The following is a 56,985-nucleotide window of genomic DNA, read 5'->3' as shown; positions in this document are numbered from 1 at the left end:
ATTGACATCCTGCTCCGCAAAATGCCTCTCCACCGAATGCAGCATGATCCAAGTAAATGCTACAAATGCGATGGTCGTCGAAAGACTGATAAAAAAGGTGAGACGGGTAGCAAGAGAAAAAGGACGGTGATGGCAATTAATCCTCATCGGGCACCTCAAGTACATAGCCTACTCCGCGTACCGTCTGAATCAATTTGGGTTCGAAATCGTTATCAATTTTTGCCCGTAACCGCTTAACAGCAACATCTATGGCATTCGTATCACTGTCAAAGTTCATATCCCAAACTTGTGAAGCTATCAGTGAACGCGGGAGTACCTCGCCCTGGTGACGGATGAAGAACTCGAGGAGAGTGAATTCCTTACTGGTCAGCGTGATCCGGGTTCCCTTGCGGTTTACTTTTCTCGACACCAGATCAAGGGTTAAATCTGCCACCTGGAACTGGCTTTCCACTATGACAGCAGCGCCCCGGCGTAACAGCGTTCGGACACGGGCCAAAAGTTCAGCGAAGGCAAAGGGTTTGACCAGGTAATCATCAGCGCCGAGCTCGAGGCCTTTGACACGATGCTCTATTGTACCGAGTGCAGTCAGGAGCAAAATAGGCATTCCTTTATTTGCAGCCCGCAACATTTTCACGATATCCCAGCCATTCACATCAGGTAGCATGATATCAAGAACAATCAGGTCGTAATCGGCTGTCATGGCCAGGTGATACCCGGTCATGCCATTATTTGCCAGGTCAACAACAAAGCCAGCCTCAGTCAGCCCCTTGCTAAGATATTCACCTGTTTTAACCTCATCTTCGACGATCAATATTTTCACGCGCCCTCCGGAACATCGATATGGAGTTGTCATTCTAGTGGGCAAAAGGGCGATATCAACGAATTAAAACGAAAATGACAGCTTTGTCATTATTCTGTCACTCACCAAACAGAGTCACTCCGGTAAGGTATCCACAATAATCATCAGGAAATCATTTGAACCATTTAACCAGGTATGCCTGGACGAGAAGCGATATGTTCAAATTAAAACTACTAACTCTCAGTACATTGTTCATTTTGGCAGGGTGCACCTCACTGGCTCCGGATTACCAGCGCCCTGAACTCCCAGTGCCACAACAGTTTTCGCTCTCCCGGAACGCACTGGTTCCGGCAGCGGCAGGCTACCAGGATGTCGGTTGGCGACTGTTTTTTGCCGACCCTCAGGCACAGACCCTGATTGACGAAGCTTTGCGTAACAACCGTGATCTAAAAATGGCGGCACTCAAAGTCCAGGAAGCAAGAGCCCAGTACAATGTGACAGACTCGGGCAGATATCCGCAACTGAACGCCTCCTCAGGTATTACTTACAGTAGGGGGCTTAAAAACGAAAGTTCCACTACCCGAGAGTATGCGGCGGGTCTTGATCTCAGCTTTGAGTTGGATTTCTTTGGCAAACTGAAGAACATGAGTGAGGCTGACCGCCAGAATTTTTTTGCCAGTCAGGAAGCTCAGCGTGCTGTGCATATTCTTCTTGTGTCTAACGTATCGCAGAGCTATTTCAACCAGCGGCTGGCTTATGAGCAATTGCAGATTGCCAGAGAAACGCTGAAGAACTACGAACAATCCTATGCTTTCGTGGAGCAACAGCTTATCACCGGCAGTACAAACGTCCTGGCACTTGAACAGGCCAAGGGGGTCATCGAAAGTACGCGTGCTGAAATTGCAAAAAGAGAAGGTGAACTCGCCCAGGCGAACAATGCGCTCCAACTGGTGGTCGGAAAATACTCTGTACTGCCCGATGGTAAACTTAACGCGGAAACAGATATTAATCCGGTAAAACTGCCTTTGAACCTGTCATCCGACATCTTGTTACAAAGACCGGATATTATGGAAGCTGAACATGCGCTGAAAGCGGCAGATGCCAATATTGGGGCAGCCAGAGCCGCATTCTTCCCATCAATTTCGTTGACTGGCGGCCTTTCAGGAAGCAGCACTGATCTTTCAAGCCTGTTTAACAGCGCGAGTGGAATGTGGAGTTTCATCCCTAAAATTGAAATTCCCATCTTCAATGCAGGACGTAACAAAGCCAACCTGACACTCGCGGAAGTGCGCCAGCAACAGTCAATTGTCAGTTACGAGCAAAAAATTCAGACTGCGTTTAAGGAAGTTGCTGATGCACTATCACTTCGTGAAAGTATAAGCGGACAATTAACAGCACAACAACGTTTTCTGGAGTCCCTTCAGATAACGCTGCTACGGGCGCGTGGATTATATTCCAGCGGAGCCGTAAGTTATATCGAAGTCCTTGATGCAGAGAGAACACTGTTTTCAACACAGCAGGCCATTCTGGATCTGAGATATGCCCAACACGTTAATGAAATAAATCTTTTCACTGCCTTGGGTGGTGGTTGGACAGAATGAATTTATTTTTGAAAAAATATGGAGTTATAAATATGCGTCAGTCAATAAAAGTGGCTTTATTTGGGATGTTCTCTGTTGTCATGGTCGCGGGAGCTCAGGCAAACGAGCAACATCACAGCACGGCAGGCAACACGACGGCAGAAGCCGCTTCGCAGCAGGTCATCAGCACTGCAGGGGTGGTGAAGGATATTGATATGAAAGAGATGAAAATCACCATTGCGCACGAGGCAATACCTACTGTTGGTTGGCCTGCAATGACCATGCGATTTACATTTACAGCGGTGGATGACAACATCCGCGCGCTAAAAGTAGGTAACCATGTGAATTTCACTTTTGTGCAGCAGCATAATATCTCATTGCTTCAGGAAATTAAAAATAGTCAGTCTTAATTAATTTCCTCATTAAAATTTATTTGCCTGCCCCCTGTTATGGCAGGCTTGATTATCTACCCCTACGGTTCTCCCCCGAGTTAACAGGCTTGGCTTCTATCAATGTTCAGTGGAATTAAATATGGCTTCTATAAAACTTAAATATACTGCAGTTATTATCAGCAGTCTTGTGATGGGAGGGCTTATATCCGTTGGGGCTTACCATTATCTTTTTTCCGCAGACAAGGCTGAAATACAATCATCAGAGCGTAAGGTCCTGTTCTGGTTTGACCCAATGAAACCCGATACCAAGTTCGATAAACCCGGAAAGTCCCCGTTTATGGACATGGACCTGGTACCAAAATATGCGGATGAAGGTGGATCCGGAAACAGTAACGGCATCCGTATCGATCCTACTCAAGTACAAAACCTAGGTCTTAAAACAGAAAAAGTCCGCACAGGGCGCCTGACTTACTCTCAGACGATCCCTGCCACTGTCAGTTTCAACGAATATCAGTTTGTTATTGTCCAGGCCAGATCGGAAGGTTTCATTGAAAAAGTGTATCCGCTCACTATCGGGGATAAAGTCAAAAAAGGCACGCCCCTGATTGACATCACGATCCCTGAGTGGGTCGAGGCTCAGAGCGAGTACCTTTTGCTGTCAGGTACTGGCGGTTCAGCAACGCAACTTAAAGGGGTGCTGGAACGCCTTCGCCTTGCCGGGATGCCAGAAGACGACATCCAGCGCTTACGCAATACGCGGAACATTCAGACGCGCTTCACGATTAAAGCACCTATTGATGGTGTGATCACCGCGTTTGATTTGAGAACGGGGATGAACATTTCAAAAGATAAGGTTGTTGCCCAGATACAGGGGATGGATCCGGTCTGGATTAGCGCCTCGCTACCGGAGTCTATCGCATATTTGCTGAAAGAGACCTCTCAGTTTGAAATTTCTGTCCCGGCTTATCCTGATAGAACGTTCAACATCGAGAAATGGAATATTCTTCCCAGCGTTGACCAAGCCACCCGAACTCTTCAGCTTCGCCTGCAGGTAGACAATAAAGATGAGTTACTGAAACCAGGAATGAATGCCTACTTGAAACTCAACACACAGAGCCAGGATATGTTGCTTATTCCTTCTCAGGCGGTCATCGATACCGGCAAAGAACAACGTGTGATAACTGTAGACAACGAGGGCCGGTTCGTTCCTAAAGTCATCAAGGTTCTGCATGAATCCCAGCGCCAGGCCGGGATTGGTTCTGGCTTGACCGAGGGTGAATCGATTGTCGTCAGCGGCCTCTTCCTCATTGACTCTGAAGCGAACATTTCCGGTGCGCTGGAGCGTATGCGTCATCCAGAGGATCACGCGACTACAGCACCCGAAATAACGGCCCCTTCAGCCAACGCACATTCAGGTCACTGAGGAGACGAAGATGATTGAATGGATTATCAGGCGTTCGGTCGCCAACCGCTTTCTGGTCATGATGGGAGCCCTGTTTCTGAGCATCTGGGGAACCTGGACTATCATCAATACACCAGTAGATGCCCTGCCTGATCTCTCTGATGTTCAGGTTATTATTAAAACCAGTTACCCGGGACAAGCCCCACAGATTGTAGAAAACCAGGTTACCTATCCCCTAACGACCACCATGCTTTCTGTACCCGGAGCAAAGACCGTCCGAGGGTTTTCACAATTCGGTGACTCATACGTTTATGTGATTTTCGAAGACGGCACTGACCTGTACTGGGCAAGATCCCGCGTATTGGAATACCTTAATCAGGTTCAGGGTAAGTTACCTTCAGGGGTCAGTTCCGCGATAGGGCCGGATGCCACTGGAGTGGGCTGGATTTTCGAATATGCTTTGGTGGATCACAGCGGTAAGCATGACCTCTCGGAATTACGTTCTCTGCAGGATTGGTTCCTGAAATATGAGCTGAAAAATATTCCGAATGTGGCAGAAGTTGCCTCTGTGGGCGGCGTTGTCAAACAATACCAGATCCTCGTTGATCCGATGAAACTGGCCCAGTTTGGTGTAAGCCTGCCAGAAGTTAAACAGGCCCTGGACTCCTCTAACCAGGAAGCAGGCGGTGCTTCCGTTGAGATCGCCGAAGCCGAGTACATGGTACGAGCCAGCGGTTATCTGGAAAGCATTGATGACTTTAACAATATTGTCCTCAAGACGGGTGAGAACAGTGTCCCTGTTTACTTAAGGGATGTTGCGCGTGTTCAGATTGGACCAGAAATGCGTCGCGGGATCGCGGAGCTGAATGGTGAGGGTGAGGTTGCGGGCGGCGTGGTCATTCTGCGTTCAGGCAAGAATGCGCGTGAAGTCATTTCTGCAGTAAAGGATAAACTGGAAACACTGAAAAGCAGCCTGCCAGAAGGTGTGGAAGTGGTGACCACTTACGATCGTAGTCAACTGATTGACCGTGCGATTGATAACCTGAGCTATAAACTTCTGGAAGAATTTATTGTGGTTGCCATCGTGTGTGGCCTGTTCCTTTGGCACGTTCGTTCTGCACTGGTTGCCATTATTTCGCTTCCTCTGGGGCTGTGTATTGCCTTTATCATCATGCGTTTCCAGGGGCTAAATGCCAATATCATGTCTCTGGGGGGAATTGCGATTGCTGTTGGGGCCATGGTGGATGCCGCCATCGTCATGATTGAAAATGCGCACAAACGGCTTGAAGAATGGGACCATAGTCACCCTGATCAACAAATTGACAATGAAACTCGCTGGAAAGTGATCACCAATGCTTCTGTTGAAGTTGGACCGGCCCTGTTTATCAGCCTGTTGATCATCACCCTTTCATTCATTCCTATTTTTACCCTTGAAGGACAAGAAGGGCGTTTGTTTGGGCCTCTGGCCTTCACAAAAACCTATGCCATGGCGGGGTCTGCATTACTGGCGATTGTGGTCATTCCTATCCTGATGGGGTATTGGATCAGAGGGAAAATACCGGCAGAAACCAGTAACCCACTGAACCGTTTTCTGATAAAAATTTATCATCCGTTGTTGCTCAAGGTTCTTCACTGGCCAAAAATGACGCTTCTGGTGGCTGCCCTGTCAATTTTTACCGTGATATGGCCACTCAGTAAAATGGGGGGAGAATTTCTGCCTAAAATCAACGAAGGCGATTTGCTGTACATGCCTTCAACGCTACCCGGTGTATCGCCTGGTCAGGCTGCAGCCCTGTTGCAGACGACGGATAAACTGATCAAAACAGTGCCTGAAGTGGCTTCTGTTTTTGGTAAAACGGGTAAAGCAGAAACGGCAACAGACTCTGCACCACTTGAAATGGTGGAAACCACGATCCAACTGAAACCTCAGGACCAGTGGCGACCGGGGATGACGCTTGACAAGATTATTGAAGAGCTCGATGCAACGGTTCGACTACCGGGTCTGGCCAACCTCTGGGTTCCACCTATCCGTAACCGCATTGATATGTTGTCCACCGGTATCAAGAGCCCGATAGGTATTAAAGTATCAGGCACGGTGCTCTCCGATATTGATGTCACGGCTCAGAGTATAGAAGAAGCGGCGAAGACCGTTCCTGGCGTAGTGTCCGCCCTGGCAGAACGCCTGGAAGGTGGACGCTATCTCGATATCGATATTAACCGGGAAAAAGCGGCCAGATATGGCATGACGGTCGGAGACGTGCAGTTGTTTGTCTCGTCTGCCATCGGGGGTGCCATGGTCGGCGAAACAGTGGAAGGAGTGGCTCGTTATCCGATCAACATTCGCTACCCTCAGGGGTTCCGTGATGGGCCTGGCGCATTGAAACAATTACCGATATTGACGCCGACGAAGCAGCAAATCACCTTGGGTGACGTGGCTGATGTGAAGATCATTTCAGGTCCGACCATGCTGAAAACAGAAAATGCCCGTCCTTCAAGCTGGATTTATATCGATGCCCGTGGCCGTGACATGGTATCCGTTGTTAACGACCTTAAAACGGTTATCAGCGAAAAGGTCAAACTTAAACCGGGTACCAGCGTCTCGTTCTCGGGACAGTTCGAATTACTGGAGCATGCCAACAAGAAATTGAAGTTAATGGTGCCCATGACCGTAATGATTATCTTCATTCTGCTTTACTTGGCATTCCGTCGCGTTGATGAAGCGTTGTTGATCCTAATGAGCCTGCCGTTTGCGCTGATTGGCGGTATCTGGTTCCTGTACTGGCAGGGATTCCATATGTCCGTTGCAACGGGTACGGGGTTTATCGCACTGACTGGGGTAGCTGCAGAGTTTGGCGTAGTGATGCTGATGTATTTACGTCAGGCTATTGAAGCAGACCCTAAATTGTCCAAGCCAGAAACATTCACGCGTGAAGGTCTTGATAACGCGCTTTATCACGGTGCTGTACTGCGTGTTCGTCCGAAAGCCATGACGGTCGCGGTCATCATTGCTGGACTGTTACCGATCCTGTGGGGGACTGGGGCAGGTTCAGAAGTCATGAGTCGAATTGCTGCCCCGATGATTGGAGGGATGATCACGGCCCCTTTGCTGTCCATGTTTATCATTCCGGCAGCCTATAAATTAATCTGGCTGCGTCGGCATAAAAATTAATCATGTAAATCAGCGGGAATATCGGCTTCAGAGCCGAGCTCCCGCCATCACCCTTCTCTGTCCGGATAATAAAATCCGTGCGGATAACATACAGAGGATAGTATGAAAAAAGTGTTATTAATGGCCATCATGTTCGCGTCCTCCCTGCCAGTATTCGCGGGTGAAAAAGTCATCGACTTATACAAGTCTGAAAGTTGTGGTTGCTGTACGCAATGGGGTCAAGTTATGGAAAAACAGGGCTACCAAGTTAACACTCACGTTATGAACGAGAGCGACCTCACCGCATTAAAGGATAAATATGCAGTTCCTACGGACTTAAGAAGCTGCCATATGGCCACTTCAGGCAATTTAATCATTGAGGGACATGTGCCTGCGGAGGCTGTCAGCAAAGCCTTAATTCCAGGTTCTGGTATCTATGGCCTTGCAACACCAGGGATGCCAGCCGGAAGTCCGGGCATGGAAATGGGAGATAAAAAAGATCCCTATAACGTCATTGCGTTTGAAAAGAATGGTTCACAGCGGGTATACCAGCGCATTGAGTAACCTGGCACCTGGAATTTTCAGCCAGCCCTATATTCCGGTCTGGCTGAATACCATAAAGGTAATTACAACTAAATCACAGAGACATTCGTGGTATCAGTGGCAATGACATATCCTGAAGAGAGTTGTTTGCGCATGTCAAACAGGTCAAGTAAACGTAAGGAGAAATAACGTGAATAAAAAAGGGTACGAAATCCCTGATACCGGTGAGACTTCCGAGCTTTCTCAAGCGCTACCCGAAAAAAAACGGGCTGCGAAAACTGTCCAGGATCCTGTTTGCGGTATGCCTGTAGATCCTGAAAAATCCGGGTTCAGCATGTCCTATCAGGATAGGCAGTTTTTCTTTTGTTCTGCTTCATGTGAATCAAAGTTCAAAACAGATCCTGAGCATTACATCCACGCTAACTCAGCCCCCTCCCCAGAGCAAAAACATTCCCTACATCATCACTCGCCTATCAGTATGCCTAAACCAGACGTCAGTCATACCAGCGGTGCCGTCTGGACCTGTCCCATGCATCCGGAAATCAGGCGCAGCAAGCCCGGAGGTTGCCCTATTTGTGGGATGGCACTTGAACCTCTGATTGTCACTGCTGATGCAGGTCCGAGTGACGAATTCCGAGATATGACGCGGCGTTTTTGGATCGGTGTATTACTGTCTCTGCCTATCCTTGTTCTGGAGATGGGCGTCCATTTATCAGAAATTCTATCCCGGCTTATCTCGCCAATATTATCAGTCTGGATCCAACTCTTTCTTGCCACTCCGGTTGTTCTGTGGTGTGGCTGGCCTTTCTTTGAGCGTGCCTGGTCATCTATACAAAACCGTTCACTGAATATGTTCACCCTTGTAGCAATGGGGACCGGTGTAGCTTGGCTTTATAGCGTCATTGCGACTGTTTTCCCGACCCTATTCCCTCCCTCCTTCAGAAATACAGACGGTGTGGGCGTGGTTGCTGTTTATTTCGAAGCCGCGGCTGTCATTACCGTACTCGTTCTACTGGGGCAAGTACTTGAACTTCGAGCCAGAGAGCAGACCACTGGGGCAATAAAAGCCCTACTGAACCTTTCGCCTAAAACAGCCAGACGAATTAAGCCAGATGGCCAGGAAGAAGATATCAGTATCGATGACGTGCTTCGGGGGGATCGGCTCAGAGTAAGACCCGGAGAAAGTGTGCCTGTTGATGGTGTTGTCGAGAATGGCAACTCCTCCATTGATGAGTCCATGGTGACCGGTGAATCGATGCCTGTCACAAGGAGGGCTGAGGACAATGTCATTGGCGGGACCATTAACCAGACGGGAAGTCTGATTATTCGTGCAGAAAAGGTGGGCAGCGAGACGATGCTTGCCAGAATAGTGCAGATGGTGGCTGACGCCCAGCGTTCACGCGCACCAATTCAGCGCATGGCAGACAAAGTGTCAGGATGGTTTGTCCCCTTGGTAATTGGTATTGCCATTCTGTCATTCATTATCTGGGGGATATGGGGGCCCGATCCCAGGTTCGCTCATGGATTGATCGCTGCTGTTTCGGTATTAATCATTGCCTGTCCCTGTGCACTGGGATTGGCTACCCCAATGTCTATTATGGTGGGGGTTGGTAAAGGTGCGCAATCTGGTGTGCTCATCAAAAATGCAGAAGCACTTGAGCATATGGAAAAAATTGACACGCTAGTTGTTGATAAGACAGGAACACTGACAGAAGGTGCGCCCTCCGTCACCGCTATCATTTCTTTAACGCGTGGTGGCGAAGATGCACTTCTCAGGATCACTGCGGCTGTCGAAAAGTCGTCTCAGCACCCATTAGGTCAGGCTGTCGTCGCGGCAGCCATAAAAAAAGGCATTGAAATTCCTGACGTCAGCGATTTTGATGCACCTACCGGAAAGGGTGTCCTCGGAAAGGTCGAGGGCAAAGTGGTGGTGATTGGTAACGCGGTTGCAATGCATGAAAATGGTATTTCAACTGAAAACCAGCTAGAAGTGGCTGACTCCTTACGCAGGGAGGGCGCAACGGTCATTTATGTGGCTATCGAGGGGATTTTAGCAGGAATGATGGCTATCGCCGATCCCATCAAAAAGTCCACATATGGTGCACTAAAATCTCTTCAGAAAGAGGGGATCCGGATCGTGATGTTAACGGGGGATAACAGACTGACCGCTGAAGCTGTTGCCCGAAAGTTAGGTATTGACGACGTGGAGGCTGATGTACTTCCTGAGGGAAAAAGTGCCATTGTGGCTCGCCTCAAACAAGAAGGCAAAATCGTTGCCATGGCCGGTGATGGGGTCAATGATGCACCCGCTCTGGCTGCTGCAGATGTAGGGATTGCAATGGGGACAGGTACGGATGTTGCCATAGAAAGTGCTGGCATAACGCTTCTCAAAGGGGATCTCTCGGGGATTCTGAAAGCTCGACGGCTGTCTGAAGCGACCATGGCTAATATTCGTCAGAACCTGTTCTTTGCATTTATCTACAACGCACTGGGCGTACCTGTGGCTGCAGGACTGCTATATCCATTTTATGGTGTATTGCTATCCCCGATAATCGCTGCTGCAGCAATGGCGTTGTCATCCGTAAGTGTGATCGCCAACTCGCTTAGGTTAAAAGGGACCGATCTCGATAGCTGAGTATTATCCTGGGAATAAACCCGGATGACTAGGAGGAAAATCATGAAAAATGGCACACTGGCTCTTATTGCCCTGATCGCTATATTGGTATTTGCCCTTATCAGGGAGCTCTGGGAGCATGTCGCTGGCTACTGGCCCTATCTGATCCTACTTTTGTGTCCGCTCATGCACTTTTTCCATGGGCACGGAAATGGGCATAGTCATCAAGGGAAGGACCCTTCCGACAAAAAATAAAGACGTTCGGGGTCAACCATTGCCCCCGAACATTAATCCAGAAATCGCTCATACTGCTGTATGTGTGCGTATACATGTTTCTCCAGTGGACCGAGTCTCGGTTTCTGTGGACGAAAGGCCAGAGAATCAACGGGATTATCCTGAACCAGTAATTCATAATGCAAATGGGGTCCGGAAGAACGACCACTGTTTCCTGACAAAGCGATCTTCGAACCGCTACTAACACGTTGACCTTTTTTTACCAGGATTTTATTGAGATGGAGGTATCGGGTCTTAACCCCCGACTTGCCTGCCACTTCCACATAGTACCCCATTGAGCTGTGATACTCTGCTTTCATCACGGTTCCGCTGATGACACTGACTACTTTTGTGTTCATCGGCATAGAGTAATCGATACCATTGTGTGGACTGATTTTACCCGATACAGGATTAATACGGGCTGGGTTGAAAGAAGAACTAAGACGGGCGGAAGGCGGTTTTGGATAAGCCAGGTTTGTTAATTGGAGGTCGCGCCCTAATTTATAAAAATCAGCATCTGAAATTCGGTACGCAATATATTCTGTTTTCCCTGAAGATAATTTATAGGCTACCACTCGAGATTTTCCGGATTTTTCTCCGACCACAAGTCTTATAGTTTCATTTCTTTTAAGTTGTTTTAAATTGATGGTGTCTGGAATAGATCTCTTGAGTGCAGCTATTTCACCCGTTCCAAGACCGGAACGGGTAGCCGTGATATAAAAGTCATCCTTAATAACATCAGTGGAATACATGTACTAGATTCTCTGGTAATATAATCATTCCTCGCTATTCTAAGGGGGATAGGGTCATCTGTCATCATTAATTACAGGAAATGGAACCACAGATGGTCATAATATTTGTAACATATCTTTTATACGTTATCTTGCAAAAAATCCTGACCCTCTACGACAAGCCGGATGACGATTGATTTTTGCGCTTGTCGCGGCTCGGAGGACTCATGCCCTCTCGATTTAGAGCCGCATTCTGTCTGGCTTTATCTGCCAGTTTTACCCGTTCAGCGTCAGAAAGTGCTTCAGAGGCGGCAAAAAGCCTGGCTAGACCATCGCTGACTCTTACATTTAACAATTCATCGATTTTCATATTAAACTCCTTTAAAATCAATATTATTTCGCAAGTCCGCGCTGAAGACAACAGGTAAATTCAGAGGAAATACGCATTAACACCTCATCGAAAATCAGTACGTAAAGCTAGAGAGGCAATTCAATCTGCATAAGCAGCCCGAATTTTTTCTGCCTGCATCTGGTGAGCCGGGGCAGCAGCATTATTGACTTGTTCATGCACAAGTGCAGCCCGATCGGCTGCATTTAAATCAGAATAGGAAACCGGATCTGGTTTATTTTCTTCCTGCGCTAACATTTTCTTATGAGACTCAATTATTTTCTGGTGGGCATATGAGTTGCTGTTATTCATAAATGAATGTGCAACGATAGCTCGCTCATGTTCATTCATTTCAGAAAATGACTTTGACCTACTTTTATTTACACTTAGTGAATCTTCTTTATGAATGGAGGCATTAACATGTGAAACCGCAGACGCGTTATTAACGAACTTATGAGCATTTAATGCCTGTTCACTGGTATTAGCAAAAGAAGTACCTATGGAAAGTGTAGAAAGCATGGTAATAAGAATTATTCTATTCATGAGACTTTTCCTTCATTATTTATATCGGTAATCAGAGTGTGATTAAAATAATACTTCATTTATAAAGACTGTGCGAAAAATGACGTAAATGTAATGAAGATAATTAAACCCTTCAACATTACGCGATTGTAATGATTATGTTGTTTTTTTTATGTTAGCTTCATTTTCAGTTTTCAAAGTACAGAGGGCAGCTCACGAATTGCTCGTATCACTCTCAAAAGGAGAAAGTTAATGCAGTTAAAAACTTCACGACGCTCTTTCATCAAAGGACTCACTGTCACCGGCGTTACCTGCAGCCTCGGCGTGTGGAGTTTTAATGCACGATCCAACCTAAACCTTCCTCTGCCACAGACACTACGGGGCACCCGTTTTGATCTGACGATCAGTGAAACCCCGGTCAACATCACGGGAAGCAACCGGCAGGCCAAAACCATTAATGGTGGCCTGCCCGGGCCAACATTGCGGTGGAGGGAAGGTGACAAAGTCACTCTCAGGGTCAAGAACAAACTGGATGAGCACACGTCCATTCACTGGCACGGCATTATTCTGCCCGCCAACATGGATGGCGTTCCAGGGCTCAGTTTTGCGGGTATCGAGCCAGACGAGACCTATGTCTATACCTTCCAGGTCAATCAAAACGGCACTTACTGGTACCACAGTCATTCAGGTTTGCAAGAACAGGAAGGCGTTTATGGTGCCATCATCATTGATGCCCGTGAGCCAGAACCGTTTCAGTATGACCGTGAGCATGTTGTCATGCTGACCGACTGGACGGATGAAAACCCTCAACGCCTGCTGAGCAAGCTCAAAAAGCAGTCTGATTATTACAACTTCAATAAACCCACGGTGGGTTCCTTTTTCAAGGATGTCAACACCAAAGGGCTCTCGGCCACGATTGCCGATCGCAAAATGTGGGCGCAGATGAAAATGAACCCAACGGACCTGGCTGACGTCAGCGGGTATACCTATACCTATCTGATGAATGGGCAAGCCCCCTTGAATAACTGGACGGGGCTGTTCACGCGAGGAGAGAAAATTCGCCTCAGATTTATTAATGGCTCCGCAATGACCTATTTTGACGTGCGCATTCCGGGCCTGAAGATGACCATTGTCGCTGCGGACGGCCAGTATGTAGAACCCGTCAGCGTTGACGAGTTCAGAATTGCTGTTGCTGAAACGTACGATGTCATCGTCGAGCCAACCGAAGATGCCTGCACCATTTTTGCGCAGTCCATGGATCGCACGGGTTACGCCCGTGGAACACTCGCTATACGTGAAGGGCTCAGTGCACGCATACCCCCTCTGGATCCACGGCCCGTTTTAACCATGGATGACATGGGGATGGGAGGGATGGATCATAGCCAGATGGCAGGAATGGCGGGGGGTGATCAGATGATGAGCATGGATGGTGCTGATATGGCGCAGCCAGAGTCATCGTCGTCACCGATGGACCACAGTAACATGGCCGGAATGGACCATTCCCAGATGGCGGGTATGCCAGGCATGCAGAGCCACCCGGCGTCTGAGGATAATAATCCTCTCGTCGATATGCAGGCTATGAGTGTGTCTCCCAAGCTGAACGATCCGGGTCTCGGGCTCAGAAACAATGGCCGTAAAGTGCTCACCTATTCCGATCTTAAAAGTACGTTTGAAGATCCCGATGGCCGGGAGCCCACACGAACGATAGAACTTCATCTGACAGGCCATATGGAAAAATTTGCCTGGTCATTTAACGGCATCAAGTTCTCCGATGCAGGGCCTCTACTGCTTAAATACGGTGAACGCATCAGGATCGTCCTTGTCAACGACACCATGATGACTCACCCAATCCATCTGCACGGCATGTGGAGCGATCTTGAAGATGAAAACGGTAATTTTTTAGTCCGTAAACACACGATTGATATGCCACCAGGCACTAAACGCAGCTACAGGGTCACGGCTGACGCACTGGGTCGTTGGGCTTATCACTGCCATCTTCTTTATCACATGGAAATGGGAATGTTTCGTGAAGTTCGGGTTGATGAATGAGGAGAATGAATGTGAATACGTGGAATTTTAAACACCTCATGGTTGGGATGTTGTTCTCTCCCCTGGCGTATGCAGGGCAGCATACTTCAGTCTCCTCTCATGCGGGTCATGATATGTCCGCCATGCAGCAACCGACCGATACAGAAGACATGGGTATGACCGCCATGGAGCCGGTGATAACGGAGAGTCGCGCACCTATCCGCCCCATTACGGATGAGGACAGGAAAGCCGCATTCAACGATCTTCAGGGACACAAAGTTCATGACAGCGGCATCAATTATTTCATTCTGCTTGACCAGTTGGAATGGCAAAGAAGCAATACCGACAATATTTTCAGTTGGAGTGTCAACAGTTGGGTTGGCGGAGATATCGATCGGCTATGGATTAAAAGTGAAGGTAAACGCGTCAGCGGTAAAACGGAAAGTGCAGAAGCCCAGTTATTATGGGGGCATGCCATCGGTCCCTGGTGGGATCTGGTCGCGGGGATCCGGCAGGATTTTCGCCCCTCATCACCACAGACATGGGGCGCAATAGGCTTCCAGGGACTGGCCCTCTATAACTTTGAATCGGAGATCACTGCCTTCGTGGGGAGCGGCGGTAAAGCAGCCCTTCGCCTGGGGGGAGAGTACGATATTTTATTCACCAACCGACTTATTCTCCAACCCTCTTACGAGGTCAACTTCTACAGTCAGAATGATGAATCACGAGGAATAGGCAGTGGACTGTCCGATACCGAACTCGGCCTCAGATTGCGTTATGAGGTTCGCCGTGAATTTGCACCCTACATCGGTGTTTCATGGGATCAGCGTTATGGAAATTCATCAGATTTTGCAAAAAATGACGGCGAGAAGGACAGCGAGTTTGTCTTTCTGGCAGGTGTCAGAGTGTGGTTTTAATTAACCGAATCATTTAAGGGGAAAGTGTATGCGTCTATTTCATCAGGCTGTACTGGCTTCAGGGTTAACTGTTGGTCTTGTTTTTTCGGCAATGGCACATCCTGAATTAAAAAGTTCCGAACCACAGGCGAATGCCACGGTTTCATCACCTACAAAAATCGAACTGAATTTTACAGAAAACCTGGCCACTAAATTTTCGGGAGCAAAATTAACCATGACAGGAATGAAAGGCATGGCCTCTCATTCACCTATGTCCATGGCTGCCAAAGTATCACCGGGTAGCAACCCTAAATCCATGGTTGTCACCCCTCGTGAACCGTTACCGGCAGGAACATACCGTGTTGATTGGCGTGCGGTATCCTCCGATACCCATCCTATTACCGGAAACTACTCCTTCTCTGTGAAGTAATCGATATGAACGACCAAATAATGATTATAGTTCGATTTTTCCTGTATCTCGATTTGATGCTTATTTTTGGGCTACCTTTTTTCGAGATATATGGAATAAATAAAACACGACGTGAAACAGGATCAGTCATTCATTTCAGGTCGTTCATATTCTTTGCGATCATTTCAGGTATTGTGCTGACATTTTTTAATATGCTTCTCGTCTCAAATGCCATGAGTGGTGTGACGGACTTCAGAGAGTTATCAATACATATTATAGAAATGGTTATTGAGGAAACAGAAGTGGGTGTCAGTTGGGTTATTCGCCTGATTGCACTTTTTATCGCGCTCTCAGGTATTTTACTGTATGAGCGTAACCAGCAGGTTTCACGCTGGATAACCACCCTGGCGGGCACCGTAGCTTTGGCTACACTCGCGTGGGGAGGGCATGCGGTAATGCACGACGGCATACACTACTACCTTCATTTATTCAGCGATCTTGTTCATCTTGTCGCCGCAGGGACATGGGTAGGAGCTCTGGCAGCCTTTGCCATACTGTTGCTACGTAAAGGTAACCATAACAAGCTGTTTGTTGAGGTTGTCTCGGAGTCGCTGGCCGGATTTGCTACAGCAGGGACGATTATTGTCGTGGCATTGAGCCTCAGTGCCGCAGTCAACTATGTGTATATTACCGAAGGCGTTCTTTCCGTCCTTGTAAACAGCTCTTGGGGGCTATTGCTGCTTGCAAAAACCGGGCTCTTTGGCCTCATGCTGTTGCTGGCAGCAGCAAACAGGTTTCACCTTGGCCCACGATTGGAACGAACTGTCAGTATGGGAGAATACAGTAAAAGTATCTCTTTAATGCGTCGAAGTATTCTGACAGAATTCTTTATTGCCATAATTATCCTTGCAGCAGTGGCCTGGCTGGGAATGTTGTCTCCTTCCGCCATGGGCGAATAAAGAAACAGCTTGGAGAACAAGTACATAATGCAGAATATCCTCATTGTGGAAGATGAAATAAAAACAGGCAGTTACCTGCAGCAGGGACTGGAAGAGGTCGGCTATCAGGTGGATCTCTTTCACGATGGCCGTGAAGGTTTGAATGCCTTACTGAAAGGCCACTATGAGTTGATTATTCTGGACGTCATGCTGCCGAGCCTAAATGGTTGGCAAATCATCGACGAGATGCGTCAATCCGGCCATGAAGAACCCGTTTTGTTTCTCACTGCGAAAGATAATGTCCAGGATAAAGTGAAGGGACTGGAACTGGGCGCGGATGATTATCTGATCAAACCCTTTGATTTTGCGGAACTGGTCGCCCGGGTACGAACACTGCTGCGCAGAACTCGTGCCCTTGGCCCGACAGTATGCAGTCTGGCTGACTTGACGGTGGATATGGTACGCCGGACAGTAATGCGCTCTGGAAAACGAATTCATCTGACGTCAAAAGAATATATTCTGCTGGAATTATTATTACAGAGAACGGGAGAGGTCCTCCCCCGGAGCCTGATATCGTCGCTGGTATGGAACATGAATTTCGACAGTGACACGAACGTGATAGATGTCGCAGTGCGTCGTTTGCGAAGCAAAATTGATGATGATTTTGAACCTAAATTAATACATACCGTACGGGGTACTGGTTATGTCTTGGAGATAAAAGAAGAGTGAAAAAAAAGTTCTCCCTAACAACACGATTGAGCCTTGTTTTTTCCATTTTCATGCTTTCGGTATGGTGGTTATCAAGTTTTTTGCTGATTACTGCACTTAATAGTTACTTTGATAACCAAGATAAGGAATTTATTCTCGGCAAATTACAACTCACTGAAGAGTTATTGAAATCTGAAACTATTAGCTCTCACGAAAATATAAACCCTCTTTATGATAAAATTAATGACGCAATGATTGGTCATGCAGGTTTGTTTATTTCAATAAGAAATTCAGATAATGAAAAGATTATTGATGCATATTCGAAGAATACCCCAATTCCAGAAAATCTGTTAAATAATTCAGGGGGGACTCTGAATAATATGCTGCAAAATAGAGAGAACGGGACGATATACCGGAGTATTTCTCAGCGTGTTAGCCTACCTCAGTCTACTGGGCAAGATAAGCATTTCATCATTACCGTCGCCACGGATACCGGTTTTCACTCCCAGTTTATGGATAAGCTGGGAAACTGGCTGTTCTGGTTTAATTTTGGGTTGCTATTTATTTCAGTTTTCCTTGGCTGGCTTACCACACGGCTTGGTCTGAAACCGCTGAGGGAAATGACACGTCTGGCATCCGGGATCACCATTAATAATCTTGATCAGCGCCTGGATCCTGATTCTGCACCGTCTGAAATAGCCGGAACAATGCGAGAATTTAACAACATGCTGGACAGATTAGAGGGGTCATTCCGACGATTGTCAGACTTTTCTTCTGACATTGCTCACGAACTGCGTACACCTGTCAGTAATCTGATGATGCAGACTCAGTTTGCACTTGCGAAAGAAAGAGATGCAGAACATTATCGCGAGATCCTTTTTTCTAATCTGGATGAACTCAAACGTTTGTCCCGGATGAGCAGTGACATGCTTTTTCTGGCCAGGTCAGAACATGGCCTTCTGCAACTGGATAAAAAGAATGTTGATCTAGCCAGGGAACTAAAAGACCTCATTGAGCTGTTCGAACCACTGGCAACGGAAACTGAGAAAGAAATGACCCTGAGTGGCTCAGGAATAGCTCAAGCAGATCCAGACATGCTTCGCCGGGCGTTCAGCAATCTGCTGTCGAATGCGATTAAATATTCACCTGATAAGTCGGATATTACTGTCAAGATTGAAGGGGACGAAGAACGGACGATCATTAGCTTCATTAATACTGCTTCAGGCATTTCCGCCGCGAATATTGACCGGTTGTTTGACCGTTTTTACAGAGCAGACTCTTCAAGGGTTCACAACACGGAAGGCACAGGTCTTGGGCTGTCGATAACACGTTCCATAATCAATACGCATGGCGGAGATTTATCAGTGGAGCAGCAGGGAAGAGAAATATTATTCAGGGTCTGTTTATTTCGACAAAGTAAACTGAAGAAACAATAAAATCCCAGAAAACAAGGAGGACGAAATGTGTCCTTGATGAGTGACAAAAATGTCATCATCCCGTCACGCGTTAAACAGAACCGAGTGTTTATACTCAACAGCAAATCAGGATAACAGCGGAATATGATGTTTCGCTTCAGGCCTGAACTGAGAAAGAAACTGAGGGTAGCGCGCCATAAATTAACGTTGGATAAATGGAATGCGAACCACCTACTGACGATTGCTGGAGAGTTTACACCATGAAGAAAATTATTATTGCTGCCGCTGTTGCCTTGACCTTTGTTTCCTCAGCCTGGGCCGCCGAAACCGTGAATGCCCATGACCAGGTCAAGAATGCCCAAGCGATGGCACACCAAAATATGTCAACCACACAGGGTTCTGCGGTGCAGGGTTCTGGTGTGAAAATGGCGGATATGGATGAACATGGCAAAGCTGCCATGTCGCATGAAACCATGAACAATGGCAGTGCACCTGCGCATCAGGATATGGCAGAAATGCACAAGAAAATGATGGACGATATGGCACCGAATGACAAAGCTAAATCAAAAGCATTCGCAGAAATGGACGAGCATGAAAAAGCCGCCGTCGTCCATGAGAAAGCCAATAATGGGCAATCATCCGCAATTCATCAGCAACAGGCCGAAAGACATCGTAGCCAAGTTAAGACTAACTGATCCTGCCCCTAACTGTGTGTCCCCATGTTAATGCCGCTTTATGATGGCATTTTCCCCGACTGCAGGGGCTTTGTTTTGACTTCGTCCCCCGCCAGTGGGGACTTTTTTATAGCCAGTTGCCCTGTTTCTCAGATTTACTATGATGAAAACGTAAGCGAATGAGATATCGCTTTAATAGCTTTCAGACCCGAACCAAAACGTACGATGGCATCCCTGTTCTTTTCAAGCTCACTGTAAGGCAGATAGGAAATGTTTAAATCCGTGATCCTACTGAAGGCGGGGCGCTGTAGTTGATTTCTAACATCTTTTTCACGCGCATCGGGAGCAACCAGAAATAAAGCTGTTGAGGCAGAGAAATCATTTCCGTTCAGTGCCAGATCCAACATCCGGACAATGCCCGAATAAATTGACGTAGAATGCTCCACTTCAAATGCTGCGATAACCATACCCCCTTCAGGAGCAAACCAGAGTACATCGATTAACCTCGTCGCTTCAGCCCCCTTCACGGTTGTCATGGATTCTGGCAGGCACTCAAGGCATCCTCTGGAAAGGGGGATACCTTCGTGTTGACGCCCTCGGTCATTAGAAGCAATCCAGACATCATACCCAAGGCCTTTACCGATATCTCGCAGCCATGCCTGTATTTCGCTGTGTGTCCGTTCGTTTTCGCCCTCCTGACGCATCGCCTTGCTCAGTTCTTTTGCATTAATGGCTTCCTGCAGATGTGTATTCCAGTCTTCAACAGCGGAACTCGAATCTTCCAGAGGAGGGGCCGGGTAACGGCCTGAACCAATATCAAAAAGAAGCCCAGCAATAGCACCCAGATCGTTAGAAAGTAAATCACGATAACGGGCATTCAATGTAAGAACACCTTCCCTCATTGCAAGAAAGTGCGCCCAACTTCCCAGTTTGACCCGGGCCCCGGTAAGTGCGTTGAATCCTTTGACTATCGCGGTGTTAAAAGGCGGTACATGGGTAGGGTGCAAGAAGTAAAGGAGGTTTGCGACTGCGGGCCCAAGCCCCTTTATCTTCACATTATCAATGGTCTGAATATGGCGGATAATCTCATCAGCCTGCCCGGAACACGAACACGCCTGAAGCAGACGACCGAAAGCTTTCTGATTATGCGGATTTTCATAGATATCAGGAATGCGAAGTTTGGGTTTCCAAAGAAATGCGTGATCCGCCCCTTTGAATATTTGTTTTTGTTCAGCAACTGAATGCACTATAGTCTCAAGAGATGAACCGCGGTATGCCACCCCAAATGTTCCCTGTTCTATCTCATCCACAACAACGCTGATGCCGTTCCGGATCGACCGAAAATTCTTCAAGCGCTTATCCCATAAGAACCATGTGTGATAAGTGGCCTGAGGATCATGCCGCCATTGTTCAATTAAATGACGAATATGTTTCTGGTGATTCATCTCCATTGAAGAACCTTTTGAAAAAAACATGATAACTATTGATGATCTCTACCTTTTTTAAGATGGCAGAACGAATCAGGTTGACGACTGAACGTGATATCCCGCTGCATAGTCTAAGCTAGTCTGGGTGATAACAGCCACAACCAAATTGGCTCCAAATTGCGAACCTTCCTTGAAAATTTTACCACATATGACCATCATGATGGGCTGGGGTGTGATAGCTAAGCGGAAACTTTCGCTAAAGTCTGATTGAAGTGCAAGGCTAGTCCCTAGCCTCCCTCGAAACTGGCCACGTTTACCTAATTTCGCCCCGACATTTCGACGCTGCCTAAAATGTTCCGGAGCTACTGGCGATTACCCTTATAATTGCTTTAGTCAAATGCAGTAATACGAGACTAATAGCGCTCCACCATGGAGAGCGCCATGGGTAAGATTATGCGCTAACCGTGAATGACATCATCATTCCTGTATCTTCATGTTCTAACAGATGGCAATGTGCCATAAAGGCTTTTTCTGGAGGGGCCAGATGATTAAATTGCACCAAGACTTCACTGACTGCACCTTCAACATGAACAGTGTCTTTCCAGCCACGACGATGCGCCGCCGGTGGTTGCCCATTCTCAGAGAGGATCCTGAATTGAGTACCATGGATATGGAAAGGATGTAGCATCATGTCCCCCACTCCCGAAATAGTCCATTTCTCATATTGACCTTTTTTTGCATCAAACATCGGTTTCATCATGTTGAATGGTAAACCATTAATGAAGTTGGCATTAAACAAATCAATTTTGCCATCTGTCGGCACATCACCATGATCCATACCTTGCATCATGTTGCCGTGCATTGACATTGCAGGATCCATTTTCATTTTTCCATGGTCCTCCATACTCATTCCAGCCATAGCTTTCTCACCGTACCTATCCATTAAAGCTTGCATGCCTTGCATATCAACTTGGGGATCCATGGACAGCAGCAGTGAACGCTGTGTAATCCCCTCAGTTGAAGGAATAGCAGGGAGTGTCACCAAATTGTCTGGAAGCTTTCTCTCTCCGGGCCTTAGCGTGGTTTCTATATGTAAAACCGGTAAAGCTTCATCAAATGGTGCTAATGTCATCCCTATTTGGCGCACGGGTAGGGTAGTAATATCAAAAGGTTTTCCATCAGACGTATCAACCAAGACTTCGAATCTTTCCCCCATTAAAATGGGTAGCTCTGTCACTTTTACCGGCTCAGAAAGGTAGCCTCCATCGCTGGCAATCACATACATGGCACGTTTATCACTGGTGGCCAATCTTAAGGAACGCGCATTACAACCGTTAAGAAAACGTAGGCGTAACCAACCTCGAGGTGAAACATGCTGAGGGTACACAGCGCCATTTGTCAGCATCAGATCGCCAAACCAGCCAATAGCGGCGGTCATCACATCCATTTTGTAATCAACCTGCCCTTCACTATTAAGCCTTTTGTCTTGTAAAATGACTGGAATATCATCTACCCCCCAATTTTTAGGTAGGGTTAAAGCACTACTTTCCTTGTCCTCAATAAGGATAAGCCCGCCTAATCCCATGGCAACATGGTATCCACTAATATGATGAGGATGTGGGTGGAACCAACAGGTTGCTGCTTGTTGATCAACCTTGAATTGTGTTTTCCTGCTCTTGCCCGGTTCAATGATTGCTTGTGGTCCGCCATCAGCACTTCCAGGAACCTCCAAACCATGCAGATGAACTGTTGTGGCTTCTGCTAATTGATTTTTAATTAACAAAGTAATATCACTATCTTTTTTTAAACGTAAAGCAGGTCCCAGTAGTGCACCGTTATAACCCCATGTTGTAGTAGCGGTTGTCCCTCGGAAAAGGGTTTTCCCTGATTGAATGGTTAATGCGATCTGACCTTGGGCATCAGGTTCTAACAAAGGAGGGATTGGTAGAGCAGGATAGTCCGCTGCAAAAACACGAGAACTCCACAAAGGTAACGTAGTGGCAGCACCCAATGCCGCACTTAACTTAATAAAATCGCGACGTTGCATATTCAACTCCTGAGTTTCAGGGTTAATTACATGGCTTCTTGATATCTTTCAGAAAACATCGATTTTAATGAAATGACTTAACATTTACGCCGAGTAACCCGATAAATTTCATGGGTAACATCAACAAAGATATCATTGTGCCATCAGATAGCACCTGTTAGTGATGCAGTTACCCACTGCATCACCTTTTAGCTGTATCGTTTCCATATGATGTAGGGTTTACCTGTAGCGACCACCGCCATCATTTTGGGTCCATTCCGATTATGGTATGTATTTTTCTATTGCCATTGATAAACCTTATGATTTAGAACAAAAAACGCGGACAATGCAATGAGGTCTTCCGCCTCCTCAACCAAATTTCACCTTCTCACTTCTTTATGAGAAATCCACGGCTGGTTGCAGCGATGACCTAAAGCCACTTTATTGTTTTTGGTGGTTTTTTAGCCACCCCTGCATCTGGTCGATTTCTGGTTGCTGGGCTTTTATAATTTCTTCTGCCAGCTTTCTCATTTCGGGATCTTTGCCAAATTTAAGCTGTGTTTCCGACATTTTAATGGCCCCCTGATGATGAGCAATCATCCCTTTAGCAAAGGCTACATCTGGATCCGATGACATTACTCCCGCCATCATGTCATCATGCATAGTCTTCATCCCAGCCATCAACTCTTGAGATGCAGGAGACAGTGATCCATGCGCCCCCATTTGCATGGTCTGGTTGGCGGCGAAGACCGCCATAGGTGACATTAACAACACTGTTAGGAACAACATTTTCTTATTCATTTTACTACCCTTTCAAGTTAATTAGTTCGCTAGAAAGTATAGCTGTTATCTGCAATTCTGGCCGATTTGTCGTAAGCGCACAGACAACGCCGTATTGATATTCAGCGGTAAGATCAACGCCCCACGGCAGTATTAAACCGCAGCCCTGTTGCCTCCTTTATCACACTCTACTTATCCTCGATGAAACCGAAGAGTAATCTTTAAAAAAACGCCCCGATACCGGGGCGTTGAACTTAAGATCATGCTACTGATTTTTCGTTGCTATCCAAGCGTACCGACCAGCCATGAAGATAGTAAGCAGGTGTTCGCATAACGCGACAGCATTGCATCGTTAGCGAGTTGCCGGTGATAATTTCTGCCGGGATCTGCAACAAAGACAACTGCAGATAGCACATCGCAGTTGCGACCGGATCAATATCAACACAGCTTGCAAACATCCATCGCTGTGGAGGGTATCCCGCCTGGCTAAACTGCTCGGCCACCGCGATAATCATCCCACCGGCACCACAGGCTGGTTCACCCACGTCAGGAACGGCTTTCGCTTCAACTCACTGTCCAGGTCATGAACCACCATCTTTGCCATCATCCGGGAAATATCAAACGGCGTGAAAAATTGCCCACGTCTTGCATCGCCCAGCTCCAGACTCATGAATATCCTGCCGAGAACATCATCGTAAATCGGCTGCTGCAGGCCCAGGCCACACCGGAGAATACCCAACAACTTTCCCATGCGATTGACGTCTTCACGTTCATACCGTTTGACCAGGCTAAGGTACTCGTCCTCAAGCTGCCGTGAAAATGCGACCTGATTGTGGACTGCGCACGCAGCCATCTGTACAAAATCCCGGAAAACCTCATAACGATGATGATAACGGGCCGTCTGGTTAAATAATGAAATAAATTCCGCAACATGCGGATTGGGATTTGCCATAAGGATGTTTCCTGAAATAAAAGGGGAAACATCCCCCAAGGGAAATGTTTCCCCTGGGGAGTGGCAGGTTATTGGCTAACCTTGGGTGAAAAGTCAGTGCTGCATCAGTTTCTCATCCGTTTCATCGATACGGACAAGCTGGACTTTCTCTGGTACAAGCTCCAATACGGCAACCATAAAGTTGCTTGAGGTTAACAGCGGACTTCGGGGAGACCAGTCGTTCTGGTCTATCCGGTCCAATTGGTATTTTTCTACCAAGTGGTTGATCGCTTCATAAACGGGAATGTTGAGCCCAACCAATCCCATAACGACATCGTCATCATGAAAGTTGGTATCGTTCAACGTCAGCCCAAAGTGTTTCTCCAGAAGGAACGCCGCTATCTTTTGGTATTCGCGAATTGCAGTGGTGTCCATCGTGTCTTCCTCCAATAGCGGCTCAGGCGGCAGCCAGGGCTTGTTCACGTAAAATAAGGTACTCAAAGGCTTCACGGGCAAAACGGCTTGCCTGGAAGATGGCCTTTTTGTCTTCTTTCAGTGCCTTCAGCCATGAGGCAATATAACTCTCATGCTGAACATCACCCTGGATACCCACTTCGGCGCACAGGAATGCCGAACCGATTTCCGCGACAAGTTCCTCGAACGCGTACACCGGGTCCCCAAACCGGCGTGAAGAAGACGTGATGCCTTCTCGCGCCAATCGGGAGACATGGCCGGTAGAATGCACCAGCTCATGCAACAGCGTACTGTAGTAATCTGCCGGGCGATGGAACTGCACCGCTTCCGGCATCGTGATACGGTCGGCTCCAGGGCTGTAGAACGCCTGATCCTGATGCCGGTGTACCACCGGTACACCACTGCAGACAACCACCTGTTCTGCCCGCTGGATACGCTCAATATCATGTCGCTCGGGTGTTTCCTCAGCGTCACCGGCCACACTCACCGGCGTCAGCAGTTTCTCGGGTAAATTCTCACACTGCTCAACGTTGAACAGGTGAAAACTGGTCATGAAATTTCGCCTGGAGACCACGGCGTTACCCTGTTCATCAAAAAGAGGCTTGCCTTGCTCGTCCGTCTCTTTTTTCTCAAACGGCTTGAACAGGGTCACCAGTGTGGATTTTTCGCCTTTACGCACGTTACCGCCCACATCCAGTGCCTGTTTGAACGTCAGCCAGCGGTGTGAGGTAAACCCCTTCTCCGCTGCATCAATCCACAGCAGCAACACATTGATACCGCTGTAGGCCCGCCCAGTAATGGCGTTGGCCGGTAACCCGCTCATGCTGACCGAACGGCCACCGGCAACAGTACGCCACGGTTTGCGCCACGGAGACGTGCCCTTTTCCAGCGCCGCGACGATTTTATCCGTCACGACCTGGAACAGGTCCACTTTATCCTGGTGACGTGATGCTGCCTTTTTCCTGGTTTGTTTCGTTGTCATGGTAAGTCCTCTCCATAAAAAACGGGGACTTACCCCCTTGCGGGAATAAATCCCCGCAAGGGTTGTCAGTGCTAGAATCGTATTAATCGATAATAGCGTCAGTGTGTTGAAGCCCTGGTGGTAACATCACCGCCAGATGTAAGTGGGTGTTTAACCAGTCACTCACCTGTTGCCACTCGGTACGTCCGACCGTCGAATGAAGGGCGTAGCACGTCGGACAATAATGGCTGACCAGCAGCAGTACCGCCATCACCATAAAATCGTAAGGATGATGGAAGGTATTGCACTGACTTTGCCGCCGTTCGGAGGAAAACAACCGAACCAGGCAAAGCGGGTCACCTGACAGGCCTGCGCCAAAATCACCGTTAAAGGAGATAACGCCCAGCCCCACCATACTGTCGTCATACCTCAGTGGTTGTGTTCCACTGTGGTCATAGACAGTCAGGGGTTTACCCAGCCAGCAAAAAACCGACTCGTTGCGAACCCGATGATGCACTCGGGTTATTGCACGGCACAGCTCACTCCAGGCCTCATGGGGAACCGTCTGGATAGGGGTGAAGAAGTAACATCGACGCATTACCATCCCTCCAAAATTGCTCTTGATTCCTCTAGCCCCGCTTCAAAGAAGTGGTCCCAGGCTCCAGGGCAAACCATTCTGCCCAGAGCAATGACATCATCGAACAAAACTTTGCAGGACGGATGGGTATAACGGAGTGGATCCAACCCACATTTTCTAGCAAACGTTTGTGCCAGATTGGCAATCTCCCAGACATTATCGGTAAAGCCGTCTTCATCCGGTTGTGTGCCAATATCCAATTGCTCATGCGCGGCAATCACCCGCAAATCGCCTTCAAGGTTTGCCAGTTCGCACAAGTCATCGAGAGAAAAGGGGCCGTTGGCCTGATTTGTCGTCATCATGGTAAGTTCCTTTATAATTAAAAATGGGACTTACCCCCGATAGGGAAGTCAGTCCCTATCGGTAAGTAAAATAAAAACAACGATTTAGCGGCCCTGGGTTCGAACAACCTCCAATGCGGCCTCAAGCGTTAACCAGCAGATCCCTGTGTTGGCATCGAAATCATGAATAGCCTGTTCAAGGGCTGCTATGGCTTCGCCAGGGGTCGCCGTCTCGTCCTGAGACTGAACATCTTCGGCGTACCACAGATCCAGCAGGATCACTTCGTCCTGATCCGCATGTCGTTGAAGTTTCTGAATGGCTTCAGCCACGGTTAAGATAGCGGCCATCAGTCAATCGCCCCGCCAATAGCAGCCCATTCAGGATGCCGCACTGCAAAATCACGCAGTCGGTGGTAGCTCTCGATAAGAAAGTCATGACCCGATTCTGCCAGGACGCACAGGGCATACAATGACACCGTCATTCCCAACGCCTGGGCACTCATCTCACCTCGGTAATAGTTTGAGTGCACCTCAACCCGATAGGTTTTCTCCGTCTGCGGACAGACAAAGAACCCGCCATCGGATTGGGTATACCAGTGCCAGAAATCACTGCCATAGTCCTCGCCATAGTCCTGACTGAACCTACGGGCATAGGCGTAGCACATCTGAGTAAAGCTGACCACATGGAGCGTGGCACTGTCCTGGGAAAACTCCTGTTGGACGAGTACCGAAACCAGGTTGTAGAAACCGGTCATCCAGTCCGTGTTCTCCGCCGTTACGGCGGGTGTTTTTGTCATCTGTGTCATTCCAGGTTTTCTCCAAAAAAAGAGCGGAACCTGCCCTTTGGGGGACACGTCCCACAAAGGATTGAGTAAAAATAAGGTTCTGTGCCGTTCACCACCGAAGTGGCGAAGATGCAAATCAGTGGGGCGCGTTGAGCCAGCCACGCTCGGCAAACGAGACGACTTCTCCATGGCCAATCACCAGATGATCAAGTACCCGCACCTCAATTAATGCCAGTGCGGTGATCAAGGTGCCAGTTATAAGCCGATCCGCTTGGCTGGGTTCAGCCATGCCCGAGGGATGATTGTGCGCCAGGATCACCGCGCCAGCATTGTAGGCCAGAGCCTGCTTGACGATTTCCCTGGGATGAACAGTGACCGAGGCCAACGTGCCGGTAAATACCGTCTCACTGGCGATCAGGCGGTGCTGAGTATCCAGGTACATCACCATAAACACCTCACGCTGCTGTCTTTCCAATTGCAGGCGCAGATAGTTGCGTGCAGCATCTGGTTCGGTGATCACTACCGTGCGGGCTTGTAACTCGCGCGCCAGCAAACCGATAGCCTGGGTAATGATATGTTGCTCATGAGTTTCATATTGCATGGGGTACTCCCGAAAAATCGGCATACACCACCCCAGTCGGGCAGTGCTCAGCCTGACCAGGTGAAGATCATGGATCGTGTAAAATGTATGATGTTCCGAGTTAACGGTTCACCACCGAAGTGGGTAACAACATCTCGCCGTGCTCATTCACCATCGCTATACGTTCACGCAATAAACGACTGGCATGGCTAAAACATCGCCGGTCACGCTCACTCGCTCGCTTACAGCTCAGATTTTCCAGTTCTGCAAGATGACGTTGCGCACTTCCCCGCCATGAACGCCGCTCATCATTCCCAACACAGGCGCAGAAATGGGCATTCGCCAGGGTAAACATACGGTCCGTTGCATTCCGGTATTCCGCGACAAGAACAAAGGTTGTCATAAGTCACTCCGTATCAAATATGACAGGGAGTCATCCCTTTACGGGGATCGGCTCCCGTAAAAGTGAGAATGAAAATCTCTGCCAGGGGAAAAGTATCCCGGCAGAGACAAGTGCCATTAGCTCGCTGAAGTAATTATCAGTTTGTAATCGTCATATTTCACCAGGAAGCTCTCTGTAAGCTCGACAGATTCCTCCCCCAGATGAACAAACAGGGTTAACGAAAATGTCACTTTCGTATCGGAAGGAGCTGGCCGCTTACTCCAGGCATCTTGCGCTGCTTTTATCAGCGCAAGTTGCCGACGTTCCCACTCAGCGATGCTGAAGCGGTCTACGGCGCGATCCCAGGCCGATAACGTGATAGATACCGGTAAAAAAGCCAGTTCTTTGTCTTTGTGTGAGTCCATAGATGTTTCCTTACGCAAAAAATAAGGGAACACCTATCCCCTGGAGGGAAGCGTGTTCCCTTGAGGGTGAGTCAATCAGATAGGATGCCAACCAAGGCATGTTGGATAAGTGCACCTTTATCGCAGTGAACTGCGATCCCCGCTTTCAAAGGTTCAGGGGGGTTACCGCTCTAAAGCGCGTCCTCTCAGGTTATGGTCGCTTTGGCTTGTGATTGCCCGAAGGCGTCCTTCTCAAATCACCAGGACATTGGCTGTTGTCAGAGACAACGGGTTAGCATGTAAAATCGTACACAATTCAAACGTATTCGACAAGTCCATTCCTACAAGAAACACAACTATCCTAGGGACAACCGACAGCAATTATCACTGCCAATCAAAATTCATCATCACCCACTCTATTATAAACCCTGGCAACATAATGCCCGCGCCCGTCCCCATGCCCTAAATCCATTGAGACCATTGCTTCCGCCTCTTTTCGGCTCAATCCTTTATTCATATGATATTCCGTCGCTTCTCGGGAATAGGCATAGCGCAGACTGTGCGGAGATTCCTTCCCCGTTAATCCGGCCTCTTTGAGCGTATTTCTATATCGATCAATAGCAGAGTGCAAGTTAGGCTTATCTATTAATCGCCCATTGTGTTTATCAACATATTTTATCGCTTCATTGACTGCACGAATAACCGTTTCGCGATCCACAACCGTGGTATCCCTCGGGCGTCCACCTTTGGTTCCGAATACAATCCGTATACGCTCATCACCTTTATTTAATGCCTGCCGCCAAGTTTTTAATGACTTGGCGGATTGAACAGTCTCTTCTGTTCTTAATCCTAAACAACGGGCTAATTGCATTGCAGCGGCAACACCTTCGTCTTTATTACGGACCTGGGCGAGCGCTGCGTGATAGCGCTCGTCTGAAATAGCAATTTTAGAACCGTCACGACTGGCCCCAGATAAACCGAGTGCAGAATTACTTAATCGTTCATGATTTGGATCGGCGAGTTTCGTCCTGCCAGCAGTAGAAAACATCGCCCGAATAGCCGCCATTTCATTTTGTATCGTCCGTTTTGATATGTTTTCAGACTGACGATTTTTTATATATAGCTCAACATGATTGGTTTTTATATTACTGACATCGCGAATCTGGATATTTAATTTCAACATACTTTCTGCGAAACGAGACGCTATTCTGGCGCGATCTGAAACAGTTTTAAAACTTCCGCCCGATTTTCGGGCCAATGTGATCAATTGCTTACTTAACTGCTTATTGGCTCTCGACATCCCCCACTCCTTTCGTCCTGAAAAACGCACGACATTACCGCCTTCGTCTCGAAGGATGAAGGACGTACCGAACTGCATTTTTGATGTACGACAAAACGTCTGAACAACGTTCAGCACGACGGTGATACATCCTGGCCCCGACGACACGGTTTGATTTGCGCTTCCTGCGGCTCGACTGATAACTGTGCATCGGGGTGGCAAAATGTTGAGTTCTTGTGAGGTATCCACAGCTCGCTGAGCTGCTTGCGGCTTGCGCCGGTACCTGACTATTGCCAGGTCACCTCCATCCATCAGCTTTCGCTGATGTTGCCATCGTTACCGAGTCGATTGTTCTCCTTTATTTCATAGATAAGCGTCTTCATGGGGTTACCCCGTTTTTACGACGCGATGGTTTAAAAAATGGCCTTTTACTGCGCTGGACGTTCCGTAGCCCCTGGTTCGGACAGGGTACTACGTGTCGGTCAGAGCGTAGAAGACGTTGGTAAAGCCCGTATTACGTGGGTTCGTCCGTTATGCGCTTTGCGCGTCACTTGGTATATGCTTCGCAATTACACAAGTGACGCGCTGCGCAACTCCCGTGCCAAATGCCGCTTCTGCAGATGCCAAATGTTCCAATTGTCATAGCAGAACGCCGCAAATGTTGCCGGGATTGCTGGACGTCGGTCCAAAAAGATAAGGGTATAGACGTGATGTTTCTCCTGGTCATGGAGAAACTAAACCCGCCGGGAAGTTTCCCGCTGGGGTGTCAGTTGTCGTGATGAAACTGACGGTCTGTGAGTGGATAAGTGCACCTTCATCGCAGTGAACTGCGATCCCCGCTCTCAAAGGTTCAGGGGGGTTACCGCTCTAAAGCGCGTCCTTTCAGGTTAGGGTCGCATTGGCTGTGGTCGCTCGAAAGCGTCAGTCTCAGACCACGCTTCTCTCCGTATGACTTTGGCTGTGTGATCACCCTAGGGCGCTTCTCTCAGATCACCTGCGCACTCCTTGCGCTGAAAGCATTGGCTGTTGTCATCGACAACGATAGAACGGGGGAATCATAAAGGAGAGTTCGGAGATCTTCAACAGAAACAAGGCGGGGATATATGCAGCAGAAGAGACGGAGTTTTGCACATACCCACCGCCAGAGTCTGTTCGCTTGCCCCGCTCACAGACCGCTCCCGTTTGCCGGGGTGCTGGGTGGCCCCCGGCTTCACTGGCTTTTCTGACCGTGGATATGTGCATAACTCACTTTATTTTTTCAACATTGACAGGTTCTCAATCGCTTTTTTCTCCGTCAGTTTAACTGCCGGTTTTATATCATTCTCAGCACTTTTAGATACAGGGAAAATAACATCATTATTCGTTATTCCTGAGGGATGACCTGTTACCTGCTCTATCAATCCGATCACATTTCCTGCGGTAATCTCACTATTAAAAAAACCACTAATCAAATTAACCAGCCGAGGATCAATAGATGATAATGCAGCCCCGCAAATAATGGCTTGCCGGTAAAAATCACCACGAACCTTTGCTGGCAAACTCTCAACATATTGCTGAGTCAATATATCTTGCGGATATATTGATGGGTGTAAATACGCAATAATCTTCTTTCGTTTATCATCCATAATTAAGCTCTGACCATCGCTTTAACCAATGCGAATTGTGGCTCATCTACTTTACTCACTTTATGGAGAGGGAAATATTCCTTGATATACGAATAAATAATTTCCGCACCTCCCCCTGCCAGATATATACGGTGTATTCCGCTGAAAGATTCAATTTCATTTCTTACCCCATCAGCCAGGGAGGCGGATTCCATTTTTATTACCGACTGGATATGACTTATCTGTTCAACATCATTAATGAGAGTCTGTAAATACTCCTCATCTAAATAATTCTTAATTATTTCCCCCGTCACATAATAGCTACTTGGGGTCGAGGCATTCATTAATGCATTCATCACTGCCCGGTTAATTCGAGATGTCCCAATATCTGCATTCCCTTTAACTTCGGTAATACTTTCGAAAGCACCCTGTATAATGCCACAATCCAGCGTTGTACCGCCTAAATCAACAATCAAGCTACGCTCCAGCGGATTAACCTCGTCAGCAATGATAGAAGCTAATGCCGCAGGCAAGGACTCAGGCATCACCTTCACATCTCTAATTTTAAAGGTTTCTCCTTTATTCAACGAAATATCGCGCAGAACATTATTTTTCTTCGCCTCTATATTCGCCTCATTCGGCTGGTTATCCGCATCGAAAAACTCCGTCACCGGCAGGGTGACCGTCAGTGCAATTTCCTGTGGTGGTAAACCCGATGTCAGCAGGGCATGATGAATGGCAAGCAGGTTCGTGGTGCTGTACTGATAACTGACATGCGTGGTGCCAATCGCGGCGGTGCTTCCCAAATCATGCGAATACTTTTTCCCGTCAACGGTATAGTTGAACACTTTTCGCGTTCCCAGGATGGCAGGGCTCCAGCCATCTTTGAAACTGTTACCCGACAGATGTGTCTTGATTTCACCCTGTTCCAGCCAGGCCAGTTTTACGTAGGTCGATCCATCATCACAAGATACGTTGAGCATAGTTTGTCTCTAATTGCGTAGTGATATGACTCATATTGGGAAAAAATGAGCGTGTGAAAACACGCCCACCTTCTGACAAACCCCAAAGTGAGTCTATTTTTAACTCAAATTGAGAAAATTATAATTTCCCGGCCTCGCGATCCCCCTGCACTGACTCAAAGTGAGTAATGATTTGTCTCAGATTGCGTCACCCTTCATGCAGTAAACAGGTTGTTTTTGCATCACCGCTGCCGTAAGGTGACCATGTCATGATAAGCAGATAAAATGAGGGAGAAAGCATGGCTAACAAAACGCAGGATGATATCTGGAGTGGTATCGCCAAGGGATTAGTTGAAGCAGTGAAGATGGTGTTTTCCGTCTTAGCATTTATTTTTACGGCAGGCTCAAGCAAAACATCAAACGACCCTTTAGAAAATGAACGCGGGGACGGATGGAGAGATGGGCATAGTGGATATGGTTTTTACGTTGGTGATATTAGAAGCGATGATGAATAAAGGTAATAGCTGAAACATCTCAACTATTACCTAGGTTACGAGATATTGAGTTTATTTTTTAGAAGACATACCCTTTGTCACTACCGCTTTAGCTGTATCAGTAGCGATTTTACCGCCCTTAGCCCCTGCAGCTTGGCTTCCTTCACTGGATTTACTTACTGCTTGAGATATCACGCTTCCAATCTGCACACCACTCCAACTTATAGCCCCAAACCAAAATGCTGGCAGTACCACAAACATCGACCCCAGTACCAGATTCATAATCCAGCCTTCAGCCCCAACACTGCTGAACCAGTTGTAATACCCGCGAGCGCCGGTGTAGACAATCTCGATTAGCCGATCATCAAGCCAACTGCCCAGTTCCCACCAGAATGTCACGAACGTCATTGCAAACATGACAAACGTCAGCGTGACCACCACCTTGGGGTCATAAGCACCGAACAGCATCACAAGGGGGATACAAATGACCAGTGCCATCATCAGGATGCCATGCACCATTGGCAACGCCTGGCGCAACGCATCAAACGCCGGTAACTGGGTTGCCTGGGCCGAGAATGCCCCCAGGCCACTGACCATCTGTTTAAAACTGCTATCAAGCGCTATCCCGGTTCCCCGCTGGCTTCCCGCCAGATAGGTTTCATGCCCCCCGGACATCAGGGTATTTTGTGGGCTGACCAGCCAACGCAACAGGTTCTCCTCCCAGTTTTCACCGTCAACGAACTTCATTCTGTTGGCAACTTTCGTGTTATAGGCTCCCGCCAATCGACTTTTCAGCCCTGTACCGGACGTACTCCACCACTCTTTGCACGTTGGATACCCGCCCCGCCCCACATCGGGATAACCGCTATCCCGACTCTCACTGTAAGGCCACTGCGAACGGGGTGAGGTAGACGTGTAGTAGTCATAATATCCGCCTGTATTCAGGAAATAGCTTGAGCCTATCCAACCTACCGAATTGATGGTGGCATCAGTAAGTTGGCTATTGGTGGACTTCAGCTTGAAATAGGCCTTGGAATAGCACTGGCTGGCGAACTCCTGTACCTCCTGTCGGGTCACCGGATCAATCAGTTGAGTATGTTGCACCTCAAAGCGCAACTGGCGCAGCTCCATACCACAGGGGATAGACGCAATGGCCGCATGTGTCACCCCTTTTGATAGATTGTGAACCAGATACCACCACATCGGCACCTTGGCAACCTGACCGTTGAAATCCGTCAACAACCCACCATACCCCGACTCATCCGGCTTGGGCACATTGGTGCCGCATTGCCTGGAGCGGGTTTGGTCAAACTTCATGACCGTCAAATCAACCTCTTTAAACGGCATTGCACAGAACAGGATCACCACAAATGCCACGTACAACACCTGCTCGATGCGAGGGAGCGCCAGCGCCCCCTTGTTGCCCTCGTCATCCCCTTCGGTACGCACCTTCAGCCAGACACCGGCCACCTTCAGCACCAACGGCAACGCGAACAATCCCGTGGTGGTAATGATGGTCCACAGGGCGTTATTAATCAGCCAGCCCAGGAACACCAGGAAAAACTCCAGATAACTGTCCGTCGTCATCACATCCCCCAACGGTAACTGGTAAATTCAATCAGCAAAGCCAGGCACACCATCATCACTTCGAGCCGGTAGACCACACCCCGTGAAGGAGCCTGACGCAACAACGTCGCCCGGACACGGTGAAACCACATGGCGGCCACGATGCTGTACAGCGTTAACCGCCAGATAAGCAGCGGCACTCGCGCCTGTTGCAACCAATCCGTCAGTGCGGTTTCATTTCCGGCCAGATACAATCCCAATGCCGTGGCGCATCCCCCCAGTAGCAAAATCCCTACCATGCCGAACATAAAACCGGCAACTTTACGCCACCGGCGCAGCGTCTTTTTCACTGGTTGGCCCTCGGCCTTCGGTACTCTTGCTGTCGTCATGATTATTCCTCCGTGGACTTGCTGAGTCCCTGGACAGCACTGTCATTTTGCTGATTGTTCTGACGCAGGCTGTTATCTACCTCACGCGCTTCCTGACGGGTGATCGCCACCAGAATGGAGTTGTTACTGATGGACTTGCGTATCTCCATCTCATTTTTCAGCGCCTGGATCTCCCGGTCTAAAAACTCCAGACGGCGGTCAGACTCCGCCACAATCAGCTCTTGAGCCGCCACGCTCGGCTCTGATTGCCCCACCATCAACATACGACGCATCGCCAATGCCGTCGTTATAGTGTCTGCCATCGCCAATTCACCGGCCAGACGCTGTACCAGAGCGCCATTGTCCGGGTCATCCTTCAGCGCCTGGATAACCCCACGCGTGACGGCCAGATCACCGGTTTTCAACGTAGCCAGATTGGTCGCGTTAGGCACCAGGTTACCGTTCACCAGTTTGACCAGGATCTCCTGATTCTCTTCGGTGGTCTTTTCCAACGTGGGAGAAAAACCTTCACCGGGTGTGGAGGTGCCTGGCTCATTTTCCAGCCCACCACTGCTGCACTCGCTGCCACTCACACAAGTTCGTAGCGCACGATCCCCCAAAACTTTAGAGACGGCCTCTGCTGCTTCAGCACTGGTGGTGTATTTTTGACACAACGAACCATTGCATGCTGAAGCACTCACCGCAGCATCACTGGTTGCCGACTGCTTATTCAGGATGTTGTAACCCGCTTTGGCAATATCATACGTGGGCTTGATCGCCTTCTGACCTGTCCCTCCTCGCTGTTGCCCCCCGACCCATTTCATCCCTTCTTTGCCTGTGGACTTCTTCAAACTGTCATCCGCACGGATAGCGTCTGATGTGCTGGCTATCACGTTCTGAAACTCTTCCCCGATAGCAGTTTGCGTCAACTTGCCTGACAAGGAGTAATCAGCCAGTTTCTTCGACATCGTCTGACAGTTAAGCTGAGCCTTATCGAACGCCACATTGGCCTGCAAGACGCCATTGGTCAGCAGTTCGTATAATCCCGGGTTCGCCCGCTGGATGATCATCGCCGGTAAACTGGCGACCGCGCCGGTGGCACCGTTAATCACATCCCCCATCATATTTTTAAAGCCGTCCGTCGCCCCGTTAAGCTGGTTCTTGACCGTGGTACTCAAATCGAAGTTGCCGCACATCAGGTCATTGTTCCAACTGATACCGAGCCCCATCTTCTCCATATTGTTGCTACTGGGGGGTTGAGATATCACTGTTCCCCCACCGATGGAATAAAACAGGTTGTCGTTTACCGCCCCTTTCATTCCCTTGCCATAACCGGCGTTAGCCTCTTCGCCCGTGATGTCGAATACCGCCAATGCCGGTTGATTCAGAGCCAACAGAGCAGCCCCCACCAGTGCACCAGCCTTTAAAAATGCGTTGAATGTCATTGTGTACACTCCCTTGAGTTAAAAATCAGTGCTGTAGAGGAACGTTTGTCCGCGCCGTTGGCAGCAGGAATAGGGTTGCCAGAGCGCCCAGGCATAAGCGCCATCTGCCGCGATGGGATTGCTGCTGTCCGGGAACACGGCACAGGAGGAGGAAACCGAGGGAACCAATTGCTGCCATTTGTGGTTTTTGGTGCCGGTATTCTCCGTCACCGGGTCGGGCGGCCAATATCCGTCACTGCGGCTGGCGGTCATCGGGTTATAGACGTGCACCTGACCGGTACGCGTGATGATGTCTGCCGTGCGTTGTGCGACAACGGCGGCCGCTTTGTAGTCATCCACCTGGGTAACAAACCCACCACGGGGATACACATTGCCCCACATATCCCCGGTTGAACCCACTTCACGCATCCCCGGCGTCAAGGCTTCGGGGTAGAGGGTTTCAGGGAGGCCGGTACGCCAGACCAGTGCATCCAGGGTACTGAGGAAGTACGGCACAAATGCCGTGGCCGAACCGGCGCAGGTGTAGCCCATCGACCCCATGAAATTGTTAAATAAAGGGGCGGCTAATGCAGGGTGACCAATCGCATCGGCGTTCTTGAAGCGCAGGTTGTCTTTGCGCAGCCCTCGCTTCTGCTCATTATTACCACCGCCTTCAGCCACACCCGGAATACCCGTCCCCAGCATCGCTACTTCCGACCAGGGGTTATCCCCGGTCTGGGCATAGCTGGACACCACCGCATTGGGGATGTAGTGCTTCACCTTGACAGACGTTCGTACCGTACATCCCCACGCAGTACAGAACAGCCAGTAACAGACACCGGCAATTCGGTACTCCAGGCACGTAGGAGAAATCGCACTGGCGACGATCGCTACCGAGTTGATTGCGCTAGCGGTAAACGGTTGTACCGCACTGCACAACAACAACGTTGTCGCCAGCTTATGACGGCGTAAGGGAATAAGGTTCATTGCCCCACCTTATGTTCAGCCAGTTTTGCTTCGGCCAGGGCAACGTCCGTCGTGCCGTACACCACATAGCGGTCGTCAAACACAACAGCAGGGTATTTCTTCAGCCCAATACCGTAAGCCTGGATAACCCCCTGGTAAGCCTGCGCTATCTGTTGCTCTTTCTGCCGCCAGCCTGGGGATTGCAGCACAGCCTTGGCCTGCTGCTCCGCCTGGCGAGGGTCAGCCGACAATGCACCAAATACCTCGCGCTGAACCGTCTCAGGTGCATCCAGGTAAACGACCCGATGCTCTGCATCTAATTGAGTAGGGGGATGCTGACTGTCGGTGTACACCACGGTTGCCGCCTGTGCCGACATAGTCGCGCACCCGATAGCCAGCAGGAACACAGCGTTACGTTTCTTCATCGCATTTTACTCCTGTGGGATAAAACCGCAGGGTGACGCGCATTGCTGACAAAAACAGCAAACAACTCTAAATACATTTGGGGAAATTATGTGAAAGTGACGATATAAGAGGACTAAATAGCCCATAGACCAAGCCTGATTGCGGTAAAACTCTATAATGACAAAAAGTTGTGATCCAAATCAGAGTTGCCGATGTTCATCCCTAACAATACGTTACGGAACAGTCGTAAACTGAGCTTGGTCAGGTAACCCTCAAAATAATAGCAATATTGTTCTTGGATAGATTTTAGGGGGCTCTTCGCATATCTAGTTTCTAGGAGTTGGATTATGGACGTTCAGAAAGAGATTCGAACATGGTTGCTGCAGCAACGAGAATGGTTTCAAGAAACAGCAGATAGACTTATTAATAATGGTCAGTTAACCGTGGAGGATCTATCAGATCTCGTTGCGTTGGTGAAAACCCCTGAAGGCCAAAAGGTAACCAAACACCGCACCTTTGCAAGTCTGATGCAACCCTCACTTGTAACCGAAGAGCTTCGTTTGACACGTATTGAAGGTGTTTGTGGTATTGAAAACTTAGGGCCACGGCAACCTTTGGACTTCGGAACGGGAAATCTAACCGTAATTTATGGCCATAACGGCTCAGGCAAATCCAGCTATACACGAGTATTGAAAAAAGTTTCAGGTAAGCCACGAGCCGTTGACTTGAAAGCGAATGTGTTTCTGCAACCACCGCAGGAACGCAAATGCCAAATCGCGTATCAGTTGAATGGTGTAACTAGCACGACCGAATGGCACGTAGGAAGCGCGCCAATCGAGGAGCTAAAAGCCATAGACATATTTGATAGCGACGAAGCAAACCATTACCTAAGCGCTGAAAGTGCAGCGACCTACATCCCCCCAATCGTGGGATTGTTCGAAAGACTTGCCGCAGAAATTGAGAAAATCAGAGCGCTACTGGATGCTGAACAAGCAAAGCTTATTAGCTCATTACCAACTCTTCCCCCCGTATACCAACAGTGTGAAATTGCCAGTACTTATAAAGTGCTAGGTAACGCGACCCAAGCTACGCTTGCTGCAATTACTAATTGGACTGCTGAACAAGAACAGCAACTCAAAGACCTAGATGAACGCCTCAAAGTTCAAGATCCTATAGCGCTGGCCAAGCAAAAGCGCGCGACCAACGCAGAAGTACAGCAACTTATTACCAAGCTCACACAAACCTCAAGGGAATATGGGATTGATAATTTGGAGGCAATTCGAGCCCTAAGAAAGTCGGCAATAGAAAAACGAAACATTGCTATTGAGGGTGGCAAAGTACAGGCCTCAGTACTTGATGGAATAGGTACGCCGACATGGCGTGCAATGTGGGAAGCAGCAAGAGAATTCTCTGCTATACCTTACCCAAATTCACAATTCCCAGTGACAGTCGATGCCCGTTGCATTCTTTGCCAACAAGAGCTCACAACAGAGGCACAACAACGGCTCACGGACTTCGAGAGTTTTGTTAACACAAAGCTCGAAGGGGATGCAAAAAATGCAGAAACTCTCTATCAATCAATATTGAAACAGCTTTCTCCTGCTATAACTGAACAGCAAGTTCATACTCTATGTACCGCAGCAGGTCTGTCAGATGAATGGAACAATTATCTCTGGAAAACTTGGCAGCATACCTCTCAATCTCTTCTTGCGTTACAAGCCCACGAACATACCCAACATGCTCAACCAGTTGAGGATCTGAGGGAAAACTTAGCCAATCTTGTAACATATCGTGACAGCTTAGAATCTCAGGCTATTCAGCATGAGTTAGATGCTCAGAAATTAGACAGGGTTAAAGCGAGTAATGAAAAGCTCGGATTAGAAGCGAAAAAATGGATAGCGGAGCAAAAAGGTGCTATTGAAGCTGAGGTTGAGCGGTTCAAAAAACATGCGGATTATGATACATGGAAAGGACTTACAGGTTCCCGGTCTGTATCACTAAAATCTGCTGAGATAACGCAAAAAGTAGTTACTGAAGCGTACGTTGCAAGATTTAATCGCGAACTACAATCCCTCGGCGCTCCCCGGATACAAGTCGAACTAGTAAAAACCCGAACACAAAATGCCCGCGTGCTTCACCAACTACGCCTGAAAGGTGTTCAAAACGACAAACCTCAGAATATACTCAGTGAAGGTGAAAGAAGAATTATTTCCCTTGCGGCTTTCCTAGCCGATGTTTCGGACAAACCAGGCGCTGCGCCATTTGTATTCGACGATCCAATTTCATCTCTCGATAATGATTTTGAGTGGCATGTGGCCTGCAGGCTAGTTGAACTCGCCAAAAATCGGCAGGTTCTCGTCCTCACTCACCGTCTATCGCTATATGGTACATTGGAAGATGTGGCAAAAAAAGCTGGAGAAGCGTGGAAGGATACTCATTATCTCCCTATGTGTATCGAGGCTTATGCAGGTATCGCAGGTCATCCAGCAGCACAAGACGTCTGGAATGCTAATACTAAGAAAGCCAACAATATTCTTCTCACGCGGCTAGATGCTGCAAGAAAAGCCGGTGAAGCTGGAGGTGGGGTAGCCTATCGGGCTTTGGCCCAAGGAGTTTGCAGCGATTTTCGTAAACTGGTAGAGCGCTCTGTAGAGGAAGACTTACTCAATAAAGTAGTTCTACGACATCGAAGAAGTGTGACAACTGATGGCCGTCTTGGCGGGGTTCGGCAAATATCTGTCGAGGACTGCAAGTTGATTGATGACCTCATGACCAAGTACAGTTGCTATGAGCATAGCCAGTCAACTGAAGTACCTGTAATAATTCCAGAAGAGCCGGAACTTCGCGCTGATATCGAGTCACTCAAGACGTGGCGAGATAATTTGAAGGATCGGCGAGATAAAAGTACAGTTTGAAAATACTGTTAATCGGCATTTACTGGTAATAGAGTGGCCCCGCTACAATCAATAACGGCAGGTTAATGAATACCCTAACCTGCCGTTATTTGTAGTGCTTCAGACTTGATCTGATAGTCCCTATATTAACCAGCCCCAGTCTTCTACCTAATCGACGGTAACGGACAACAACATATATGGAGAGCCACTCTCCTATGGATCGATATTTATATTACCTAACCTTCCGCTCAGGAATACCCAAACGCTCAACCAATTGTGTAACTAGGTACATCGCATCAACCGCATCCGGCAGATTGATATACCAGCGCGGAGCCTGGGCATAATCCTGTGCGGTCGGCCAGCGTAACGTGCCAGTGACCGTTAACAGCAGATTGACACTGCCATCGGCGCCAGCGAACTTCACCGCGACGCAACTGTAATGCCCCACCCGGTGCGGCGAACAGGTGATCGAGACCACAGACTGGGTACGCCCCCGGATCTGCTCACACAATTCTGCCAACTGCCCGGCATGGACCTCACTGATACGCGGGTTGCCCTGTGGTGGAGCCTCAAACAACACGCCACCTTCACCACCCTCACCGGCCACAATCTCCAACATGGCCTTCTTCAACTGCATCATGCCGCCGCCTTAGCGATACCGCGAGCCACATCCAGTTGGCGAGCAATCTCTTTCGCTGCCGCCAGTTCCGTCACGCCCTGCGCCTGCATTATCGCCCGCCGTGCTGCCTTCTCCTCCTTCTCGGTCATCCCCAGAGCCAGATACAGACTCGGTGGTACCGCCCGGAACAGCGCTTCGATGCGGCTCGCCAGTACCACCCCTTCGGTATAACAACGGGGGGTTTTGGTTGCCGACAGCAACATGGCTTTTTGCTCCGTCGTCAATTTCTTGAAGCGAGCGATCTCTTCCACCTCTTCCGGCGGCATCACCAGGCACAGCCACCATTCGATCATATTGAGCATCTTCTTCGACGTATTCGGAAAATCCTCCAGGTTCTGCGTTGCCAGCCACAACCAGGCTCCCAACTTACGCCACATCTTTACGATCTTGACCACAAACGGGGCCAGCAGCGGGTTGGTCGTTATCATGTGTGCCTCATCGGTCGCAAACACGATTTCCCTGTCCAGGAACTGGTCACGCTCGGCAATGTTATTGATGGTGTTCACCAGCGAAGTGTAAGCCACTGCCAACGCCGCCTCATACCCTTCCCGCGCCAACGTCCCCAGGTCAATCAGTGTCACATCCGCCTCAGGCCAGTTCTCTCCGGGGCGGTTAAACAGCTCGCCCAGGAACCCCTGCATAAATACGCCCAACGACTCCCCCATGTTCTGCGCACGATTACGGCGTACTTCAGGACGTGCTTCCTCAGCGGCAAACTGGTATAACGCCGCCTGCAGGTCGCCGGTGACCATCTGTCGCCCCGCGTTATAGGCTGCTCGCGCGGCCACCAGGATGGCCTCACGCATCATGCCCCGATCAGCCCGCTCCAGTTTGGCCTCTTCCTTGGCTTCCCCACCGGTGATCATCAGTCGTGCCACAATCTCCAGTTCACCCAGAATGTCACGCTCCTCATCGTCATCCTCCTCATCACTGTCTTCAGTCTCGATGCGTTCACTCAGTTCTTCCTCACTCACCATAACGGCAGGCATCTCGATCAAACGGTGCGCATCGGCAAACGGAGCCAGGGAAATGCCGCAACCGGGCTTGATGCTGACCTTGTTCACCGTCAGATCCTGCTCTTCACAATAATCCGCAAACAGACCAAAGGAGTTACCAGCTTCGGCAATAAACAACCGGGGACGGTGGATAGCCATCAATTGCGCAAACAGGCTGTTCAAAGTGGCCGATTTCCCCGAGCCAGTGGGACCAAACACCACCAGGTGGGCATTCTTGGAGCGATCCTGACTGTTGAGTGGATCAAAGGTCAGCGGTGCACCGCCTCGATTGAAGAAGGTAAAGCCCGGATGCCCGGTACCGGTATCCCGACCAAACACCGGCAACAGATTAGCCATATGCTGGACAAACGTGAGACGCGTGTACCAGTGTTTTTTATCGTGCATCGGGTTAAAACACATCGGCAAGGCCCGCAAATAGCCGTTGAGCGGGGCAACATCAAACTCCGGTTTCACCGGCTGCAACCCGGCGTTCAACAAGACCGCCGTCAGGTCACGCTGACGGGTATTCAGCACCTTGACGGTCGGGGCTTTCAGGTAGAAGGTCATACTGCCCCGGTACAACTTGTGTTTTTCCCCCAGATAACGCTTGGCCGTCTCCGAGTCTTCACGCACCCGCTCCGACTCGGTATTCTCGCCGATGGCATTCTTCGCCAGGTGATTAAAACGCTCTTCCAGCACGTCCTGGGGCTGTACCACTAGGGTCAGTGAGACCACCGTTCCCTCCGGCAGCAAATCCATCAACGCATTGATATTTTCCCCTTTGCGTGTTTCGCCCGTCAGGTGCCCCACGGTCGGGGCTCGACGCAGCCGGTCAACCGTGACCGCCTTATGCGCCTGGTCGTCAAACCACCAAATGCCGCGCTCAACGTCCGAACGCGGCGGCGAAAACAGCACTGTCTCACTGAAATCATTTTCCACCGGTAACACACCCGACTCATCATCCTGATGCGCTGCCGTACGATACAAGGTCTCTTTATCGACCCAATCAGGCTCGGGGTTGAACCAACGTAGCAACCAGGCGTGGATCTGCTCTCCGTTCTGGCGGGCAGCCACGACACCGGCACCGGCCAGCGCTGACGAGAGACGTTCACAGACCTGGTTCAACGCCTCTTCAGGCGCATGGGGCTCACGCAGTGCCGGATTGACATAGCGGTAGACCACCATCCGGGTCCGGCGTTGCTGGCCGCGCCAGGGTGCACCGGTGATCGCCTTGTCGATAAACAGCCCCTTGGGCACCGCAATGCCGCGCATATGCCGTTCCATCTCGGTGAGATAGGCCTCGGTAAACGCCGTTCCCTGCGCCCAGGGTTTAACGTAACCGCGCAGGTGATCCAGGTACTCGGTGACGTCGGTTTCATCCTGACAGAAGAACTGGATAACCCACGGGTGCGAATCCCGCTCCTCAAAACTGTCCTGCAGAGCGTCTTCCACCACATCGCGGATCTCCTCCAGCCGTTCCGGCGTCCGCCCTTCGGTCCCCACCGGCACAATCTCAAACACCGCCCCGACCGATACCCCGTCATCGAGCAACAGGCACTGGCTGCGCGGCAGGTACTCGGCCCACGGCAGGTAATCCACGAACGTCGGGTTGTTCGGGTAAAGTGCCTTTTCCTCAGCCACCGTCAGCTTGCCGGTTTTCACCTGCGGTTCACGTTCTAATAGGGCAGTGTCAGTACCTTCATGGTTATCGGGTAAGCCCGGCGCAGATTTGCTGATTTTTTTCTTGCTAAACAATGAGAACATCACAAAGCCTCCGTACGTTCGCCGGGCAGCGCATACTGCACCTGGCTAAAAAACGGGAATACAGAGCTGTAGCCCGGCACTGGCGCAGGGGCATTCCCAGCCATATGCGGGTAGATATAAATCACCATGTCAGGGTTCGGCAGGCGCGGGAACACCTGCTGGATCTCGTTTTCCGCCGTCCGGGTATAGCTCTCCTCGATGGCCTGACGTACAGCGCTGTCGTCATCGGTCAATCCCCGGCGTAATGTACTGCGAGCCTCGGTCGCTGTCCGTGCCGACGAACCTTTGTTTTGCCACAACTCCAGCATGGTCGAGTCCCCCGGTGGCAGCATTTCATCCTTTGACGTCGAGCAACCAGTCAACAGAACCGCCAGGCACAATAAAGGTAACACTCGCTGTTTCATCACAATCTCCTTAATCCAGCCCATGTTGCTGGCGGATATCAAAATCGTACCGAACCTTCCGGCCCTGTGTTTCAAAATCAATCGGGATTTGGCGGGTGATATGCACCGCCACCTGGGCACCCGGAGGCACATACACGGCGTCAAACATCTGGCCGTAACGCGCTTTCACCCAATCAGCCAGCTCGTTCGTTCCACCTGACAACGCCTTGCCCAGTGCCGCCTGTCCGGCACTGCCGGTCAACGTACTGGTCACCGTGGTGCCATCCACCGACGTGGTGGTCTGGCTGTTCGCCATCGCATCCGCCGCTGCACCGGCCCCGGAAAGAGCAAACAGGGTGGGCAGGTAGGTGGAGGCGTTGGACTTGCGCTCCCCGGACAGGCAGGGAATACCGTTCTCATCCGACAACCAGCCGATGCTGCCGACATTTGACTTGCCGTTGCTACCATCACTGGATTTTGCTGGCGACGGCACAGTACGCACGGTGCCATCGGTAAACACAAAAGTAATGGAATGCACTTCCCCACGGACACAGGACAACACCCAATCACCGGTGGCGGTGCCGGAGACAATAGCCCCTTCCACATCAGGCAGTTCGATACCGTTGGCGGTCAGGTTCTCCTTGCCGATAAGCACCTTGAACGGGTACGGATCAGTCACTTTGCCATCAATCGGCACCCGGCCCAGCAGCGCTGTCATGCCACGACTGCCAATCAGCGTCGAGTTCTCCGGCAACGTATACACCGGTGTCGCTTCCTCGATGCCCTGCTGATTTTTCGCAGCCCGGTCCAGTTCGGCTTTCTGGCGAGAAATTTCGTTATCATCCAAGCTGGCAAAGGAAGACGGGAATTGGAAACTGCCAGTACCCGCTGCCGTACCTACAGCAGCACCTATAACCGGCTTGCCATTACGGTCGAGTTGAACCGCATCCTGCGGTTCGATCCACATCACGCCACCGCTGACTGTCCCTGCACTCACTGCGCCCTCACTGCCTTCCAGACCCAGACCAATCGGCAAATCACCCGATTGCCCCTGCCCTGACGCGGATGAACCCGATGAACCGGCAGGCGGTGTCTGGCCTGACGTACCGCCCATCCCCTTCAGACTGTCAATCAGCGTCGCCAGCCGCTGCTGCTCCGCCTGAAGTTTCTGCCGGGCCTGTGACTCTTCCTGCTTCGCCACATTGACCGCATCACGAATGCGGCCATCAACATTCGCCCCGCCTTCTTTGAGGGTGGCATTCTCTTCCGACAGCGTGACATTCCGCTGTTCCAGACTGTTCTGCTTGTCTTGTATCACTTTCAGACGCGCCACCAGGGTACGTAAGGTGTCTTCCGGCGTATCCCCCTCGATGCCCAGTATCTGTAACTCCTCGTCGGTCAGATCAGCCACCGTATTCGGCTTGGCGCTCGATGAGGCCGGTGTGGTGCCTGAGCCACAGGATTTGACACCGATGGCAATCGCAATAAACAACACCACCGGCACCAGAACTTTCAGCAGGGTATTGGATTTAATTTGCATGGGGTTGTCCTCCTGATGAGGGGCGTGTCTTGCCCTTCACTGCCGGAACCACGGGCTCCGGCAAAAACGCCGCGTCCGGGCGTCCCTGCATCACCAGATACAACAACGTGGTATCTTCCGGTGTCCCGGCAGCCCCCAGCCAGCGATGCTGGAAGGTGGCCGAATGGAAGGTGCCTTGCAAACGACGCGGATCAAGAACCACTTTCCCCGACCGCTGATTAGTCAGCTTCAGGGCGACCACGTTGTACCCCTGAACACCCCAGGCCGCCAGTGGGCGAACCGTGACAGGTTCGGAGGGCAACAGTGACGTAATGGTCGATGCCAGACCGTGCGAAATGGCGTGTACCCCCGGCAACGCTTCAATCGTACGCAGCGGTGCATAGAGGCTTTGCGCCGCATAACGCGTCAGGGCAATCGGCAGCGGTGTGGTGATACGTGGGGCAGTGTCTTTGGCGGAGGTCTGGCCCTTGCCTTTGATGGTCGTCGTCTCCTCTGCGCTGACCGAGGTGTTATCGCTGCCGGTCGCACTGGAGACGTCGCCCTGATAGACCAAACTCACCGGTTCACGTACCTGCTTACCCTCTAGGGCAGTGATATCCAGCAGGATAAGTTCGCCATTCTCCACGTCCTGCAGTTGCAGCCGCGTCGTGGCAAAGGCGCTGCTCGCTTGAAGATAAACGGCTCCGCCGGTGCTCTGCACCCGCAGTTTGCCGTTCAACTCGGGAGGGAAACCCACCCGGACGTTCTTGTTTACAAACACAATACGTTCTTGCCCCACGGTCAGCGGCACCTGCAGCGGGATACGCTCCCACTTCATCAGCTCTACCGCCTCGACCGGCAGAGGAACACTCAACGTGCCTGCCACACCTAGCAACGCCAGGTACAGCGGCAGATAATGACGATGTTTTATACGCATCAAAACAGTCCTTTCTTCTCAACCGGCGCGACCGGAGCCGCTTCCAGGCGTTGGGGAATATCGGCGTAGCAATCGAGTGCCAGACCGAAGGGATTGGCTTCCGGGTTCTGATCCCAGCGCACAATCTTCAGCGGGTAACGCACCAGGGCGCGTTTCACTGGTTCGGTGTGGTAATACTCATCGGCCACCAGATCCAGACGTACAATCCAGCTATCGCGGCTCACCACCGTGACACTGTCGTCCTTGTAACCTCGCCCAGGGACTTCAGAGATCCCCCTGACGCGTTCACGCAACTCCCCGGCAGATTTGCGCTGTTTCGCATCCTTGTTCAACCACTCTTCACAGGTCGGCGTCAGGTAGGCGGACAAAGTGCTGATACGGTACGGATAGTCGGTATTGCCGTCTTTGGGCCAACTGTTCAACTGTTGGAAGATGTAAAACGCAAAACTGTAGACCGTGGACGGGTGAACCTCCCACCAGGCACGGGTCGAACCGGAACGCAAATCGGGGGGATTATGGACGGTCAAATTACGCGGTGACAGCATCCAGCCGGTGAGCGCAACCATCAGCAGGACCAGCAGAACACCGCAAGAGCCCCGCAGGGTTGAAATATGGCGATCACGCGCATTGACCGCACTTCTGTACTTACTCATCAAATTCCTCCTGAAGCTGACGGACAACCGGTGTTGAACGGCGCAATGCCCATGTCTGGCTACGGTGTATCAAGTGAGGGTTGCCCAGGCGTTGACGGCTGAGCCACAGCTCAACGCGCCGGTAAAGGTAGTTCTCGGGTTTACCTCGTTTGAAGCGGGCCATCAGCTTGCCGCCGAAGAACACCGTAAACAGCGGCATCAGTAAACTGACTGTAGGGAGAGCCAGCCAACCAAGAAACGGGATAAAGGGTATGGCGACCACCAGGCCGCCCAGTACGCTTAACCCCGCTGTCATAAACAGCTCTGGCGTGGTAAAGCCTTTGAACACGATAGGCTCGGCATTGAGCCTGTCGGGCAGAAACGTGATAGTCGCCATACCGTATCTGCCTTATCCCACGATAACCGTAGCAGCCTTGGTTGCCAGCCAGATGACCGCAACGACAAGCACAATACCGACCACAACCAGTATCCCAAATTTGGCCCAGGTGGCCTTCCCCTGCTGCACTTCAGAGAACGTGGCAATAATGGCGTTGGCTACAACCAGTAATGCGACGGCGGCCATAATCAATCCACCTAACACAATGCCATCATTCAGATAGCCAGAAATCTGGCCGTAGAACGTACTGTCGGTGCTGGATTTAGGGCCCTCCACGGTCGGCAGCGCGGCCTGGCCTGAGGTGACCGACGTTAACGCCAGCAGCAGGGCAGACCGACGGACACGCTGTGCGACACGGCGGGAGGAAGAGAAAAGAGACTGCAAATTCATGGTAGTTTCCTTACAAGTGAATAATGGATGACGTTAATGGATGACGTGATTAACTGGCGAACAAATACAGACTGACCAACACAAGGATGACGACACGTACCACAAAGCGTTGAACCGCAGCCCCCTTGATGTTGCCTGCGGCATACCCCCGGTAGACGTGAACGAATCCCCACCCCGCCCACAGCATCAATACCGCTATCAGTGAGCCGATAAACAGCAGGTTCAGGACAGCAGGCTCGACGTTGCCCGCAGCGGCTTTAAACGCGGCGGTCTGTGCTTCATTCATTACCGACGCTCCTGGCGGTATTGCCCAGAGACTGACGATATGGTGGGTTGAGCGCGGGACGGTTCGAGGTAAAACTCAATCCCCCAGCGCATGGTGTTGACGTCCTGAGTTGCCCGCAGGTAGTCAAAATGGAAACGCCCGGACTGACCGTCCTGAACCGCCACAACACGGGCGCGCTCCAGGCTGGCCTGCACCTGATCCAACTGCTTCATGACCAGAGCCAGTTCGTCTTTCTCACTGGCCTGGACGGACAGCGCGGTGAGCAGACTGCCTGCGAGACACAACGCCCGCAGCGGTGTTGTGTACATATGAACCTCCTTTTATCAGTAATAGATTGCAGGAGAGAGCTTGGCGAAAAGGGGGGAGAGGGTCAGCAAACAACTAGAATGGGATTTTGAAAATTTATCAGGGGTTCAACGCGTGGCGCGAACCGCGCCATCGGGGGCTTTACCTAAAACCTACAAAATAGGCATCAAAGTAGAAAAGGAACTACTGTGTTGTTCTTCATGCCGTTTTGTACTGGTAATATGGTCGTACAGTTACCTACGAGGATCACTTAGTGCCACCGAACAATTACGGCATAGTTGGTTACCCTAACGAGGAGATAGCTCACCCTGGTGGTCTTGTGTGTTATGGAAGGGTTCCAGAGATGAATTCAAAAAGCGACAGTATTCCTGCCGGAGACATTTTCCTACGTGCCGGTAAGCATAGTGGCCCAAACAGAGGTTTTGGTGTTCGCCATATCTGGGCCGAGCACGAAAGTGAGCTAGGGAAGGTGCGAACAAGTCCCTGATATGAGATCATGTTTGTCATCTGGAGCCATGGAACAGGGTTCATCATGAGTCATCAACTCACCTTCGCCGACAGTGAATTCAGCAGTAAGCGCCGTCAGACCAGAAAAGAGATTTTCTTGTCCCGCATGGAGCAGATTCTGCCATGGCAAAACATGGTGGAAGTCATCGAGCCGTTTTACCCCAAGGCTGGTAATGGCCGGCGACCTTATCCGCTGGAAACCATGCTACGCATTCACTGCATGCAGCATTGGTACAACCTGAGCGATGGCGCGATGGAAGATGCTCTGTACGAAATCGCCTCCATGCGTCTGTTTGCCCGGTTATCCCTGGATAGCGCCTTGCCGGACCGCACCACCATCATGAATTTCCGCCACCTGCTGGAGCAGCATCAACTGGCCCGCCAATTGTTCAAGACCATCAATCGCTGGCTGGCCGAAGCAGGCGTCATGATGACTCAAGGCACCTTGGTCGATGCCACCATCATTGAGGCACCCAGCTCGACCAAGAACAAAGAGCAGCAACGCGATCCGGAGATGCATCAGACCAAGAAAGGCAATCAGTGGCACTTTGGCATGAAGGCCCACATTGGTGTCGATGCCAAGAGTGGCCTGACCCACAGCCTAGTCACCACCGCGGCCAACGAGCATGACCTCAATCAGCTGGGTAATCTGCTGCATGGAGAGGAGCAATTTGTCTCAGCCGATGCCGGCTACCAAGGGGCGCCACAGCGCGAGGAGCTGGCCGAGGTGGATGTGGACTGGCTGATCGCCGAGCGCCCCGGCAAGGTAAGAACCTTGAAACAGCATCCACGCAAGAACAAAACGGCCATCAACATCGAATACATGAAAGCCAGCATCCGGGCCAAGGTGGAGCACCCATTTCGCATCATCAAGCGACAGTTCGGCTTCGTGAAAGCCAGATACAAGGGGTTGCTGAAAAACGATAACCAACTGGCGATGTTATTCACGCTGGCCAACCTGTTTCGGGCGGACCAAATGATACGTCAGTGGGAGAGATCTCACTAAAAACTGGGGATAACGCCTTAAATGGCGAAGAAACGGTCTAAATAGGCTGATTCAAGGCATTTACGGGAGAAAAAATCGGCTCAAACATGAAGAAATGAAATGACTGAGTCAGCCGAGAAGAATTTCCCCACTTATTCGCACCTTCCCTAAAAGGTATTCGCCGGGTGCGATATAATTAGCGGTCTGGAAACGTGAGAGATCGACATTATTGCGAACGGCAGAATCAATAAAGTTTACGTTGAACTCGACAGCGAAGCTTTCGACGGAAATAAAGCATCCTGAAAAGAAGAAAATACACCACGTGGTAATTTTCTTTACTGCTGACGTTCCGCCAAAGACAAACAACATAATTACGCCACTTTTTTATTTTTATAGATCCAGCACGGAACCCCGATGCACCCGAAAAATAAAGGGGAGAGAACTCCCCTTAATAAAAAAGCCGATTACTTATAGTTCAGCGCGTAAGTAGCCTGAGAAACAATAGTACCGGTTGAGACTGGCTGGGTATTGGATTCAACACGCGCCGCAAACACCAGCTCGTTGTTACCGGTGACCAGGTTGATGTCTTTAGAGGTATCGCCCACTTTCAGCAAGTCGCCGTTGGCATCGATCAAGCGAATGCCTGCACCTTTCGCGCTGCCGGTGTTAGCCAGCAATTCTGTTGCACTGCTGTCAGGCGTACCAGCAAATGAAACCGCTACTTTAGACATCGCCGGATATTCAACGGTGCCCGCAGTTTGCGCGGTCAGGTTACAATCTTGCAGATGAATGGTGTAGTTAACATTCTGAGAATACTTATTGCCGGTTTCCAGTACTTTATTCGCGACCTGACCCATATCGACGTTAATGTCTTCATCGCCTGCAGCAATGGAACAAGGTGCGTTAATAACGGTACCGGTGAAGTGAATACGGCCAGAACCCTGGTCGGTACCTGTAGGAGGAGTCCCGGTTGCTTCTTCGGCAAAGGCGGAAGCAGAAAGAATGGCAGATAAAGCAATAATCAGTGTCTTGTTCTTAGCGTTAAACATAATTTGTCCTTGAGATTTTAACGGTATTTATTAAGCCATGGGCTATTAAGCGATATTTTTCGCTGTACCGAAGAGAGCACCCCTCTCTTGCCAGATCAATATACTGATATTTACGTTTTGACGTTATAATAATTTGCAAAATGCAAATATTAAGAACTTTACCCCACCATTAATATTTAAATCTCATCTTTATGAAGGAAAATTAACTTATAGGTAAAAATTATTAACATTAAATGTTCCACCCTGAATGAAAATCACTCCTATTTATGCACGGAATTAAGCTTTATTTAACCAAATAGTTACGTTTGCATTAAACTATTTTTACTTTTAAGCGTTTGATGACACATTTCCACTGCCAGAGATCAGAAAAATCCTTCCACAGCTCAAAAACATGTTGCCGCCGAAACATTGGATATTCGGTCCAGGATCATTTTCGTAATAAAACTTATTTCATTACCTGTTCAGTAAATTGAGAGAAAACATGTTTATTATTTTGGTGCGTTAATTCGCACGAAATTATCCGTCCCTTTCCCGAACTTATGTGGCACGCCCCGCAGCGATGTTGTAGATATCCTGCTGCTTTATCCCTGCTTGCGTGATCTGACACCCAAAAAGCAAACAAAGCCCTGATGCAAACTACACTTAACCTTTGATTGACATATGATTAACAAATCAAAGGAGAAAAATCATGAGCCATGTTTATAAGCATCCTATTCCTGCCTCTGTGGCAGAACGTACCCTGATCACACCTGAGAAATATCAACAGTACTATCAACAGTCTGTAGAGGACCCGGATACATTTTGGGGGGAGCAGGCGAAAGTTCTCGACTGGATCAAACCTTTCACAAAAGTGAAGAACACCTCTTTTGCTCCCGGTAATATCGATATTCGCTGGTTTGAGGACGGCACGCTTAATCTCGCAGCCAACTGCCTGGATCGTCATCTGGCAGAAAAAGGCGACCAGACGGCATTAATATGGGAAGGCGATGACCCGAACGCTGAAAATCAGCATGTCACCTATAAACAACTTCACCATGACGTGTGTCAGTTCGCCAATGTGCTGAAAGGTCTGGGGGTGAAGAAAGGCGATGTGGTGGCCATTTATATGCCGATGGTGCCGGAAGCAGCCGTGGCGATGCTGGCGTGTGCCCGAATCGGCGCAGTGCATTCGGTAATTTTTGCCGGGTTCTCTCCGGAAGCTGTCGCTGGACGTATTGTCGATTCCAGCGCAAAAGTTGTGATCACGGCGGATGAAGGCTTGCGCGCAGGCAGAACTATTCCGTTGAAACAAAACGTCGATGACGCTCTGAAAAATCCCTCAGTGACCAGCGTCACTCACTCCATCATTTTCAAACGCACCGGCAAACAGGGCGAATGGAAAGAAGGGCGAGATATCTGGTGGCATGATGCTATTGAAGGCGTATCAGCGGATTGCCCTGCAGAAGAAATGAATGCTGAAGACCCGCTGTTCATCCTCTATACCTCAGGCTCAACCGGAAAACCGAAAGGTGTATTGCACACCACTGGCGGTTATCTGGTGTATGCCGCCCTGACCTTCAAATATACCTTTGACTATCACGATGGTGACATCTACTGGTGTACCGCTGACGTCGGCTGGGTTACCGGCCATAGCTATTTGCTCTATGGCCCGCTGGCTTGTGGTGCCATTAGCCTGATGTTCGAAGGCGTACCGAATTATCCGACGCCGGCACGCATGGCTCAGGTTATTGATAAACACAAAGTGAATATCCTCTACACCGCGCCAACCGCGATTCGTGCGCTGATGGCCGAAGGAGATAAAGCCGTGGAGGGCACCAGCCGGGAATCACTAAGGATTATGGGGTCCGTGGGCGAGCCGATTAACCCGGAAGCCTGGGAGTGGTACTACAAAACCATCGGTAACAGTAAATGCCCGATCGTTGATACGTGGTGGCAAACCGAAACTGGCGGTTTCATGATTACGCCGCTGCCAGGCGCGACAGAACTGAAAGCGGGATCAGCTACGCGTCCTTTCTTCGGCGTACAACCTGCGCTGGTGGATAACGAAGGTGTCCCTCAGGAAGGTGCCTGCGAAGGTAATCTGGTCATCACGGATTCATGGCCAGGTCAGGCGCGCACCCTGTTTGGCGATCATGACCGTTTCGAGCAGACCTACTTCTCTACGTTTAAAAACATGTACTTCAGTGGTGATGGTGCTCGTCGTGATGAAGACGGTTACTACTGGATAACCGGTCGCGTAGATGATGTGCTCAATATTTCCGGCCACCGTTTGGGTACCGCAGAAATTGAATCTGCACTGGTCTCACATCCTAAAATTGCAGAGGCCGCCGTCGTCGGCATCCCGCACAGTATCAAAGGTCAGGCGATTTACGCCTACATCACACTCAATCACGGCGAAGAACCGTCCCCGGAACTCTATACCGAAGTCAGAAACTGGGTACGCAAAGAGATAGGTTCCATTGCGACGCCTGACATTCTTCACTGGACCGATTCACTACCTAAAACCCGTTCCGGCAAAATTATGCGGCGCATTCTGCGCAAAATTGCCGCCGGAGACACAAGCAATCTGGGGGATACCTCTACGCTGGCGGATCCCGGTGTAGTCGAAAAATTGTTGGAAGAAAAACAATCAATGAAAGTGCCATCGTAATTTTCACCGCCCTGGCGAGGTGAACTCTATCAATGCCTCAAAGGAGTCACTGAGATGAATGATCTCATTTATCAGAGAGTTGTAAATAATCCGCGCTTCAGGGAATTGGTGCAAAAACGTAGCCGCTTTGCCTGGTTGCTTTCAGGTATCACACTGGCAATGTATGTCGCCTTCATCTTGCTGATTGCGTTTGATCCACAATGGCTGGGTACCCCACTTTATGAAGGTGCTACGATCACACGCGGGATCCCGGTGGGTGTCGGGTTGATTGTAATTTCCTTCGTTCTCACCGGTATTTATGTCATCCGCGCCAATGGTGAGTTTGACCGACTCACCGCCGACATCATCCGTGAGGTACAGCCATGAATGCGCGCCGCAGTTCGCTGCTTCTGATGCTTTCAACGGCCCTCCCTTTCAGCGCCTTCGCGGCAGAAGGCATTGCCGGTGAAGTAAAACGTCAGCCGCTGAATATCGAAGCTATCGTGATGTTCGTGCTGTTCGTTGGCGCAACACTTTACATTACTTACTGGGCGTCGAAACGAACCCGCTCCCGTCAGGACTATTACACGGCGGGTGGAAAAATTACCGGACTGCAAAACGGTATGGCGATCGCGGGGGATTTCATGTCTGCCGCATCTTTCCTTGGGATCTCCGCACTGGTTTATACATCAGGTTATGACGGCCTGATTTACTCCATTGGTTTCCTGATAGGCTGGCCAATCATTTTATTCCTGATCGCCGAGCGTCTTCGTAATCTTGGCAAGTACACCTTTGCTGATGTGGCATCTTACCGGCTTAAGCAGAAACCTATTCGCGTGCTCTCCGCCTGCGGATCGCTGGTTGTCGTCGCACTGTATTTGATCGCCCAGATGGTCGGTGCGGGTAAGCTGATTCAGCTGCTGTTCGGCCTGAATTATCATGTTGCCGTCGTGCTGGTAGGTATCCTGATGGTGATGTACGTGTTGTTCGGCGGCATGCTGGCCACGACCTGGGTACAAATCATCAAAGCTATTCTGCTTTTAGCTGGCGCAACATTTATGGCCGTGATGGTCATGAAATCCGTCAATTTTAACTTCAACACGCTCTTCATTCAGGCAGTGGCATCTCATCCCAAAGGTATCGCGATAATGAGCCCAGGAGGGTTAGTATCCGACCCTATATCGGCACTGTCTTTGGGCATGGCATTAATGTTCGGTACTGCCGGGCTGCCACATATCCTGATGCGGTTTTTCACCGTCAATGATGCTAAAGAAGCCCGTAAAAGCGTATTCTATGCCACTGGATTCATTGGTTATTTCTATATTCTGACTTTCATTATTGGCTTTGGCGCCATAGTGCTTGTGGGCTCTAATCCGGCCTTCAAAGATGCAAGCGGTATCCTGCTGGGCGGGAACAATATGGCAGCAGTACATCTGGCCGATGCTGTCGGTGGCAGCTTCTTCCTCGGCTTCATCTCTGCCGTCGCGTTCGCGACTATCTTAGCCGTCGTTGCTGGATTAACACTTGCGGGTGCGTCAGCTGTTTCACATGATCTTTATGCCAGCGTAATAAAAGACGGAAAAGCTACAGAACGCGATGAGCTACGTGTATCGAAGATCACGGTCATCATTCTCGGAATTGTGGCTATCGGGTTGGGCATTTTGTTTGAAAAACAAAATATTGCGTTCATGGTCGGTTTGGCATTCTCCATTGCAGCGAGCTGTAACTTCCCGATTATCATTCTGTCGATGTATTGGGCAAAGCTGACGACGCGTGGTGCGATGATTGGCGGCTGGCTCGGGTTGCTTACGGCTGTGATCCTGATGATCCTGGGACCAACCATTTGGGTGCAGATTTTGGGGCATGCAAAACCAATCTATCCATACGAATATCCGGCACTGTTCTCAATGATTGTTGCTTTTGTTGGCACATGGTTCTTCTCGATTACCGATCACTCGCTTGAAGGACAGAAGGAGAGAGAACGCTTTTATCCACAGTTCGTACGTTCGCAGACTGGCATCGGGATTTCGCAAAGCTCTAATCACTGATTTATTAAACTCTAAGATTGCTGAAATGCAAAAGGCCATCCTAATGGATGGCCTTTTTGTTGGTAGATATTTACTTATATCCCGCATAGCAAAAGCCCTGTACGCCAGTACGGGGCTTTCTACTTATTTGATGCCTGCCAGTTGATGAACCGCTCCGAGGCTCATCCTTCGGGCCAGTTGCTGGGCAACGTTCAAAAGGCGTTCCCTTTGTCCTACTTTCTTTTCGCGTAGCAAGCGACCTGATAGCAAAAAAGACAAAAGCCCCGTACTTTCGTACGGGGCTTTTGTCTTTTTTTGATGCCTGGCAGTTCCCTACTCTCGCATGGGGAGACCCCACACTACCATCGGCGCTACGGCGTTTCACTTCTGAGTTCGGCATGGGGTCAGGT

The 56,985-nt window shown here is 49.7% G+C and carries 58 protein-coding genes and 1 rRNA gene (2 of these 59 running past the window's edge); 20 read left to right on the top strand and 39 right to left on the bottom strand.

Annotated features, from left to right (window positions below; all coding sequences use genetic code 11):
- Window positions 1-147: the 5' portion of a Cu(+)/Ag(+) sensor histidine kinase gene (locus I2123_RS04025; RefSeq protein WP_213051838.1), read on the bottom strand. 1,302 nt of this gene lie to the left of the window's left edge; 147 of the gene's 1,449 nt are visible here — the first part of the coding sequence; its start codon is at window positions 145-147; the stop codon falls past the left edge of the window.
- The gene (locus I2123_RS04020) at window positions 137-820 is read right to left on the bottom strand and encodes a copper/silver response regulator transcription factor (protein ID WP_046051763.1); all 684 of its coding nucleotides are present in this window, start codon (window positions 818-820) and stop codon (window positions 137-139) included. The genes I2123_RS04025 and I2123_RS04020 overlap by 11 nt, the downstream gene beginning before the upstream one ends.
- 194 nt (window positions 821-1,014) lie before the next feature.
- Here I2123_RS04020 and I2123_RS04015 point away from each other — a divergent pair, with 194 nt between their 5' ends.
- The 7 genes from I2123_RS04015 (at window position 1,015) to I2123_RS03985 (ending at window position 10,733) form a co-directional block, all read left to right on the top strand.
- Window positions 1,015-2,400: an efflux transporter outer membrane subunit gene (locus I2123_RS04015; RefSeq protein WP_046051764.1), complete on the top strand. Its 1,386-nt coding sequence runs from the start codon at window positions 1,015-1,017 to the stop codon at window positions 2,398-2,400.
- Between the two features lie 32 nt (window positions 2,401-2,432).
- Complete coding sequence (gene cusF, locus I2123_RS04010) at window positions 2,433-2,789, top strand: cation efflux system protein CusF (RefSeq protein ID WP_046052096.1); 357 nt, start codon at window positions 2,433-2,435, stop codon at window positions 2,787-2,789.
- Between the two features lie 121 nt (window positions 2,790-2,910).
- Window positions 2,911-4,194: an efflux RND transporter periplasmic adaptor subunit gene (locus I2123_RS04005; RefSeq protein ID WP_046051765.1), complete on the top strand. Its 1,284-nt coding sequence runs from the start codon at window positions 2,911-2,913 to the stop codon at window positions 4,192-4,194.
- Window positions 4,195-4,204: 10 nt separating this feature from the next.
- A complete protein-coding gene (locus I2123_RS04000; RefSeq protein ID WP_046051766.1) occupies window positions 4,205-7,342 on the top strand; it encodes a CusA/CzcA family heavy metal efflux RND transporter in 3,138 nt (1,045 codons plus the stop codon).
- Between the two features lie 102 nt (window positions 7,343-7,444).
- The gene (locus I2123_RS03995; protein ID WP_046051767.1) at window positions 7,445-7,885 is read left to right on the top strand and encodes a DUF411 domain-containing protein; all 441 of its coding nucleotides are present in this window, start codon (window positions 7,445-7,447) and stop codon (window positions 7,883-7,885) included.
- Window positions 7,886-8,054: 169 nt separating this feature from the next.
- Complete coding sequence (locus tag I2123_RS03990) at window positions 8,055-10,499, top strand: heavy metal translocating P-type ATPase (RefSeq protein WP_318526890.1); 2,445 nt, start codon at window positions 8,055-8,057, stop codon at window positions 10,497-10,499.
- A 42-nt stretch (window positions 10,500-10,541) separates the two neighbouring features.
- Window positions 10,542-10,733: a DUF2933 domain-containing protein gene (locus I2123_RS03985; protein WP_046051768.1), complete on the top strand. Its 192-nt coding sequence runs from the start codon at window positions 10,542-10,544 to the stop codon at window positions 10,731-10,733.
- A gap of 32 nt (window positions 10,734-10,765) precedes the next feature.
- Here the strand turns inward: I2123_RS03985 and I2123_RS03980 are convergent, their stop codons facing one another.
- The 3 genes from I2123_RS03980 to I2123_RS03970 form a co-directional block, all read right to left on the bottom strand.
- A complete protein-coding gene (locus tag I2123_RS03980) occupies window positions 10,766-11,503 on the bottom strand; it encodes a peptidoglycan DD-metalloendopeptidase family protein (protein ID WP_046051769.1) in 738 nt (245 codons plus the stop codon).
- Window positions 11,504-11,654: 151 nt separating this feature from the next.
- Complete coding sequence (locus I2123_RS03975; RefSeq protein ID WP_046051770.1) at window positions 11,655-11,852, bottom strand: hypothetical protein; 198 nt, start codon at window positions 11,850-11,852, stop codon at window positions 11,655-11,657.
- A 120-nt stretch (window positions 11,853-11,972) separates the two neighbouring features.
- Window positions 11,973-12,413, bottom strand: a complete 441-nt coding sequence (locus tag I2123_RS03970) for a hypothetical protein (protein WP_046051771.1) — start codon at window positions 12,411-12,413, stop codon at window positions 11,973-11,975.
- Between the two features lie 231 nt (window positions 12,414-12,644).
- On the opposite strand from I2123_RS03970, the gene I2123_RS03965 reads away from it, so the two are divergent.
- From I2123_RS03965 to I2123_RS03935, 7 genes are all read left to right on the top strand, one after another.
- Window positions 12,645-14,441 carry a copper resistance system multicopper oxidase gene (locus tag I2123_RS03965; RefSeq protein WP_046051772.1) on the top strand — a complete coding sequence of 599 codons (1,797 nt, stop codon included), beginning with the start codon at window positions 12,645-12,647 and terminating at the stop codon, window positions 14,439-14,441.
- A complete protein-coding gene (locus I2123_RS03960) occupies window positions 14,438-15,337 on the top strand; it encodes a copper resistance protein B (protein WP_046051773.1) in 900 nt (299 codons plus the stop codon). The genes I2123_RS03965 and I2123_RS03960 overlap by 4 nt, the downstream gene beginning before the upstream one ends.
- A 28-nt stretch (window positions 15,338-15,365) precedes the next feature.
- The gene (gene copC, locus I2123_RS03955) at window positions 15,366-15,746 is read left to right on the top strand and encodes a copper homeostasis periplasmic binding protein CopC (protein ID WP_046051774.1); all 381 of its coding nucleotides are present in this window, start codon (window positions 15,366-15,368) and stop codon (window positions 15,744-15,746) included.
- 5 nt (window positions 15,747-15,751) lie between these two features.
- On the top strand, window positions 15,752-16,684 hold the full coding sequence (gene copD, locus I2123_RS03950; protein WP_046051775.1) for a copper homeostasis membrane protein CopD: 933 nt from the start codon (window positions 15,752-15,754) through the stop codon (window positions 16,682-16,684).
- A gap of 27 nt (window positions 16,685-16,711) precedes the next feature.
- A complete protein-coding gene (locus I2123_RS03945; protein ID WP_046051776.1) occupies window positions 16,712-17,392 on the top strand; it encodes a heavy metal response regulator transcription factor in 681 nt (226 codons plus the stop codon).
- Complete coding sequence (locus I2123_RS03940) at window positions 17,389-18,807, top strand: heavy metal sensor histidine kinase (protein ID WP_046051777.1); 1,419 nt, start codon at window positions 17,389-17,391, stop codon at window positions 18,805-18,807. The genes I2123_RS03945 and I2123_RS03940 overlap by 4 nt, the downstream gene beginning before the upstream one ends.
- Window positions 18,808-19,046: 239 nt before the next feature.
- On the top strand, window positions 19,047-19,481 hold the full coding sequence (locus I2123_RS03935) for a hypothetical protein (RefSeq protein WP_046051778.1): 435 nt from the start codon (window positions 19,047-19,049) through the stop codon (window positions 19,479-19,481).
- A 137-nt stretch (window positions 19,482-19,618) separates the two neighbouring features.
- Here the strand turns inward: I2123_RS03935 and I2123_RS03930 are convergent, their stop codons facing one another.
- From I2123_RS03930 to parM, 17 genes are all read right to left on the bottom strand, one after another.
- Window positions 19,619-20,911, bottom strand: a complete 1,293-nt coding sequence (locus tag I2123_RS03930) for a type II restriction endonuclease (RefSeq protein ID WP_213051837.1) — start codon at window positions 20,909-20,911, stop codon at window positions 19,619-19,621.
- 427 nt (window positions 20,912-21,338) lie between these two features.
- A complete protein-coding gene (gene cueO, locus I2123_RS03925; RefSeq protein WP_050915505.1) occupies window positions 21,339-22,934 on the bottom strand; it encodes a multicopper oxidase CueO in 1,596 nt (531 codons plus the stop codon).
- A gap of 420 nt (window positions 22,935-23,354) precedes the next feature.
- Window positions 23,355-23,714, bottom strand: a complete 360-nt coding sequence (gene copM, locus I2123_RS03920; protein WP_050915504.1) for a CopM family metallochaperone — start codon at window positions 23,712-23,714, stop codon at window positions 23,355-23,357.
- Window positions 23,715-23,953: 239 nt separating this feature from the next.
- Window positions 23,954-24,208, bottom strand: coding sequence for a hypothetical protein (locus tag I2123_RS25415; RefSeq protein WP_244879877.1), 255 nt, complete (start codon window positions 24,206-24,208; stop codon window positions 23,954-23,956).
- Window positions 24,205-24,645, bottom strand: coding sequence for a hypothetical protein (locus I2123_RS25410; RefSeq protein ID WP_229769092.1), 441 nt, complete (start codon window positions 24,643-24,645; stop codon window positions 24,205-24,207). The genes I2123_RS25415 and I2123_RS25410 overlap by 4 nt, the downstream gene beginning before the upstream one ends.
- Window positions 24,646-24,738: 93 nt before the next feature.
- Window positions 24,739-25,059: a TA system toxin CbtA family protein gene (locus I2123_RS03910; protein ID WP_050915503.1), complete on the bottom strand. Its 321-nt coding sequence runs from the start codon at window positions 25,057-25,059 to the stop codon at window positions 24,739-24,741.
- 22 nt (window positions 25,060-25,081) lie between these two features.
- Entirely contained in the window at window positions 25,082-26,080 is a 999-nt protein-coding gene (locus I2123_RS03905) for an ArdC family protein (protein ID WP_053011943.1), read from the bottom strand.
- An 82-nt stretch (window positions 26,081-26,162) separates the two neighbouring features.
- Window positions 26,163-26,657, bottom strand: a complete 495-nt coding sequence (locus I2123_RS03900; RefSeq protein WP_053011944.1) for a hypothetical protein — start codon at window positions 26,655-26,657, stop codon at window positions 26,163-26,165.
- Entirely contained in the window at window positions 26,657-26,998 is a 342-nt protein-coding gene (locus I2123_RS03895) for a hypothetical protein (protein ID WP_050073121.1), read from the bottom strand. The genes I2123_RS03900 and I2123_RS03895 overlap by 1 nt, the downstream gene beginning before the upstream one ends.
- 84 nt (window positions 26,999-27,082) lie before the next feature.
- Window positions 27,083-27,325: a hypothetical protein gene (locus tag I2123_RS03890; RefSeq protein WP_053011945.1), complete on the bottom strand. Its 243-nt coding sequence runs from the start codon at window positions 27,323-27,325 to the stop codon at window positions 27,083-27,085.
- Entirely contained in the window at window positions 27,325-27,951 is a 627-nt protein-coding gene (locus I2123_RS03885) for an antirestriction protein (RefSeq protein WP_080995074.1), read from the bottom strand. Before I2123_RS03885 ends, I2123_RS03890 begins: the two co-directional genes overlap by 1 nt.
- The gene (radC, locus tag I2123_RS03880; protein WP_053012007.1) at window positions 27,899-28,363 is read right to left on the bottom strand and encodes a RadC family protein; all 465 of its coding nucleotides are present in this window, start codon (window positions 28,361-28,363) and stop codon (window positions 27,899-27,901) included. Before radC ends, I2123_RS03885 begins: the two co-directional genes overlap by 53 nt.
- Window positions 28,364-28,463: 100 nt before the next feature.
- A complete protein-coding gene (locus tag I2123_RS03875) occupies window positions 28,464-28,745 on the bottom strand; it encodes a hypothetical protein (protein WP_053011947.1) in 282 nt (93 codons plus the stop codon).
- A 116-nt stretch (window positions 28,746-28,861) separates the two neighbouring features.
- Window positions 28,862-29,149 carry a hypothetical protein gene (locus I2123_RS03870; protein WP_053011949.1) on the bottom strand — a complete coding sequence of 96 codons (288 nt, stop codon included), beginning with the start codon at window positions 29,147-29,149 and terminating at the stop codon, window positions 28,862-28,864.
- 373 nt (window positions 29,150-29,522) lie between these two features.
- Entirely contained in the window at window positions 29,523-30,428 is a 906-nt protein-coding gene (locus I2123_RS03865; RefSeq protein WP_053011951.1) for an integrase domain-containing protein, read from the bottom strand.
- Between the two features lie 1,229 nt (window positions 30,429-31,657).
- Window positions 31,658-32,032 (bottom strand): plasmid partitioning/stability family protein, encoded by a 375-nt coding sequence (locus I2123_RS03860; protein ID WP_053011953.1) that lies wholly within the window; start codon window positions 32,030-32,032, stop codon window positions 31,658-31,660.
- A gap of 2 nt (window positions 32,033-32,034) precedes the next feature.
- Entirely contained in the window at window positions 32,035-32,994 is a 960-nt protein-coding gene (gene parM / locus I2123_RS03855) for a plasmid segregation protein ParM domain-containing protein (protein WP_053011955.1), read from the bottom strand.
- A gap of 278 nt (window positions 32,995-33,272) precedes the next feature.
- On the opposite strand from parM, the gene I2123_RS03850 reads away from it, so the two are divergent.
- Complete coding sequence (locus I2123_RS03850; RefSeq protein ID WP_053011957.1) at window positions 33,273-33,488, top strand: hypothetical protein; 216 nt, start codon at window positions 33,273-33,275, stop codon at window positions 33,486-33,488.
- A gap of 51 nt (window positions 33,489-33,539) precedes the next feature.
- Here I2123_RS03850 and I2123_RS03845 read toward each other — a convergent pair whose 3' ends face one another.
- From I2123_RS03845 to I2123_RS03825, 5 genes are read right to left on the bottom strand one after another with little or no spacing between them, the layout of a single operon-like run.
- The gene (locus I2123_RS03845) at window positions 33,540-35,054 is read right to left on the bottom strand and encodes a conjugal transfer protein TraG N-terminal domain-containing protein (protein WP_053011959.1); all 1,515 of its coding nucleotides are present in this window, start codon (window positions 35,052-35,054) and stop codon (window positions 33,540-33,542) included.
- Complete coding sequence (locus tag I2123_RS03840; RefSeq protein ID WP_053011962.1) at window positions 35,054-35,422, bottom strand: hypothetical protein; 369 nt, start codon at window positions 35,420-35,422, stop codon at window positions 35,054-35,056. The genes I2123_RS03845 and I2123_RS03840 overlap by 1 nt, the downstream gene beginning before the upstream one ends.
- A gap of 2 nt (window positions 35,423-35,424) precedes the next feature.
- The gene (locus I2123_RS03835) at window positions 35,425-36,846 is read right to left on the bottom strand and encodes an integrating conjugative element protein (protein ID WP_053011964.1); all 1,422 of its coding nucleotides are present in this window, start codon (window positions 36,844-36,846) and stop codon (window positions 35,425-35,427) included.
- A gap of 18 nt (window positions 36,847-36,864) precedes the next feature.
- Window positions 36,865-37,812: a TIGR03756 family integrating conjugative element protein gene (locus I2123_RS03830; RefSeq protein WP_053011968.1), complete on the bottom strand. Its 948-nt coding sequence runs from the start codon at window positions 37,810-37,812 to the stop codon at window positions 36,865-36,867.
- Window positions 37,809-38,216, bottom strand: coding sequence for a TIGR03757 family integrating conjugative element protein (locus I2123_RS03825; RefSeq protein WP_053011969.1), 408 nt, complete (start codon window positions 38,214-38,216; stop codon window positions 37,809-37,811). The genes I2123_RS03830 and I2123_RS03825 overlap by 4 nt, the downstream gene beginning before the upstream one ends.
- 327 nt (window positions 38,217-38,543) lie before the next feature.
- On the opposite strand from I2123_RS03825, the gene I2123_RS03820 reads away from it, so the two are divergent.
- Complete coding sequence (locus I2123_RS03820; protein ID WP_053011970.1) at window positions 38,544-41,111, top strand: AAA family ATPase; 2,568 nt, start codon at window positions 38,544-38,546, stop codon at window positions 41,109-41,111.
- 211 nt (window positions 41,112-41,322) lie between these two features.
- Here the strand turns inward: I2123_RS03820 and I2123_RS03815 are convergent, their stop codons facing one another.
- From I2123_RS03815 to I2123_RS03770, 10 genes are read right to left on the bottom strand one after another with little or no spacing between them, the layout of a single operon-like run.
- A complete protein-coding gene (locus tag I2123_RS03815; RefSeq protein WP_053011971.1) occupies window positions 41,323-41,730 on the bottom strand; it encodes a hypothetical protein in 408 nt (135 codons plus the stop codon).
- Complete coding sequence (locus tag I2123_RS03810) at window positions 41,727-44,528, bottom strand: conjugative transfer ATPase (RefSeq protein ID WP_053011972.1); 2,802 nt, start codon at window positions 44,526-44,528, stop codon at window positions 41,727-41,729. The genes I2123_RS03815 and I2123_RS03810 overlap by 4 nt, the downstream gene beginning before the upstream one ends.
- Window positions 44,528-44,932, bottom strand: coding sequence for a TIGR03751 family conjugal transfer lipoprotein (locus tag I2123_RS03805; RefSeq protein ID WP_053011974.1), 405 nt, complete (start codon window positions 44,930-44,932; stop codon window positions 44,528-44,530). Before I2123_RS03805 ends, I2123_RS03810 begins: the two co-directional genes overlap by 1 nt.
- A 10-nt stretch (window positions 44,933-44,942) precedes the next feature.
- A complete protein-coding gene (locus I2123_RS03800) occupies window positions 44,943-46,451 on the bottom strand; it encodes a TIGR03752 family integrating conjugative element protein (protein ID WP_213051836.1) in 1,509 nt (502 codons plus the stop codon).
- Window positions 46,441-47,367: a TIGR03749 family integrating conjugative element protein gene (locus tag I2123_RS03795; RefSeq protein ID WP_080995075.1), complete on the bottom strand. Its 927-nt coding sequence runs from the start codon at window positions 47,365-47,367 to the stop codon at window positions 46,441-46,443. Before I2123_RS03795 ends, I2123_RS03800 begins: the two co-directional genes overlap by 11 nt.
- Window positions 47,367-48,020, bottom strand: a complete 654-nt coding sequence (locus I2123_RS03790) for a PFL_4703 family integrating conjugative element protein (protein WP_053011976.1) — start codon at window positions 48,018-48,020, stop codon at window positions 47,367-47,369. The genes I2123_RS03795 and I2123_RS03790 overlap by 1 nt, the downstream gene beginning before the upstream one ends.
- A complete protein-coding gene (locus I2123_RS03785; RefSeq protein WP_053011977.1) occupies window positions 48,013-48,396 on the bottom strand; it encodes a TIGR03750 family conjugal transfer protein in 384 nt (127 codons plus the stop codon). Before I2123_RS03785 ends, I2123_RS03790 begins: the two co-directional genes overlap by 8 nt.
- Before the next feature lie 12 nt (window positions 48,397-48,408).
- Window positions 48,409-48,780 carry a TIGR03745 family integrating conjugative element membrane protein gene (locus I2123_RS03780; RefSeq protein ID WP_053012009.1) on the bottom strand — a complete coding sequence of 124 codons (372 nt, stop codon included), beginning with the start codon at window positions 48,778-48,780 and terminating at the stop codon, window positions 48,409-48,411.
- Window positions 48,781-48,835: 55 nt separating this feature from the next.
- The gene (locus tag I2123_RS03775) at window positions 48,836-49,072 is read right to left on the bottom strand and encodes a TIGR03758 family integrating conjugative element protein (protein ID WP_053011979.1); all 237 of its coding nucleotides are present in this window, start codon (window positions 49,070-49,072) and stop codon (window positions 48,836-48,838) included.
- Window positions 49,072-49,380 carry an integrative conjugative element protein, RAQPRD family gene (locus I2123_RS03770; protein WP_053011982.1) on the bottom strand — a complete coding sequence of 103 codons (309 nt, stop codon included), beginning with the start codon at window positions 49,378-49,380 and terminating at the stop codon, window positions 49,072-49,074. The genes I2123_RS03775 and I2123_RS03770 overlap by 1 nt, the downstream gene beginning before the upstream one ends.
- 530 nt (window positions 49,381-49,910) lie before the next feature.
- On the opposite strand from I2123_RS03770, the gene I2123_RS03765 reads away from it, so the two are divergent.
- A complete protein-coding gene (locus I2123_RS03765; RefSeq protein ID WP_000019402.1) occupies window positions 49,911-50,891 on the top strand; it encodes an IS5-like element IS5 family transposase in 981 nt (326 codons plus the stop codon).
- A gap of 443 nt (window positions 50,892-51,334) precedes the next feature.
- Here I2123_RS03765 and I2123_RS03755 read toward each other — a convergent pair whose 3' ends face one another.
- Window positions 51,335-51,919, bottom strand: coding sequence for a fimbrial protein (locus tag I2123_RS03755; RefSeq protein ID WP_112167949.1), 585 nt, complete (start codon window positions 51,917-51,919; stop codon window positions 51,335-51,337).
- A 688-nt stretch (window positions 51,920-52,607) separates the two neighbouring features.
- On the opposite strand from I2123_RS03755, the gene acs reads away from it, so the two are divergent.
- From acs to actP, 3 genes are read left to right on the top strand one after another with little or no spacing between them, the layout of a single operon-like run.
- A complete protein-coding gene (gene acs, locus I2123_RS03750) occupies window positions 52,608-54,569 on the top strand; it encodes an acetate--CoA ligase (RefSeq protein ID WP_213051835.1) in 1,962 nt (653 codons plus the stop codon).
- A gap of 54 nt (window positions 54,570-54,623) precedes the next feature.
- Window positions 54,624-54,935: a DUF485 domain-containing protein gene (locus I2123_RS03745; protein ID WP_112167947.1), complete on the top strand. Its 312-nt coding sequence runs from the start codon at window positions 54,624-54,626 to the stop codon at window positions 54,933-54,935.
- A gap of 26 nt (window positions 54,936-54,961) precedes the next feature.
- Window positions 54,962-56,596, top strand: a complete 1,635-nt coding sequence (gene actP, locus I2123_RS03740) for a cation/acetate symporter ActP (RefSeq protein WP_420834349.1) — start codon at window positions 54,962-54,964, stop codon at window positions 56,594-56,596.
- 299 nt (window positions 56,597-56,895) lie between these two features.
- Here the strand turns inward: actP and rrf are convergent.
- Window positions 56,896-56,985 (bottom strand): 5S ribosomal RNA (rrf, locus tag I2123_RS03735); it runs 26 nt beyond the window's last position.

This window comes from Rahnella inusitata, from assembly GCF_018288855.1.
GTDB lineage: Bacteria > Pseudomonadota > Gammaproteobacteria > Enterobacterales > Enterobacteriaceae > Rahnella > Rahnella inusitata.
Note: the sequence above shows the minus strand (reverse complement) of the source record. Positions and strands in the feature narration are given on the sequence as shown.

Excerpts from the sequence above, each read along its gene's own strand:
- I2123_RS04015 (WP_046051764.1), top strand. The coding sequence starts at position 1,015 with ATGTTCAAATTAAAACTACTAACTCTCAGTACATTGTTCATTTTGGCA.
- cusF (WP_046052096.1), top strand. The coding sequence starts at position 2,433 with ATGCGTCAGTCAATAAAAGTGGCTTTATTTGGGATGTTCTCTGTTGTC.
- I2123_RS04005 (WP_046051765.1), top strand. The coding sequence starts at position 2,911 with ATGGCTTCTATAAAACTTAAATATACTGCAGTTATTATCAGCAGTCTT.
- I2123_RS04000 (WP_046051766.1), top strand. The coding sequence starts at position 4,205 with ATGATTGAATGGATTATCAGGCGTTCGGTCGCCAACCGCTTTCTGGTC.
- I2123_RS03995 (WP_046051767.1), top strand. The coding sequence starts at position 7,445 with ATGAAAAAAGTGTTATTAATGGCCATCATGTTCGCGTCCTCCCTGCCA.
- I2123_RS03985 (WP_046051768.1), top strand. The coding sequence starts at position 10,542 with ATGAAAAATGGCACACTGGCTCTTATTGCCCTGATCGCTATATTGGTA.
- I2123_RS03980 (WP_046051769.1), bottom strand. The coding sequence starts at position 11,503 with ATGTATTCCACTGATGTTATTAAGGATGACTTTTATATCACGGCTACC.
- I2123_RS03975 (WP_046051770.1), bottom strand. The coding sequence starts at position 11,852 with ATGAAAATCGATGAATTGTTAAATGTAAGAGTCAGCGATGGTCTAGCC.
- I2123_RS03970 (WP_046051771.1), bottom strand. The coding sequence starts at position 12,413 with ATGAATAGAATAATTCTTATTACCATGCTTTCTACACTTTCCATAGGT.
- I2123_RS03965 (WP_046051772.1), top strand. The coding sequence starts at position 12,645 with ATGCAGTTAAAAACTTCACGACGCTCTTTCATCAAAGGACTCACTGTC.
- I2123_RS03960 (WP_046051773.1), top strand. The coding sequence starts at position 14,438 with ATGAGGAGAATGAATGTGAATACGTGGAATTTTAAACACCTCATGGTT.
- copC (WP_046051774.1), top strand. The coding sequence starts at position 15,366 with ATGCGTCTATTTCATCAGGCTGTACTGGCTTCAGGGTTAACTGTTGGT.
- copD (WP_046051775.1), top strand. The coding sequence starts at position 15,752 with ATGAACGACCAAATAATGATTATAGTTCGATTTTTCCTGTATCTCGAT.
- I2123_RS03945 (WP_046051776.1), top strand. The coding sequence starts at position 16,712 with ATGCAGAATATCCTCATTGTGGAAGATGAAATAAAAACAGGCAGTTAC.
- I2123_RS03935 (WP_046051778.1), top strand. The coding sequence starts at position 19,047 with ATGAAGAAAATTATTATTGCTGCCGCTGTTGCCTTGACCTTTGTTTCC.
- I2123_RS03930 (WP_213051837.1), bottom strand. The coding sequence starts at position 20,911 with ATGGAGATGAATCACCAGAAACATATTCGTCATTTAATTGAACAATGG.
- cueO (WP_050915505.1), bottom strand. The coding sequence starts at position 22,934 with ATGCAACGTCGCGATTTTATTAAGTTAAGTGCGGCATTGGGTGCTGCC.
- copM (WP_050915504.1), bottom strand. The coding sequence starts at position 23,714 with ATGAATAAGAAAATGTTGTTCCTAACAGTGTTGTTAATGTCACCTATG.
- I2123_RS25415 (WP_244879877.1), bottom strand. The coding sequence starts at position 24,208 with ATGATTATCGCGGTGGCCGAGCAGTTTAGCCAGGCGGGATACCCTCCA.
- I2123_RS25410 (WP_229769092.1), bottom strand. The coding sequence starts at position 24,645 with ATGGCAAATCCCAATCCGCATGTTGCGGAATTTATTTCATTATTTAAC.
- I2123_RS03910 (WP_050915503.1), bottom strand. The coding sequence starts at position 25,059 with ATGGACACCACTGCAATTCGCGAATACCAAAAGATAGCGGCGTTCCTT.
- I2123_RS03905 (WP_053011943.1), bottom strand. The coding sequence starts at position 26,080 with ATGACAACGAAACAAACCAGGAAAAAGGCAGCATCACGTCACCAGGAT.
- I2123_RS03900 (WP_053011944.1), bottom strand. The coding sequence starts at position 26,657 with ATGCGTCGATGTTACTTCTTCACCCCTATCCAGACGGTTCCCCATGAG.
- I2123_RS03895 (WP_050073121.1), bottom strand. The coding sequence starts at position 26,998 with ATGATGACGACAAATCAGGCCAACGGCCCCTTTTCTCTCGATGACTTG.
- I2123_RS03890 (WP_053011945.1), bottom strand. The coding sequence starts at position 27,325 with ATGGCCGCTATCTTAACCGTGGCTGAAGCCATTCAGAAACTTCAACGA.
- I2123_RS03885 (WP_080995074.1), bottom strand. The coding sequence starts at position 27,951 with ATGGAGAAGTCGTCTCGTTTGCCGAGCGTGGCTGGCTCAACGCGCCCC.
- radC (WP_053012007.1), bottom strand. The coding sequence starts at position 28,363 with ATGCAATATGAAACTCATGAGCAACATATCATTACCCAGGCTATCGGT.
- I2123_RS03875 (WP_053011947.1), bottom strand. The coding sequence starts at position 28,745 with ATGACAACCTTTGTTCTTGTCGCGGAATACCGGAATGCAACGGACCGT.
- I2123_RS03870 (WP_053011949.1), bottom strand. The coding sequence starts at position 29,149 with ATGGACTCACACAAAGACAAAGAACTGGCTTTTTTACCGGTATCTATC.
- I2123_RS03865 (WP_053011951.1), bottom strand. The coding sequence starts at position 30,428 with ATGTCGAGAGCCAATAAGCAGTTAAGTAAGCAATTGATCACATTGGCC.
- I2123_RS03860 (WP_053011953.1), bottom strand. The coding sequence starts at position 32,032 with ATGGATGATAAACGAAAGAAGATTATTGCGTATTTACACCCATCAATA.
- parM (WP_053011955.1), bottom strand. The coding sequence starts at position 32,994 with ATGCTCAACGTATCTTGTGATGATGGATCGACCTACGTAAAACTGGCC.
- I2123_RS03850 (WP_053011957.1), top strand. The coding sequence starts at position 33,273 with ATGGCTAACAAAACGCAGGATGATATCTGGAGTGGTATCGCCAAGGGA.
- I2123_RS03845 (WP_053011959.1), bottom strand. The coding sequence starts at position 35,054 with ATGACGACGGACAGTTATCTGGAGTTTTTCCTGGTGTTCCTGGGCTGG.
- I2123_RS03840 (WP_053011962.1), bottom strand. The coding sequence starts at position 35,422 with ATGACGACAGCAAGAGTACCGAAGGCCGAGGGCCAACCAGTGAAAAAG.
- I2123_RS03835 (WP_053011964.1), bottom strand. The coding sequence starts at position 36,846 with ATGACATTCAACGCATTTTTAAAGGCTGGTGCACTGGTGGGGGCTGCT.
- I2123_RS03830 (WP_053011968.1), bottom strand. The coding sequence starts at position 37,812 with ATGAACCTTATTCCCTTACGCCGTCATAAGCTGGCGACAACGTTGTTG.
- I2123_RS03825 (WP_053011969.1), bottom strand. The coding sequence starts at position 38,216 with ATGAAGAAACGTAACGCTGTGTTCCTGCTGGCTATCGGGTGCGCGACT.
- I2123_RS03820 (WP_053011970.1), top strand. The coding sequence starts at position 38,544 with ATGGACGTTCAGAAAGAGATTCGAACATGGTTGCTGCAGCAACGAGAA.
- I2123_RS03815 (WP_053011971.1), bottom strand. The coding sequence starts at position 41,730 with ATGATGCAGTTGAAGAAGGCCATGTTGGAGATTGTGGCCGGTGAGGGT.
- I2123_RS03810 (WP_053011972.1), bottom strand. The coding sequence starts at position 44,528 with ATGTTCTCATTGTTTAGCAAGAAAAAAATCAGCAAATCTGCGCCGGGC.
- I2123_RS03805 (WP_053011974.1), bottom strand. The coding sequence starts at position 44,932 with ATGAAACAGCGAGTGTTACCTTTATTGTGCCTGGCGGTTCTGTTGACT.
- I2123_RS03800 (WP_213051836.1), bottom strand. The coding sequence starts at position 46,451 with ATGCAAATTAAATCCAATACCCTGCTGAAAGTTCTGGTGCCGGTGGTG.
- I2123_RS03795 (WP_080995075.1), bottom strand. The coding sequence starts at position 47,367 with ATGCGTATAAAACATCGTCATTATCTGCCGCTGTACCTGGCGTTGCTA.
- I2123_RS03790 (WP_053011976.1), bottom strand. The coding sequence starts at position 48,020 with ATGAGTAAGTACAGAAGTGCGGTCAATGCGCGTGATCGCCATATTTCA.
- I2123_RS03785 (WP_053011977.1), bottom strand. The coding sequence starts at position 48,396 with ATGGCGACTATCACGTTTCTGCCCGACAGGCTCAATGCCGAGCCTATC.
- I2123_RS03775 (WP_053011979.1), bottom strand. The coding sequence starts at position 49,072 with ATGAATGAAGCACAGACCGCCGCGTTTAAAGCCGCTGCGGGCAACGTC.
- I2123_RS03770 (WP_053011982.1), bottom strand. The coding sequence starts at position 49,380 with ATGTACACAACACCGCTGCGGGCGTTGTGTCTCGCAGGCAGTCTGCTC.
- I2123_RS03765 (WP_000019402.1), top strand. The coding sequence starts at position 49,911 with ATGAGTCATCAACTCACCTTCGCCGACAGTGAATTCAGCAGTAAGCGC.
- I2123_RS03755 (WP_112167949.1), bottom strand. The coding sequence starts at position 51,919 with ATGTTTAACGCTAAGAACAAGACACTGATTATTGCTTTATCTGCCATT.
- acs (WP_213051835.1), top strand. The coding sequence starts at position 52,608 with ATGAGCCATGTTTATAAGCATCCTATTCCTGCCTCTGTGGCAGAACGT.
- I2123_RS03745 (WP_112167947.1), top strand. The coding sequence starts at position 54,624 with ATGAATGATCTCATTTATCAGAGAGTTGTAAATAATCCGCGCTTCAGG.
- actP (WP_420834349.1), top strand. The coding sequence starts at position 54,962 with ATGCTTTCAACGGCCCTCCCTTTCAGCGCCTTCGCGGCAGAAGGCATT.